The organism is Clostridium sp. (assembly GCF_016650035.1).
Classification (GTDB): Bacteria; Bacillota; Clostridia; order Clostridiales; family Clostridiaceae; genus Clostridium_AD.
In genome coordinates this window covers 1-44,893 of record NZ_JAENWM010000024.1, presented here as the reverse complement: position 1 = coordinate 44,893, position 44,893 = coordinate 1, and the positions used below count along the sequence as shown (strand labels likewise).

General features: G+C 31.9%; 46 protein-coding genes and 2 pseudogenes. 25 read left to right on the top strand and 23 right to left on the bottom strand.

Features of this window, described 5'->3' with window-relative positions; all coding sequences use genetic code 11:
- Nucleotides 1-547, top strand: a pseudogene (locus JJD95_RS07785) (NADP-dependent phosphogluconate dehydrogenase); the annotation flags it as partial.
- A 73-nt stretch (nucleotides 548-620) separates the two neighbouring features.
- Here JJD95_RS07785 and fetB read toward each other — a convergent pair.
- A complete protein-coding gene (gene fetB, locus JJD95_RS07780; RefSeq protein ID WP_291642024.1) occupies nucleotides 621-1,406 on the bottom strand; it encodes an iron export ABC transporter permease subunit FetB in 786 nt (261 codons plus the stop codon).
- A gap of 2 nt (nucleotides 1,407-1,408) precedes the next feature.
- Nucleotides 1,409-2,038, bottom strand: a complete 630-nt coding sequence (locus tag JJD95_RS07775; RefSeq protein ID WP_291642023.1) for an energy-coupling factor ABC transporter ATP-binding protein — start codon at nucleotides 2,036-2,038, stop codon at nucleotides 1,409-1,411.
- Nucleotides 2,039-2,175: 137 nt separating this feature from the next.
- On the opposite strand from JJD95_RS07775, the gene JJD95_RS07770 reads away from it, so the two are divergent.
- A complete protein-coding gene (locus tag JJD95_RS07770) occupies nucleotides 2,176-2,754 on the top strand; it encodes an HD domain-containing protein (RefSeq protein WP_291642021.1) in 579 nt (192 codons plus the stop codon).
- Nucleotides 2,755-2,909: 155 nt separating this feature from the next.
- Nucleotides 2,910-5,810 carry an EAL domain-containing protein gene (locus tag JJD95_RS07765; protein WP_291642019.1) on the top strand — a complete coding sequence of 967 codons (2,901 nt, stop codon included), beginning with the start codon at nucleotides 2,910-2,912 and terminating at the stop codon, nucleotides 5,808-5,810.
- 74 nt (nucleotides 5,811-5,884) lie between these two features.
- Here JJD95_RS07765 and JJD95_RS07760 read toward each other — a convergent pair whose 3' ends face one another.
- The 4 genes from JJD95_RS07760 to JJD95_RS07745 form a co-directional block, all read right to left on the bottom strand.
- Nucleotides 5,885-7,264 carry a GntP family permease gene (locus tag JJD95_RS07760; RefSeq protein WP_291642017.1) on the bottom strand — a complete coding sequence of 460 codons (1,380 nt, stop codon included), beginning with the start codon at nucleotides 7,262-7,264 and terminating at the stop codon, nucleotides 5,885-5,887.
- A gap of 45 nt (nucleotides 7,265-7,309) precedes the next feature.
- On the bottom strand, nucleotides 7,310-8,857 hold the full coding sequence (locus JJD95_RS07755) for an acyl CoA:acetate/3-ketoacid CoA transferase (RefSeq protein ID WP_291642015.1): 1,548 nt from the start codon (nucleotides 8,855-8,857) through the stop codon (nucleotides 7,310-7,312).
- A 297-nt stretch (nucleotides 8,858-9,154) separates the two neighbouring features.
- Nucleotides 9,155-10,624 (bottom strand): sigma 54-interacting transcriptional regulator, encoded by a 1,470-nt coding sequence (locus tag JJD95_RS07750; RefSeq protein ID WP_291642013.1) that lies wholly within the window; start codon nucleotides 10,622-10,624, stop codon nucleotides 9,155-9,157.
- Between the two features lie 153 nt (nucleotides 10,625-10,777).
- Nucleotides 10,778-11,956, bottom strand: a complete 1,179-nt coding sequence (locus tag JJD95_RS07745; RefSeq protein ID WP_291642011.1) for an acetyl-CoA C-acetyltransferase — start codon at nucleotides 11,954-11,956, stop codon at nucleotides 10,778-10,780.
- Between the two features lie 140 nt (nucleotides 11,957-12,096).
- Here JJD95_RS07745 and JJD95_RS07740 point away from each other — a divergent pair, with 140 nt between their 5' ends.
- From JJD95_RS07740 to JJD95_RS07705, 8 genes are all read left to right on the top strand, one after another.
- The gene (locus JJD95_RS07740; RefSeq protein ID WP_291642009.1) at nucleotides 12,097-13,203 is read left to right on the top strand and encodes an alanine/ornithine racemase family PLP-dependent enzyme; all 1,107 of its coding nucleotides are present in this window, start codon (nucleotides 12,097-12,099) and stop codon (nucleotides 13,201-13,203) included.
- Between the two features lie 24 nt (nucleotides 13,204-13,227).
- Nucleotides 13,228-14,391, top strand: a complete 1,164-nt coding sequence (locus JJD95_RS07735) for an AI-2E family transporter (RefSeq protein WP_291642007.1) — start codon at nucleotides 13,228-13,230, stop codon at nucleotides 14,389-14,391.
- A 130-nt stretch (nucleotides 14,392-14,521) separates the two neighbouring features.
- Nucleotides 14,522-15,274 (top strand): NYN domain-containing protein, encoded by a 753-nt coding sequence (locus tag JJD95_RS07730; protein WP_291642005.1) that lies wholly within the window; start codon nucleotides 14,522-14,524, stop codon nucleotides 15,272-15,274.
- Between the two features lie 151 nt (nucleotides 15,275-15,425).
- The gene (gene ygiD / locus JJD95_RS07725; RefSeq protein ID WP_291642003.1) at nucleotides 15,426-16,202 is read left to right on the top strand and encodes a 4,5-DOPA dioxygenase extradiol; all 777 of its coding nucleotides are present in this window, start codon (nucleotides 15,426-15,428) and stop codon (nucleotides 16,200-16,202) included.
- Nucleotides 16,203-16,335: 133 nt separating this feature from the next.
- The gene (locus JJD95_RS07720) at nucleotides 16,336-16,590 is read left to right on the top strand and encodes a spore coat associated protein CotJA (RefSeq protein WP_291642001.1); all 255 of its coding nucleotides are present in this window, start codon (nucleotides 16,336-16,338) and stop codon (nucleotides 16,588-16,590) included.
- Nucleotides 16,590-16,883, top strand: coding sequence for a spore coat protein CotJB (locus JJD95_RS07715; protein WP_291641999.1), 294 nt, complete (start codon nucleotides 16,590-16,592; stop codon nucleotides 16,881-16,883). The genes JJD95_RS07720 and JJD95_RS07715 overlap by 1 nt, the downstream gene beginning before the upstream one ends.
- Before the next feature lie 3 nt (nucleotides 16,884-16,886).
- Nucleotides 16,887-17,468: a manganese catalase family protein gene (locus JJD95_RS07710; RefSeq protein WP_291641998.1), complete on the top strand. Its 582-nt coding sequence runs from the start codon at nucleotides 16,887-16,889 to the stop codon at nucleotides 17,466-17,468.
- Between the two features lie 325 nt (nucleotides 17,469-17,793).
- Nucleotides 17,794-18,297, top strand: coding sequence for an amidase domain-containing protein (locus JJD95_RS07705; protein ID WP_291641996.1), 504 nt, complete (start codon nucleotides 17,794-17,796; stop codon nucleotides 18,295-18,297).
- Between the two features lie 84 nt (nucleotides 18,298-18,381).
- Here the strand turns inward: JJD95_RS07705 and JJD95_RS07700 are convergent, their stop codons facing one another.
- The 7 genes from JJD95_RS07700 to JJD95_RS07670 all read right to left on the bottom strand — a co-directional run bounded on the left by JJD95_RS07700 (nucleotide 18,382) and on the right by JJD95_RS07670 (nucleotide 24,399).
- Nucleotides 18,382-18,867 carry a hypothetical protein gene (locus JJD95_RS07700; protein WP_291641994.1) on the bottom strand — a complete coding sequence of 162 codons (486 nt, stop codon included), beginning with the start codon at nucleotides 18,865-18,867 and terminating at the stop codon, nucleotides 18,382-18,384.
- Between the two features lie 18 nt (nucleotides 18,868-18,885).
- Nucleotides 18,886-20,076, bottom strand: a complete 1,191-nt coding sequence (locus JJD95_RS07695; RefSeq protein WP_291641992.1) for an ABC transporter permease — start codon at nucleotides 20,074-20,076, stop codon at nucleotides 18,886-18,888.
- Nucleotides 20,073-20,789, bottom strand: a complete 717-nt coding sequence (locus JJD95_RS07690) for an ABC transporter ATP-binding protein (protein WP_291641990.1) — start codon at nucleotides 20,787-20,789, stop codon at nucleotides 20,073-20,075. The genes JJD95_RS07695 and JJD95_RS07690 overlap by 4 nt, the downstream gene beginning before the upstream one ends.
- Before the next feature lie 29 nt (nucleotides 20,790-20,818).
- Entirely contained in the window at nucleotides 20,819-21,877 is a 1,059-nt protein-coding gene (locus JJD95_RS07685) for an efflux RND transporter periplasmic adaptor subunit (protein WP_367114790.1), read from the bottom strand.
- A gap of 95 nt (nucleotides 21,878-21,972) precedes the next feature.
- Complete coding sequence (locus JJD95_RS07680; protein ID WP_291641988.1) at nucleotides 21,973-22,137, bottom strand: hypothetical protein; 165 nt, start codon at nucleotides 22,135-22,137, stop codon at nucleotides 21,973-21,975.
- Between the two features lie 175 nt (nucleotides 22,138-22,312).
- Nucleotides 22,313-23,722 (bottom strand): HAMP domain-containing sensor histidine kinase, encoded by a 1,410-nt coding sequence (locus tag JJD95_RS07675; protein WP_291641986.1) that lies wholly within the window; start codon nucleotides 23,720-23,722, stop codon nucleotides 22,313-22,315.
- On the bottom strand, nucleotides 23,719-24,399 hold the full coding sequence (locus tag JJD95_RS07670; protein ID WP_291641984.1) for a response regulator transcription factor: 681 nt from the start codon (nucleotides 24,397-24,399) through the stop codon (nucleotides 23,719-23,721). The genes JJD95_RS07675 and JJD95_RS07670 overlap by 4 nt, the downstream gene beginning before the upstream one ends.
- 308 nt (nucleotides 24,400-24,707) lie before the next feature.
- Between JJD95_RS07670 and JJD95_RS07665 the strand changes: the two genes are divergently transcribed.
- From JJD95_RS07665 to JJD95_RS07655, 3 genes are all read left to right on the top strand, one after another.
- Complete coding sequence (locus JJD95_RS07665) at nucleotides 24,708-24,974, top strand: hypothetical protein (RefSeq protein WP_291641982.1); 267 nt, start codon at nucleotides 24,708-24,710, stop codon at nucleotides 24,972-24,974.
- 322 nt (nucleotides 24,975-25,296) lie between these two features.
- On the top strand, nucleotides 25,297-25,755 hold the full coding sequence (locus JJD95_RS07660; RefSeq protein WP_291641980.1) for a PH domain-containing protein: 459 nt from the start codon (nucleotides 25,297-25,299) through the stop codon (nucleotides 25,753-25,755).
- On the top strand, nucleotides 25,752-27,188 hold the full coding sequence (locus JJD95_RS07655; RefSeq protein ID WP_291641978.1) for a PH domain-containing protein: 1,437 nt from the start codon (nucleotides 25,752-25,754) through the stop codon (nucleotides 27,186-27,188). Before JJD95_RS07660 ends, JJD95_RS07655 begins: the two co-directional genes overlap by 4 nt.
- 9 nt (nucleotides 27,189-27,197) lie before the next feature.
- On the opposite strand, the gene JJD95_RS07650 is transcribed toward JJD95_RS07655, so the two are convergent.
- Nucleotides 27,198-27,773 carry a C40 family peptidase gene (locus JJD95_RS07650; RefSeq protein WP_291641976.1) on the bottom strand — a complete coding sequence of 192 codons (576 nt, stop codon included), beginning with the start codon at nucleotides 27,771-27,773 and terminating at the stop codon, nucleotides 27,198-27,200.
- A 149-nt stretch (nucleotides 27,774-27,922) separates the two neighbouring features.
- On the opposite strand from JJD95_RS07650, the gene JJD95_RS07645 reads away from it, so the two are divergent.
- Nucleotides 27,923-28,300: an HIT family protein gene (locus JJD95_RS07645; RefSeq protein WP_291641974.1), complete on the top strand. Its 378-nt coding sequence runs from the start codon at nucleotides 27,923-27,925 to the stop codon at nucleotides 28,298-28,300.
- A gap of 22 nt (nucleotides 28,301-28,322) precedes the next feature.
- Here JJD95_RS07645 and JJD95_RS07640 read toward each other — a convergent pair whose 3' ends face one another.
- Nucleotides 28,323-29,336: an ABC transporter permease gene (locus JJD95_RS07640; RefSeq protein ID WP_291641972.1), complete on the bottom strand. Its 1,014-nt coding sequence runs from the start codon at nucleotides 29,334-29,336 to the stop codon at nucleotides 28,323-28,325.
- Entirely contained in the window at nucleotides 29,333-30,070 is a 738-nt protein-coding gene (locus tag JJD95_RS07635; RefSeq protein ID WP_291641970.1) for an ABC transporter ATP-binding protein, read from the bottom strand. Before JJD95_RS07635 ends, JJD95_RS07640 begins: the two co-directional genes overlap by 4 nt.
- A gap of 178 nt (nucleotides 30,071-30,248) precedes the next feature.
- Here JJD95_RS07635 and JJD95_RS07630 point away from each other — a divergent pair, with 178 nt between their 5' ends.
- The 9 genes from JJD95_RS07630 (at nucleotide 30,249) to JJD95_RS07590 (ending at nucleotide 37,522) form a co-directional block, all read left to right on the top strand.
- A complete protein-coding gene (locus tag JJD95_RS07630; protein WP_291641968.1) occupies nucleotides 30,249-31,265 on the top strand; it encodes a phosphodiester glycosidase family protein in 1,017 nt (338 codons plus the stop codon).
- Between the two features lie 154 nt (nucleotides 31,266-31,419).
- A complete protein-coding gene (locus JJD95_RS07625) occupies nucleotides 31,420-32,565 on the top strand; it encodes an SPFH domain-containing protein (protein ID WP_291641966.1) in 1,146 nt (381 codons plus the stop codon).
- A 2-nt stretch (nucleotides 32,566-32,567) separates the two neighbouring features.
- Nucleotides 32,568-33,308 (top strand): hypothetical protein, encoded by a 741-nt coding sequence (locus JJD95_RS07620; RefSeq protein WP_291641964.1) that lies wholly within the window; start codon nucleotides 32,568-32,570, stop codon nucleotides 33,306-33,308.
- Between the two features lie 92 nt (nucleotides 33,309-33,400).
- Nucleotides 33,401-33,847, top strand: a complete 447-nt coding sequence (locus JJD95_RS07615) for a DUF2628 domain-containing protein (protein ID WP_291641962.1) — start codon at nucleotides 33,401-33,403, stop codon at nucleotides 33,845-33,847.
- 200 nt (nucleotides 33,848-34,047) lie between these two features.
- Entirely contained in the window at nucleotides 34,048-34,368 is a 321-nt protein-coding gene (locus JJD95_RS07610) for a hypothetical protein (protein WP_291641961.1), read from the top strand.
- A 43-nt stretch (nucleotides 34,369-34,411) separates the two neighbouring features.
- Nucleotides 34,412-34,603, top strand: coding sequence for a hypothetical protein (locus JJD95_RS07605; RefSeq protein WP_291641959.1), 192 nt, complete (start codon nucleotides 34,412-34,414; stop codon nucleotides 34,601-34,603).
- A gap of 228 nt (nucleotides 34,604-34,831) precedes the next feature.
- Complete coding sequence (locus JJD95_RS07600) at nucleotides 34,832-35,413, top strand: hypothetical protein (RefSeq protein WP_291641957.1); 582 nt, start codon at nucleotides 34,832-34,834, stop codon at nucleotides 35,411-35,413.
- 56 nt (nucleotides 35,414-35,469) lie between these two features.
- Nucleotides 35,470-37,050: a bifunctional UDP-sugar hydrolase/5'-nucleotidase gene (locus JJD95_RS07595; protein WP_291641955.1), complete on the top strand. Its 1,581-nt coding sequence runs from the start codon at nucleotides 35,470-35,472 to the stop codon at nucleotides 37,048-37,050.
- Between the two features lie 136 nt (nucleotides 37,051-37,186).
- Nucleotides 37,187-37,522, top strand: a complete 336-nt coding sequence (locus tag JJD95_RS07590) for a cupin domain-containing protein (protein WP_291641953.1) — start codon at nucleotides 37,187-37,189, stop codon at nucleotides 37,520-37,522.
- A gap of 75 nt (nucleotides 37,523-37,597) precedes the next feature.
- Here JJD95_RS07590 and JJD95_RS07585 read toward each other — a convergent pair whose 3' ends face one another.
- Together JJD95_RS07585 and JJD95_RS07580 are read right to left on the bottom strand one after the other, a co-directional pair.
- On the bottom strand, nucleotides 37,598-38,152 hold the full coding sequence (locus JJD95_RS07585) for a flavodoxin family protein (protein WP_291641951.1): 555 nt from the start codon (nucleotides 38,150-38,152) through the stop codon (nucleotides 37,598-37,600).
- Between the two features lie 36 nt (nucleotides 38,153-38,188).
- A complete protein-coding gene (locus tag JJD95_RS07580) occupies nucleotides 38,189-38,767 on the bottom strand; it encodes a nitroreductase family protein (RefSeq protein WP_291641949.1) in 579 nt (192 codons plus the stop codon).
- A gap of 147 nt (nucleotides 38,768-38,914) precedes the next feature.
- Between JJD95_RS07580 and JJD95_RS07575 the strand changes: the two genes are divergently transcribed.
- On the top strand, nucleotides 38,915-39,268 hold the full coding sequence (locus tag JJD95_RS07575) for a DsrE family protein (protein ID WP_291641947.1): 354 nt from the start codon (nucleotides 38,915-38,917) through the stop codon (nucleotides 39,266-39,268).
- Between the two features lie 61 nt (nucleotides 39,269-39,329).
- Here the strand turns inward: JJD95_RS07575 and JJD95_RS07570 are convergent, their stop codons facing one another.
- The 5 genes and pseudogenes from JJD95_RS07570 to JJD95_RS07550 form a co-directional block, all read right to left on the bottom strand.
- Nucleotides 39,330-39,746, bottom strand: a complete 417-nt coding sequence (locus JJD95_RS07570) for a MaoC family dehydratase (RefSeq protein WP_291641945.1) — start codon at nucleotides 39,744-39,746, stop codon at nucleotides 39,330-39,332.
- A 111-nt stretch (nucleotides 39,747-39,857) separates the two neighbouring features.
- Nucleotides 39,858-41,237, bottom strand: coding sequence for a GntP family permease (locus JJD95_RS07565; protein ID WP_291641943.1), 1,380 nt, complete (start codon nucleotides 41,235-41,237; stop codon nucleotides 39,858-39,860).
- A gap of 55 nt (nucleotides 41,238-41,292) precedes the next feature.
- Nucleotides 41,293-42,840 (bottom strand): acyl CoA:acetate/3-ketoacid CoA transferase, encoded by a 1,548-nt coding sequence (locus JJD95_RS07560; RefSeq protein ID WP_291641941.1) that lies wholly within the window; start codon nucleotides 42,838-42,840, stop codon nucleotides 41,293-41,295.
- 246 nt (nucleotides 42,841-43,086) lie between these two features.
- Nucleotides 43,087-44,451, bottom strand: coding sequence for a sigma 54-interacting transcriptional regulator (locus JJD95_RS07555; RefSeq protein WP_291641939.1), 1,365 nt, complete (start codon nucleotides 44,449-44,451; stop codon nucleotides 43,087-43,089).
- 258 nt (nucleotides 44,452-44,709) lie between these two features.
- A pseudogene (locus JJD95_RS07550) lies at nucleotides 44,710-44,893 on the bottom strand (electron transfer flavoprotein subunit alpha); the annotation flags it as partial.

Below are 44,893 nucleotides of genomic sequence, written 5' to 3'. Positions count from 1 at the left end.
CATTTCTTCACTTAAAAATGAACGAGTAATGGCAAGTGATATTTTAAAAGGACCTGGTACAGAATTTAAGGGAGATATAAACGAGTTCATAGAATCTGTAAGAAAAGCTCTTTATGCAAGTAAAATATGTGCATATGCACAAGGATTTGAACTTATGAAAGCTGCAGCAGAGGAGTATAGTTGGAATCTTAAATATGGAGAAATTGCTAAAATATTTAGAGGTGGGTGTATTATTCGAGCTCAGTTCCTTAATAAGATAAGCGAAGCTTACGTAAAAGATGCTAGTATTAAAAATCTAATGTTAGACTCATATTTTAAGAATATCCTTCAGAGTTACCAAAAGGACTTACGATACGTAGTATCCACAGCTGTGAATTTAGGTGTTCCAGCGCAGGGGTTATCTAGTGCAATAATGTATTATGACAGCTATAGAAGTGAGAAACTTCCAGCAAACTTACTGCAAGCACAAAGAGATTATTTTGGTGCTCACACATTTGAGAGAACTGACAAAGAGGGAATATTTCATCATGAATGGGTAACTAAATAAAACAGTGCCACCCACGTGGCAAGTGGCATGTGGGTGGCACCATTTAAATTTTCTCTAATATGTTTAATCTAATCTAAGTCTCTGTCCACACTATGAATTGCTTCTTATCATTGTATAAAGACTTATATCCAAGGTTTAAAGACAAGAAGACTGTAATACAAACAGAAGTACAAATTGCAATCATAATGGCTATTTGGTACATAATTGCAGTGGTAGGTAGTGTTCCTGATAATATTTGCCCTGTCATCATTCCTGGTAAAAAGATTATACCCATTCCAAGCATGGAATTTATGGTGGGAATTAAGGCGGTTTGTAGTGCGTTATTTGCAAAAGGTTGCAAAATATCTTTAGGTTCCACTCCTAAATTTAGTAGTGTACTAATTTTACTTTTTTCTTTGCTTAAATCATCCATAAAGGTTTTTATTGCAATGTTTACTCCGGTCATAGCATTACCTATAATCATTCCAGCCAGTGGAATAGTGTATTGAGGATTGAATATGGATTTATTAACAACTACAGTGACAAAAAAAACTAAAACGAAGAGACCTGAGAAGGTCAAAGAAGATCCAATTGCGATTTTAAACTTTAGGTTTAAGTCTTTTTTGCTTTTAATTACTCTATGAATAGAAAATATTAGCATAAGTATTAAAAATATTATTGTAAATATAGGTTTTGGATTACTAAATACATATTGGAGTATATAACCTACCATTATAAGCTGAACTGACATCCTTATACTTGCAATTAAAAGAAGCTTTGTTTGATTAACCTTTGATTTTTTCATTATTATAAGTACTATAATTAATAGTAAATAAATAAGCGAAAACTTAAAAATATTTAGTGTAACTGCTCCTTGCATATCTAAAACTCCTTAATTATTTCAATTTTATTTTCACAGAATTCTTCCACAATATTTTTATCGTGGCTTACAATTACAACATCGATATTTTTATCTTTGCAGAAGTTTATTATATTCCTCATAACTTTGTGGCTGTTTTTTTCATCTAATGCTGAAGTTGGCTCGTCCAGTAATATAACTTTTGGGCATAATGATAGAAAAATAGCTATATAAACTCTTTGACGTTCGCCACTAGAAAGAGTAGAGGCACTTTGGTCTAGAGGCACATTTACACAGCAAAGCTGAGTAATGTAACTTATATAATCACTATTAGGCATGGGTAATTCTCTTAACGCATAAAACTTTTTAAAATTATCTAAAATGCTCTCATCAAAGAGGAAAGGATCTGCAGAAACTAGACTGACCTCACGTCTTAGAGAAATAGGATCATATTCACTAAGAGCTGTACCATTATATAATAATTCGCCAGAAACTGGATTTATGGACTTATTTAATAACTTTAAAAAAGTGCTTTTACCACAGCCACTTTCTCCAACAATAAAATTAATCTTGCCTTGTTTAATTTTTATGTTATCATAACTTAAATTGGCTTTGTAAGTAAGATAACTTGCCTTAAATAATAATTTATTCATATTATATTTTCCTTCTTTTTATATATTTTGAATATGTATTTTCAATAGGCTTATTATAGCATATTATAGTGTGCTATAATTTATCTATAACTTATGGTAAAATAAGATAATTAAATAAAAGAAAGAAGGTTTTACTTATGGAAAAAATAACTCCTAATAGAGAACAGGCTTTTGAGTTGTTAAAAAAGTACAATAAGACTGACAGTTTGATAAAACATGGACTATCGGTTGAGGCAGTTATGAGACATTTTGCCAAGCTAAATAGTGAAGATGTAGAGAAATGGGGTATAGTTGGGCTTCTTCATGATTTAGATTATGAAAAGTATCCCAGTGAACATTGTGATAAAGCAAAGGAGATATTAGAGGCAGAGGGCTACCCAGAGGAATACATACATGCAGTGATGAGCCACGGATGGGGAATGTGTACGGATGTAGAACCAACACATAAAATGGAGAACATCTTGTATACAATTGATGAACTTACTGGGCTTATAACAGCAAATGCGCTTATGAGACCAAGCAAGAGCATATTGGATTTAGAAGTAAAGTCAGTTAAAAAGAAATTTAATCAGAGAAGTTTTGCAGCAGGTGTTAATAGAGATATTGTTCTTTTAGGGTCAGAAAGAATGGGAATGGATATAAGTAATATACTTTCTGAAACAATAAAGGGTATGCGTAGTGTTGCAGAGGAAATCGGATTAAAAGGAGAACTTTAAGTGCCATCCAATTGGCAAGTGCATGCCACTTGCCAATTGGGTGGCACCTTTTAATTAAAACTTGTTGGAATTTATCAAATAAGATATACTATATTCGAGCAATATTTACATAAACTAATGATTTTAAAAACCTACACATTAAGGGAGTTTTTTTTATGAAAATTACTTTTAGATGGAAATTATTTTTATATTTTGTAGTAGTTGTATTATTTACTACTATTACTATAGCAGTAATAACTCATAAACATATATATACTACGTTAAAGAATGATATGTATTCTGATACGGAAAGGCAAATGGAGCAAGTAGATAATACTTTTTCCAATATGTTCAAACAAATAAAAGATAATAATAGTTATTTATCATCTTCTGAGGAGATAAAAAAAGCTGACGAATCAATACTGGCATTGTTTAACATGTCCAAAAATGAATCGGCTAAAAAATACTCAAAACAAATACCTGGCATAGAAAGCAACATTTATAAAAAATTTGAAAACTATGGGGCAACTCATAGTGATGCTGAATACGTTTATCTTGGAACAAAGTGGGGAGGTTTTATCCGGTGGCCAGATGGGCCAGATGTTACTAGCTATGACCCTAGAGTAAGACCGTGGTATACGGGTGCTTTAGCTAAACCAGATGAGGTAGTAATCTCCGAACCATATATTTCTTCTGATGAAAATAAGTCATTAATAATAAGTGCTTCATCAACTATCAAAGATGAATATGGAAGTGTTATAGGAGTAATGGGACTTGATGTAAGTTTAGAAAAATTATCTAATATAATAAGTAATATTAAAATGAGAGATACAGGTTATGCTTTTCTTTTTTCAAAAGATGGTACAATTCTTGCTCACCCAAATTCTAACTTGAATTTTAAGAATATAGAGTATGCTATTAAAGATTATGATAAGATTCTTACTGAGAGTAACGCAGTGTTTGAAACAGTTATTGATGGTAGTGAGGTATTAGTTAATGTATATTCTTCACCTACCACAGGCTGGAAAATTGCAGCAGTTGTACCCAAAAGTGAGCTTATTTCCTGGGTAAATAAAACTGATGTTTATATAGCTATAGTAACCTTTGTAGTTTTATTAGTTAGTATATTTCTTACATCTATTATGACAAAACACATAACAAAGCCAATTACACAGTTAACATCTCTAATGCGAGAAGTTGAAAATGGTGATTATGAAGTTAGAGCTAAAGACATTCACACTAATGATGAATTTGGAGAATTAGGGGCTAGATTTAATGTGATGATAAAAAGAATTAGTTCTACCTATGAGGAACTATCAGCAGTACACGAAGAATTAACAGCAACAGAGGAAGAGCTCAGAGCTCAGTATGAAGAACTTCAACATAATGAAGAAGCATTAACAATTAGCGATGAAAGATATCAACTTGCTTTAGATGGTTCAAATGATGCAATTTGGGAATTTGATATAAAATTAGACGTTTTTTTCGCCTCTGACAAAATATTTGAAATTACGGGTTATAAACCAACTGAAAATTTTAGTACAAAAGCTTTTATTAAAAACTTTGTTCACTTAGAAGATAGGGTTGCAGTTCTAAATGATTTAAAAAAGCATATTAACAATATAACTCCTATTTATAAATCTGAATTTAGAATTAAAATAAATGATGGTACCTATATATGGGTATCCAATCGAGGCAAGGCAATAAGAGACTCAGATGGTAAAGCAGTTAAGATTGCAGGTTCTATTACAGATATTACAGATAGAAAAAACGCAGAAGAGAAAATTAAGTTTATGGCTTATTATGATGATCTTACAAAGCTTCCCAATAGAACTTTTTTCATGGATAAACTAAAAGAACAATTGAAAACTGCAAAGCTCCAAAATTCAAAGGGAGCTGTATTTTTTATAGATTTAGACAATTTTAAAAATATCAATGATACTATGGGGCATGATTATGGGGACAAACTATTAGTATTTCTAGCAAAGAAAATGGAAATCTTAATAAATGAAAAAGATACTATATGTAGACTAGGGGGAGATGAATTTATACTTCTTCATCCGTGTAATGAAAAAGATGAAGTAGAATCTTACGCAAAAGCATTATTAGCTTTATTTAATAGGTCTTTTGAAATTGATAATAAACAAATGTATATTACAGCAAGTATTGGGGTGGCGCTTTATCCAAAGGATGGAAATGACACAAGTACTATTTTGAAAAATGCTGATTCAGCCATGTATAAAGCAAAAGAATTAGGTAAGAATCAATTTGCCAGGTTTGATGAAGAAATGTATCTGAAATTAGAAAGAAAAACATGTATTGATAGAATACTTCGAAATGCAATTGAAAATAATGAGCTAAGTATCCATTACCAGCCTCAGTTTGATACAAAGACAAATGAGATATTTGGGTTTGAAGCTCTACTCAGATTAAATAGTGTGGAGCTGGGTTTTGTATCTCCTGTAGAATTTATCCCTATAGCAGAAGAATCAGGGTATATTATGCAAATGGACAGATGGGTACTCAATGAAGCTTGCCGGAAAAGCGTCGAATGGCTTCATGCAGGCTATAAATTCAAGAGTATAAGTATCAATGTTTCGACAGTGGACATGCATCAGATAGATTTTTTAGAAACTGTTAAAGGTGTTTTTGAAAATACAGGGATTAATCCAAATATTGTTGAACTTGAAATTACTGAAACAGTGCTTATGGAGTCGCTTGAAGCTAATGTAAAGATACTAAAAGAACTGATGAATATGGGTGTAAGGGTTGCACTAGATGATTTTGGTACTGGTTATTCTTCACTTAATTATCTAATGAAAATTCCAATCTCTACTTTAAAGATTGATAAATCCTTTATAGATGATATAACTTCAAATATACAAAATAAATCACTAATTGAAAATATAATTCGAATGGCTCATGGTATGGACTTAAAAGTTGTTGCAGAAGGGGTAGAGACTGAGCATCAGCTCTCAATACTTAAAGAAAATGAATGTGACTATATACAAGGATATTACTATAGTAAACCGCTGTCTGTCATGGATGCTGAAAAATTATTATTAAAAAGTTGTTAAAAGAGATTAAGATTGTGAACGAATAAAAAGCTTCGGAAAATTTTCCGAAGCTTTTTCATTAAAGTAATTTGTTTTTATACAACTCCCATAGATGCAAATAGAATAGATACTGCTACAGCTATAAGGGGAATAACAAGTGTAACCATGCCTATATCAGCATATGATTGTTTATGATTTAGACCTGTTATACCTAATAAAGTTATTACGGCACCATTATGTGGAAGTGTATCAAGTCCGCCGCATGCCATTGCAGCTATTCTATGAAGTACTTGTGGATTTATTCCCAGGACTTGAGCCTTTTGCAAATAAGTTTCACCTAATATCCCAAGAGCGATACTCATACCACCTGATGCTGAACCTGTTATACCTGCAAGAATACTAGTGGATGCTGCTAGTGAAATAAGAGGTGTTCCTGGTATAGCAAGTATCCCGGCTTGAAGAACAGCAAATGCTGCAAGTGTTTTAATAACATTTCCATAACCAACTTCTGATGCAGTATTTGCAATTGCAAGTAGTGAACCTAAAGCTCCTTTATTAAGTGTGTCCTTAACACTGTCAAAATTTTTCCAAAATAGAATTACACTAACAATTATAGAAACAACTAATGATGCAATTAAACTCCATATACCTATTACTGCGGATGGACTAATGTTTCCGAAATCTTTTAAGTATGAACCATCCATATTAGCAAAAACATTTTTACCTAGAATATAGTTAACAATTAGTACTAAAAGTATTGGTACTATGGATGCTGTGAATTTAGGTAATTTAGATTGATCTACTAATTTGATATTTTCACCTTTATGATCACCATATCCTTCACCAGCTGCCTTAGCTTTGTTTGATCTTCTTGTAAGCCAGAACATACCGCCACCGAACATTACCGATGCACCTATAAGTCCTATTATTGGCGCTGCATATACAGTTGTTCCAAAGAACGGCATTGGAATAGCATTTTGTATTTGTGGGGTTCCTGGTAGTGCCGTCATAGTAAATGTAAATGCACCAAGTGCAATAGATGCAGGCAATAATCTTTTTGGAATATCAGCATCTCTAAATAGTGCAGCTGCGATAGGGTATACTGCAAATGCAACTACAAATAATGAAACTCCACCATATGTTAATATTGCACAAGATAAAACTACAGCAAGTATTGCTTTGTTTTTCCCAAGTTTACTACTAATAGCATAAGCTATAGATTTAGCAGCTCCCGAGTCATCCATTATTTTACCAAATATTGCTCCTAGTAAGAATACTGGGAAATATGCCTTAACATATCCTGCAAAATTCACCATGAAAACTTCAGTATAGTTAGCTAATATATGGGATTGACCAGTTTGAAACAAAACAGCTAAAATAGCTAAAACTGGAGCTAAGATAAGAACAGAAATTCCTTTGTAAGCCAAAAACATTAATAGTGCTAAAGAAATAATAATACCTATAATTCCTAACATGATAAGTCCTCCTTATGTTTATTATATTAGTTTTAAATTCCTATGTTATATTGTGAGTAGCATTTTTTCTGGTTTGAATATTCGTTCGTCCATAATTTTTAAATCAGGACTGATTATTGGTTCAAAATCCATTTGGTCTAGAACATCCTTTTGAAGATCCACACCTGGAGCAATTTCGGTTAATATAAGACCTTTATCGCTAAGTTCAAATACCGCTCTTTCTGTAATATATAAAACTTCCTGTTTGATATCTTTTGCATATTCTCCACTAAAGGTTATTTGTTCTACATTATTAATAAACTTCTTCAGTTTACCTTCACTTATTATGTTTAACTTACCATCACTAATAGATAGTTGCAATTTGCTGGCAGTAAAGGTTCCACAGAAGATAACCTTTTTGGCGTTTTGTGTAATATTTATGAATCCACCTGCACCTGCTATTCTTGTACCAAATTTACTGACATTGATATTACCTACTTTGTCGCATTGAGCAAGTCCTAGATAAGCTACATCAAGTCCGCCACCATCATAAAAATCAAACTGATAGGGTTGATCAATTATTGCTTCAGCATTTATTGCAGCACCAAAACTCAATCCACCTGCAGGAATACCTCCTATAGGGCCTGGTTCTACAGTAAGCATTAATCCATCAATATTTTCTTCGTTTGCTACAATTGCAACACCTTCAGGCATACCAATACCTAAATTGATAATTGCACTTGGAACAAGCTCCATAGCAGCTCTTCTTGAAATAACTTTTCGTTCATCAAGTTCAAGAGGTTTTACTGAGTTTACGGGAATTTTTATATCGCCTACATAACTAGGGTTAAATGCTTCGCTAAAAGTCATCATATGGTTTTTCATATCGGCAACTTCAACTATTGTATCTACATATATGCCAGGTATTTTAACCATTCTTGCGTCAAGTGTTCCGGCTTTAACAACCTTCTCTACTTGTATTATTACCTTACCACCAGAATTATATACAGCTTGAGCCATAGATAATACTTCTAATGTTCCCGCTTCTTTTTCCATGGTTACGTTTCCATTTTCATCAGCATAAGTTCCGCGAATAAATGCGATATCAATAGGAAAGTATTTGTAGATTAAATATTCTTCGCCTAAAATGTCGATTACTTCGATGATATCTTCTGTAGTAACCGAATTTAACTTTCCACCTTCAACCCTTGGATCTACGAAGGTTTTCAAACCAACTTTGGTTATGTTGCCAGCTCTTTTTGCGGCTATATCTCTGTATAGTTGAGATATGGCGCCTTGTGGTAAACAGTAAGCTTCAATAAGATTTTCCATTGCAAGTTTTTGTATCTTAGGGACTAGATTCCAATGTCCCCCTATAACACGTTTAAGAAGACCTTCGTGTCCAAGATGATTTAAACCTCTTTCCTTACCATCACCTTGTCCTGCGGCATAAACTAAAGTTAAGTTTCTAGGCTCGCTAGTTTCAGTAAACCTATTTTCAAGAGCTATTTCTAATTCTTCAGGAACGGCATTTCCTACAAATCCTGATGTTGCAATACAATTACCAGAGTCGATTCGTTTTACAGCTTCAGCTGCGGTTAGAAACTTTACCAATGGTATTCCTCCTTTCGATTGGTGTACACTTATTAGTATTAGCAAATTACATGCCAATATTCAAAATAATAAAATGAAGAAGAAAATTTTAAATAAAGCATGGAATTACCTTAAAGTTTTCAATTTAGATTATATTCTTAAATTCAGAAAAAAAGATAAGTGTAAACAATATGAACAGTATTGTTTACACTTATCTTTAAACGGTTACATTAAACGTATAGTCTACAACAGTCCAGAAGAACTTAAAGAAAAATGTTCACAATATGGACAGTGTACATATTGTGAACATTTTATAAATTATAAATTGTAAATTTTTAATTTTTCATACAGACTGGTTCTACTTATATCAAGTTTTTTTGCTACTCTTAATTTATTACCGTTAAATTCCTCCATGGCCGACTTTATTGCTTTTTTTTCTAGAACCTTATTCATGCTCTTTAATGTACCATTAATATTAATAGGAACTATTTTTAAATTGCCAATAGGGGGATTAGTTAATAGTCCCTCTGTTATAAAGAAGGGAAGATGGCTAGTTTCAATAATTGCCTGTTTATCAACAAGATTTAAAGCCCTTTCTATTAAATTTTCCAGCTCTCTGATATTTCCCGGCCAGTCGTATAATGATAGTGCCAGTAGTGCTTCATCCGAAATATCAGTTACGTGGCTTTCCATTTCAGATGATATTTTTTTCATTAGATACTTTGCAAGTAGGGGTATATCATCTCTTCTATCTCGAAGAGACGGGATTTTAATATTTATAACATTTAGTCTGTAATAGAGGTCTTCTCTAAAAGTGTTTTCATTAATCATTTCCTTAAGATTCCTATTAGTAGCTGCTATTATTCTTACGTCTATTTTCTGACTCTTTATAGCGCCTATTCTTTCAATTTCTCTTTCTTGTATAACTCTGAGAAGCTTTACTTGCATTGGAAGAGGGAGGTCACCAATTTCATCTAAGAATATAGTGCTTTTATTAGCAAGCTCAAACTTTCCAGGTTTACCACCTTTTTTAGCTCCAGTAAAAGCCCCGGCTTCATAGCCGAAAAGCTCTGATTCAAAGAGTTCTGAAGGTATAGAACCACAATTTATTTTGATTATTGGGTACTGGCGTCGATCACTTTGATTATGAATAGCATGGGCAAAAAGTTCTTTTCCTGTTCCACTTTCACCAAGAAGTAGCACATTAGATTTTGATGAACTAACTTTTATTGCTAGATCCTTGATTTTCATTATTGCAGGGCTTTCGCCTACTATATTATCAAATGTGAAATTTCCACCCAAAGCCTTTTGAAGTTCTTTCTTATAAAAGTCAAGTTGTTTTTCCATATGCTGTACACCTTTAATATATGAGTCCAATTCACTTAAATCTCTGAATATAACAGACCCAACGGCACCGATTAGCTTATTATCAATATATAGTGGAATTCTATCAGCAATCATCATGTTGCCTTTAATTTCTTGAATAGAACCGATTTCCTTTTGCTCAGTTTTAGCCACTATATGCATCCTAGTATTTTCAATTATTTCTGTCACGTGCATTCCAACAGCATATTCCTGAGTAACCCCTACAAATTTACAATAACTTTTTGTCATCATTATTATGTAGCCTTCGGGATCCACAACAACCATCCAGTTATACAATTTATCAAATATCTTTTTATATAAATTAAACATAAATTTTAATTCAGGAGTGAATTCAGCTATATCATTGTGTTCGTCGTTGAAAAAGTTTAGTTTTAAATATTCATCTTTTTTGATATTTGACACACCTTCACATCCTTTTTATAATTCAGAATTCTTAGAATAAACTGTATTAATATCTTCATGATACTATTAAATGAAAGAAATTAAAAGATAATAATAAAAAAAGGACCCCAAGGGATCCTTTAATTTATGTTAAATTTTTAATTTTGAAATAATTTACCTTTTAACTATAACAGTGGTGCCCATTCCACCACCGATGCAAAGTGTTGCAAGGCCTAGTTTGGAATCTCTTTTCTTCATTTCATAAAGAAGTGTAACCAAAATTCTGGCTCCTGATGCGCCTACAGGATGGCCTAAAGCTATGGCACCGCCATTAACATTAACTTTTTTCATATCCCACTTAAGATCTTTTCCAACTGCCAATGACTGTGCTGCAAAAGCTTCATTAGCTTCAATAAGGTCCATATCATCGATAGTAAGGTTAGCCATTTTCAATGCTTTTAGTGATGCTGGAACTGGTCCTATACCCATTAATGAAGGATCAACTCCGGCACTTGCAAAGGAAACCAAAGTTGCAAGTGGGGTTATTCCCATTTCATCGGCTTTTTCCTTTGACATAAGAACAAGTGCAGCTGCACCATCATTGATACCTGAAGCATTTGCAGCTGTTACAGTACCATCTTTTTTGAAAGCTGGTCTAACCTTGCTAACGCTTGCTAAAGTTACTCCAGCTTTAGGAAATTCATCCCTATCGATTACTTTTGGATCTCCCTTTCTTTGAGGAATAACAACAGGAACTATCTCATCTTTAAATTTACCTTCATTCATAGCTATTTCTGCCTTATTCTGGCTCAAGACTGCAAATTCATCCTGCTCTTCTCTTGTTATTGAATACTTTTCAGCAATATTTTCAGCTGTAATTCCCATATGATAATCATTGAATACATCCGTTAATGCGTCATAAACCACAGAGTCTACAACAGTGTCATTTCCAAGTCTAATACCGAATCTTGAATTATTTAAAAGGTAAGGAGACCTGCTCATGCTTTCTGTTCCACCAACAACAACTATATCATTTTCGCCGGTCATTATTGTTTGTGCCCCAATATTCACTGTCTTCATACCAGAACCGCAAAGCATGTTAATTGTTACTGCTGGAACAGTGAATGGAATACCTGCCTTCATTGCTACCTGTCTTGCAACACCTTGTCCAAGACCTGCCTGGAGGATACATCCAAAATAAACATCATCAACTTGATCGGGTTTAACATTAGCACGAACTAATGCTTCTTTAACTGCGGTTACTCCAAGATCAACTGCAGATATGTCTTTAAATTGTCCGCCGTAACTTCCTATTGCTGTTCTAACTGCACTTACAATAACTACTTCTTTCATTCTATACCTCCTATATATTCTTTATACGAATAATAGAGCAATTATCATGCCAACTATTAAAAATAAGTCTGTTTAAATTATTCCTCTTATGGGATATAATATTAATATGTTAATTTGAAATAGGAAGGGATGAAAAGAGAATGGAGCAAAAAACTCGTTCGAATAACAAATATCCAATACTTGAAATAAATTTAAATAAGGTACATGAAAATATTAAATATATGGTTGACTTATGCAAATCACAGGGAATAAGTGTGGCAGGGGTAGTCAAGGGATTCAATGGAATACCAGAGATTGTAGAACAATTTGTGAGAGCTGGATGTAGCTATATAGCGAGTTCAAGAATGGATCAAATAATTAAGCTAGCGGAATATGGGATTGATAAACCATTTATGATGATTAGAATTCCAATGTTTTGTGAAATAGAAGACTTGGTGAAATTTGCTTCTATTAGTCTAAATTCTGAACTGGAAACATTGAATAGAATAGAAAGTGAATGTGAAATGCAAGGTAAAACACATAAGGTGGTTTTAATGCTTGACTTGGGAGATTTAAGAGAAGGAGTTATGGATGAGGAAGAATTTATAAGATTAGCAGTATATGTGGAAAATAATCTTAAAAATGTTGAGTTATATGGAGTAGGGACCAATTTAGGTTGTTATGGTTCAATAAAACCTACAGAGGATAATCTAGGAAGACTTTGCGCTATTGCAGAAATAATTGAAAGTAAAATAAAGAGAAAACTGGACATGATTTCGGGAGGAGCCACAAGCTCATTACCACTAGTAATAGATGGGGAAATGCCTAAAAGAGTAAACAACTTAAGAATAGGTGAAGGAGCACTATTAGCACAGGATTTAGAAGTATATTGGGGATATGATATGAAACATATGCATAAGGATACTTTTGTGCTAAAAGCGCAGGTTGTGGAAATAAAGAATAAACCTACTCATCCTATTGGAAAAATATTTATCGATGCTTTTGGAAATACACCATCATACGCGGATAGTGGAACAAGGAAAAGAGCACTACTTGCCATTGGAAAACAGGATTTTGGATCACATGATAAGCTAATTCCACAAAAACAAGGTGTTAAAATTGTGGGCAGTAGTTCAGATCACTTAATTATAGATATTGAGGATTGCACCAATGAAACTAAGCTTGGGGAAATACTTGATTTTTTAATGTACTATCCACCAATGATGTATTTAACAGCGTATTCAGGTATAACAAAAATTTTTAAATAAAATTATGCGAGGAGAAAATTAATTATGCAAACCAGATTTGATAAAAAATATCTTAAACTTGTCTTATATGCTACCCTTTCAGCAACTTTAGTTTTTATTAGTTATAACGTAGTCTTTCATTTTGGAGAGCTTCTGCGTGGTGTATATAGTGGGATAGGAACTTTACTTTCAATAATTTCACCTCTTATTATCGGCATTATAATTGCTTATTTGCTATATCCATTATCAAAGTTTTTAAATGCAGTTCTTGTTGATCGTCTAAAAGTTAAATATAAGCCTCATTTATTAAGTATTATACTAACATATATAGTAGTGATTTTTTTATTCGTTTTACTTATTTATAGTATTTATGCAATGATTGGCGGGCAAATTAGCGACAATAAAACACTCTCAGCTATGTTTACTACTATCGGTGCTTATGTAAAGCGTTATAGTGAATTATTTGATTACATTAATATAAAGATTACGGAAAGTGGACTTTCAGGGGACGTAAAAGGGTATTTATCAAAAGCTATAGGCCAGATATCACCTTATTTATCAGTTTCTATAGATAGTATAATCAAATTATTTACGGGACTCGGAAGCAGCATTTTAAATAGTTTTATTGGAATATTTATTTCTTTCTATTTATTAAAGGATTATGAGTATTTTAAAAAGTTATATATGAGTTCCATGAGAATTATAATGAAGGAAGACAAATTAAAGAAGCTTAATAAAACTGCCTTTGAAATTAATGACATTATGTCGAAGTTTATAAGAGGTCAACTACTTGTTGGTTTAATAATTGGACTAATTAGTAGTATTGGACTCACCATTATGGGCCTTGATTTTGCTTTTCTTATTGGTTTTACTGCAGGGATAGCTAATGTTATACCTTATGTTGGCCCAATAATTGGTTGTATTCCAGCAATTATTATTGGTCTACTTAGTCCAAATCCTATGATGGCTCTTTGGGCAGTGCTTCTACTTCTTGCTGTTCAACAGCTTGATGGTGCAGTTATATCACCAAAAATTGTAGGGAATAGTATGGGGCTTAATCCGATATTTGTAATTATGGCCATAACCATTGGTGGCACATTAGCAGGAATACTAGGAATGCTCATATCTGTGCCTATTGCGGGGATAATAAAACTTTTCTTAACAAAGCTTATAATAAAGCACCAGCAACAAGATAGCACCGAAGTCTAATGGAGGGAGTAATTTTACAAACAAAGAAGGGATATTTGTAAATGTGTAGAATGTTATAATAGAGTATTTTATTTTGAATAAGTGGATAATATAATTAATGTAAAATAGACTAAGTGTAAAGGAGAAAAAGATGGAGAAGGATAAAAAAATTGCAGTACTTATTGATGCTGACAATGTATCTGATAAATATATAAAATTTATAATTGATGAGATTTCTAATCATGGAACGCCTACATATAAAAGAATATATGGAGATTGGACAAAGCCTCAATTATCGTCATGGAAGAGTGTATTACTTAATTATTCTATTAGTCCAATACAGCAATATAGCTATACTACCGGTAAAAATTCAACGGATGCAGCACTTATAATTGATGCCATGGATATATTATATTCTAATAATGTGGATGGGTTTTGCATTGTGTCTAGTGACAGTGATTTTACTAAACTTGCAGCTCGCCTTCGTGAAGCTGGTATGTATGTTATTGGAATGGGAGAAAGAAAAACTCCTACACCTTTCATCGCAGCTTGTGAGAAATTCAAATATCTTGAAGTTTTAGCTTCAATGGCAACAAAACATGATGCGACTGTTTATGTTAAAGGAGCACCAATACAAGAAGATACAAAACTTAGCATGACAAGTTCACATAAATTAGCGGAAGCTATTAAAACTATTATAACTGAAATATCAGATGAAGACGGTTGGGCATTTTTAGGAGAATTAGGAAGCACTCTTAATAAGAGGTATCCAGATTTCGATACTAGAAATTATGGATATACAAAGCTTACGCCTTTTGTAGCATCTCTAAATCAATTTGAGATTAGATCAACAAAAACTAGTAATCCAAGTATAAGTCTTAAATATATTAGGAATAAGGAATAATATTTTTTGAGACACTATAGTTGAAATATACATTATCCATATAATATAAATATAAAACTCAAGTAAAAAGACCATGGAAAGCTAAAATTGCTTTTCACTGGTCTTTTTATAAAGAATATTATTTTCTCTAACTAAGGAGGTGTAATTATAAATGAATAAAAAAATGCCAGTGTTATTTATTGGACATGGTAGTCCTATGAATGCAATTTTGAACAATTCATATACGGAAGCTATTTGTAAATCAGTAGAAAATATACCAAAGCCACAAGCAATTTTAGTTATTTCAGCCCACTGGGAAACCGAAGGTACCTTAATTACGGCATCTAATGCACCTGAACAAATCTATGATTTTTATGGGTTTCCTCAGGAACTCTATGATGTGAAATATAATCCGACAGGCTCCCAAAAGTATGCTGAAATGGTTGCAAGAGAACTTGCGGATTCGAATGTTATGCTAACTGAAAAATGGGGGCTAGACCATGGTGCATGGTCTGTACTAACTCATATGTACCCTAAAGCCGATATCCCGGTATTTCAAATGAGTTTAAATATATTGGGTGATGAGAAATATCATTATAACCTTGGAAGAAAACTATCTGTGCTCCGAGATAAGGGGATTCTAATAATAGGGAGCGGAGACATAGTTCATAACTTAAGAATGATGAATTATGAGATGGATGCAGAGCCCTTTGAATGGGCATCTGAATTTGATAACTATATTTCAGAAGCTATAGTGGATAAGATGCATGATAATATTATTTCCTATGAAAAACTAAGTAAAAGCTCTGAATTATCTGTGCCTACCAAAGAACATTATTTACCTTTGCTTTATATAGCTGGACTTCAAGAAGAATCAGATGAAGTTAATTTTATATATAAAGGAATACAACATAGTTCAATGTCTATGACCAGTATAAAAATAGGTTGATTTAAAAACAATATATCTATAAAAAAAGGAAAAGCTGTGAAGAGTTACTTCACAGCTTTTATATTAAATTATAATCACCTTTTTTAAAACTTGCATATTATATTGTGTAACAAATATTTTACGGAGGTCTAAATTGAAAAAGGATGAAATGAAAAATAAATTATCCGATAACCAATCAATGAGTAATTGCATACCACAAGAAACAGTAATTGAAAATGTTAGATTGGCTGCTGCATATGTTCCATTTCAAAATATATGTGCTCTTTTTACACCAGTTGATGCACTCATGAGAGGAACTGCTTTCCCAGAACTCTTCAGTCCCTACAAAGGTGAGAACAAAAAAAGTAGACCATGTCAAATGGAAACAAGTAATAAGGAGCGAATCTAATGAAAAAGGAAATGAATGGACTGGAAATGGAAATGTTAAAACAGATTAGTGCTACAAGATTTATGATGGTAGATTTAGCATTGTTCCTTAATACTCATCCAATGGAGAGAGAAACTATTGTAGAGTATAATCATTATGTCATGCAATGGAGAGAATTAAAAGAAAATTATGAGAAGAAATTCGGGATGTTAACTCAACTTGACTCCTTAAGCCCATACCCATGGCAATGGAAAGAAGAACCATGGCCTTGGGAAAATGAAGCTAATTTTATGTTTGAAAAGGAGGAAGTATAATTTATGTGGACATACGATAAATTCTTAGAATATCCGGTGAAAATTATAACTCCTAATCCAGAAATGGCAAAAATTATTATAACTCAATATGGTGGACCAGATGGCGAGCTAGGTGCATCATTAAGGTACTTAAGTCAGCGATTTTCTATGATTACACCCCAAGCTATAGCAACATGCAATGATATAGGCACGGAAGAATTGGCTCATTTAGAAATGGTTGGTACTATGGTTAGGCAGTTAATGAAATGTGCAACTCTTGAGGAAATTAAAAAGGGCGGAATGAGTGGCTACTATGCTGACCATGGTAGAGGAATATACCCTGTAGACGCATCAGGTGTTCCATTTTCAGCTGTAGGTTTTCAATCTAAAGGAGATCCAATTGTAGATCTTACTGAGAATTTAGCTGCAGAACAGAAGGCAAGGGCTACCTATGAATATCTAATTAATATGGCTGATGACCCAGATGTAATAGAACCTTTAAAGTTTCTACGTGAAAGAGAAGTTGTTCATTATCAAAGATTCGGTGAAGCGCTTAGAATTGTTCAGGATCATCTACAACAACCACATTTATTTATAATGCGTTAACTTTATTCTATAAAATAATAAAAAACTTAGTTTACCTGAAAACAAAGGAAAAGCTGTGAAGAGTTACTTCACAGCTTTTATATTAAAGTAAAGGGGGACTTTGCTTTAATGATTAATTAACCTATAATTAACCTATAATTAAATTATAACATAAAAATGTGACAATTTAATGAATAAAATGTGTAGAAAATGTAAATATTAAAAAAAAACAGTTTTTATGGCGAAAAATATAAAGAAATATAAATTTTTTTGAATATAATTTATTGTAAACAATAAAAACATATAGAATAATATATTTAGATGAGAATTTTTAAGGAGTAATTTTATGCCAAATAAATATAACAGAGTAGCAGCTGCAAATTATTCTATCAAATATGCGCTTGTGCCAAACAATGAATATAAGTATTATAAATCTATAGATGAGGGGGGGGGAGACTGTACGAACTTTGTCTCTCAGTGTTTAAATGCAGGGGGAGCACCCATGGATTATAATAAATATAGACCTTGGTGGTATGACATGAAATCGGGTAGAGCTTCAATATGCTGGGCTGTTGCTCATTCCCTATACTGGTATTTAAAAACAAACCAAAACATAAATAGAATTAAAGGGCGAGAAGTAGAAGATATAAGAGACCTTGAAATTGGAGATTTAATATTTTACGAAAATTATAATAATATTATTTTTCATTCTGCAATGGTAACTTCGTTTGTAGAAATTTATGGTAATAGAGAACCTCGTATATCGCAACATACATTTAATCAACTTAATGCGACTTATAAAAAAAGTTATGATTATAAAAAAGCACATTTTATTAAAATTATATTATGAACCAAATGACATAAAAGGATAGGCTCATTAAATGTGTCTATCCTTTTATTATTATTATTATTATTATTATTATTATTATTATTATTATTTTGTGGTTGTACTCTGAGTAATTTTCATAGCATCTTGAAGCTTTTGATTTATTGTATCAGCTTGCAACTGAGTGATTACTTCGCTAGTAACGAGTTCACTTAATCTATCATTTTTAGGGTTTGCTCTATCTGTTTGTGTTGCGTCATTTGGATTTTGTTTATCAACAGAGCCTGAGCCGGTTGGTTTTTGTTCATCAACAGGTAGTGAGCCACCACCACCTTGCATATTTTCTGTAACTGCTGAAAGAACCTTGTCAGACTGTGCTTGCGTTATAGTTTTTTCTGTAACTAATTCATTAAGCACAGCTGAATAAGCCGTTGTCATTACAGCTGGATCTCGTTGATTTAACTTGGATTTCACACCAGTTGAATCAACTTGGTTAGATGTATTGAAAAACTTAGTATATCCTGCATAACCACCAACAGCAATTACAATTATTACGATACCTATTATTATTGTTTTATTCATTTTACTTTTCACTATTTACCTCCAGTATTCTTATTCGAATCTTAATGCCGCTATTGGATTCAATTTTGATGCTTTATTAGCAGGGTAAATTCCGAAGATTAGTCCTACAAGGACTGAGAATGCGAAAGCACCAATTACTATATTGCTAGAAATTACAATAGATGTTGCAAAGAATGTTTTGCCAATATAGGCCCCGGCATAGCCGAAGAGTACTCCTAAAAGCCCTCCAACACCACTTACAATTGCTGCTTCAATTAAAAACTGTGCTAGTATAGCTCTTCTTTTAGCTCCAATTGCTTTTCTTGTTCCGATTTCCTTAGTTCTTTCAATAACTGAAACAAGCATTATGTTCATAATTCCAATTCCACCAACTAAAAGCGATATAGCTGCAACTCCACTTAACATATTACTCAAACTTTTAGTAGTGGAAGTAGCAGTTTCAAGTAAACTTGTCTGACTTAGCACCCTATAATAAGTATCTGTAGTAGTACTAATGGCTAAATTATTAATGCCATACTTTTTATTTAAGAACATTTTAAGATATGACATGGCTGTATCTATTTTTTCTTGACTTTCAGCTTCAATATAATAGGTATTTATATTAGATTTTTTAAGTATTCTTTGTGCGGTTGATATTGGAAGTATTATTTTGTCATCACTACTGCCAGTAGTTGATGTTCCGGCAGATTTTAGAACCCCCACAATTTTAAACTGAATTCCGTTAACATACATTGTCTCAGAAACAACATTTGTAGTACCAAAAATATTGTTTGCAGTTTCAGTTCCGATTACAAGTACATTATATCTATTTTCAACATCTCTATCAGTTATAAACCTACCAGAACTAATGCTATAACTTTTTATTTCACCGTAACTGGCAGTTGATGCTTCTATTGATGTAGTACTAGATTTACTTCCCGCTTTTACATTTACATCGGCTGATGAAATTTGTGGTGCTACTAATTTTATACCTGGTTTAGATTCAATTTCTTTTAAGTCTTCATCATCAATGGTAGCATCTTGTTTAAGAGAAACTGTTATAAGATTGGTTCCTAAACTGCTTATTTGATCACTAATCTCCTTTTCTGCACCTTGACCCATTCCCACAAGAATAATTACGGAGGATATACCGATGATGATTCCAAGCATTGTAAGAAATGATCGTATTTTGTTCGTCCACACTGAATAAAATGCTATTTTTAATAATTGTGATATTCTCATGTTATCACCTCTTTGTAATTCATTTCATCAGAAGTTATGAGGCCGTCTCTAACTGTAATTATTCGTTTTGCATGTGAAGCTATGTCTCTATCATGAGTAATCATTACAATTGTATTCCCTTCATTATTTAAATCATCTAGCATTTTAAGCACTTCATCTCCAGATTTACTGTCAAGTGCACCAGTTGGTTCATCTGCTAATATGATTTGCGGATTTGTAACTAGAGCCCTAGAAATTGCAACCCTCTGCATTTGTCCACCGGATAATTCTGTTGGTTTGTGTTTTATATGGGTTCCAAGCCCTACAATCTCTAATTGTTTTTTTGCTTTTTCTTTTGCTACTTTATGAGTATATCCCAAATATAAAAGTGGCAATAATACATTATCCAATATACTAAGTTTTGAAATCAAATTATAATTTTGAAAAATAAACCCTATTTTTTTATTTCTTATTTCAGCAAGTTTATTGTCGCTACATTTTGTGTCTACGCCATCTAAGAAGTATTCTCCCGCTGAGGCATTGTCAAGGCACCCAATAATATTCATAAGCGTAGATTTGCCTGCACCTGAGGGCCCAACAATTGCTACATATTCACCTTTAGCTATTGTCAAATTTACATTTTCTATAGCTTTGAAAGTACTATTTCCCATTTTATATACTTTTTCTACATTAGTCATTTCAATCAAGTATTCATTATTTGATATTTCTGGCATACATTACCCTCCTTGTATTGAAAACTATATTATTTAGTAGTTTTACTGCTTGCCTTACCACCACTTGGATTTTGACCACCAGTTGGTCTTTCACCACTGCCTGACCTTTGAAAGCCACCCATACCACCTTGAGTAGTAGTGCTACTACTACTTGAAGCTAACTGAACTAATAATGCTTGTCCCGATGTAACTCCTTTTGTAACTTCAATATAGTCCTCGGTTTCAATGCCTGTTGTAATTTCTACTAATTTACTATCAGATTCTGCTAAAGCAGTGCTATTCTTTTGTTCGCTATTTGTACTTGCAGTATCTTGGACTCTTACAAATTTTTTATCATTAGTCTCAATTAAAGCTTCTGAGGGTATTACGATTGCGTTGTCATTACTTTGTATTGCAATTATTACATTCGCATTCATGCCAAGTCTTATTCCTGTTGGGTCACTAACACTTACAACAACATCGTATGTTGTTATATTATTGTTAGTGACACCTGTCTGTGATACTAACTCAACAGTTCCAGTGTAAGTTTTATCAGGTAATGCATCGAATTTAATAGTGGCTTCCTGTCCAATTTTAACAGATGAAATATCTAACTCATCCACAGCTACATTAACTTTCATTGAACTCATATCTGATACAGTAAGTGAAGACTCACTACCTTGCGTCGTGTTTCCGTTAGCAATACTCATAGCTGTTACAAGTCCACCTATAGGAGATGTTATAGTCATAGCTGCTACTGCATCATTCGCGTCTGAAAGCTCAGCAGTAGCATCCGTGATAGAATAATTATCATCGGATATTTTACTTGTAGCATCAGTTATTGATTTTTGGTCATTTGAGATTTTAGTAGTAGCATCGCTTATTGCTTTTTCATCAACTGCTATTTTGCTTGCAGCATCACTTATGGATTTATCATCAGATGCTGCGTCGGCTGAAACTGCGTTTATTGTGATAGCTTTAGCGGCAATTTCATCAGTTGCAAGTTGTGCCTTTGCTACATTAAGAGCATTTTGATCTGTTACGAGTTGCGCTTTTGCTGCAGTAAGATCACTTTTATCATTTGTAAGTTGTGTTTTTGCCTTTGTCAAATTTCTTGTTGCAGTGGTTGCTGATTTTGTAATATCAGAACTTGAGGAAACAAAAAGTTTTTGATTAGCGGTTACCGTATCTCCAACTTTAACAGTTAAACCTGATATAGTACTATTATTAGTGGATGACAGCGTTGCAGTTGTACCAGCATAAGCTGCTCCTGTGCCTTGAATATTTTATTGTACCCTACGTAACTACCAGTTCCAATTACAATCACAACTATACCTATAATTATTGCTTTAATCATTTTACTTTTCATTATTTACCCCCTGTAAATGTAATGTTTATGTTGCTCACTTTGATTTTATAAAATTTAACATAATATAAATTATATGTTGCAATTGTAGCATCAGTATCAAAATATTATGTGAACTTTATGTGAGAGTAGAAAGCAAAAGGCAACCAACATATTTAGTTGATTGCCTTTTAAAACTTTAAACACGATATTTAATTAAAAAAGAAACACCATTATCTCTGTTTATAGCATCTATTTCTCCATTATAAAATTTTATAATTTTTTTGCTGATTGCAAGACCAAGACCAAAATTCCCAGTTTTATCTTTATAGAAATTATCAAAGATATTTGAAAGATGTTCTCTCGGAATGTTAGGGCCATCATTATATATATCTATTAATGCAAAATCCCCTTCGTTTTTTAGGGTTACACAAATTTTACTATTAGCATATCTAAGGCTATTATCTAATATGTTCTCAATAGAAACCTGTATTTTATCTACGTTTCCTATTATAATCGCCTGTTCAATAGATATATCCCAATCAACATTACTATTAATTACTTTAAATCTATTTATGATATGAAAGAGTAAACGATGTAAATTGATTTCAATATCCTCACTGTTATTTTCTAAAACATAATCAAGTGTATTTAAATATAACATCTGCTTAACTTTTTTTTCGAGACTTAAAGCCTCATCTCTTATTATCTCAGCGTTTTTCTCGACTGATTCAACATACACACCATCAATAATAGCAGCGGCATGGCTCATAATTATCATAATAGGTGTTTTTAAATCGTGAGATATACTTTGCAAAAACATTTTTTCTTCCTCATCTGCACGTTTTAATTCCTTTTGCATTAAATTCATTGAGTTTGCAAGGATTCCAATCTCGTCTTCATTTTTAACTTTTATAGGTTCCTCCCAATCTTTATTGGCTATTCTAACAGTATAATTTTCAAGTTCCTTAAGGGGTTTTGAGATATAATTTGCAATGAGTTTAGCAGTCAGAAAACCAATAGCTATAAATACAATGCCTATAATTAGCATGATATAGAGTAAACTATTATCTTGCACATCAGGCATATAAGTAATTAAATATGAACTCCCAGTTTCTCCATACTTTATTGAACTTATTATGAAAATAAATTCCTTATTATTGTAGGACTCTTTAAATTGTTTTTCAACAAGAGTCGCAGGTGTAATGAAACTAGACATCCATATTTTAACTTCATTATTATTTAAATTAAAAGGCAATTTAGAATCATTAAAATTATTAGGAGCAGTAGAATCTTTTAGTGGTAATCCACGACTTTTATTTATATATATAATTTCAGGTTTATTATTTCCAACTATATTTACAATATAATGATCGCTACCTTTTAAATTCTTCAGTTCATCAAATCTATTTGGCTCTGTAAAATTATTATTTGTTATTAAAACATCATGAGATACCTTCAGATCTTCAATTTTAGCTTTCTCATTTATTGTTCTAATAGCAACTAGATAGAAAAATGAAATACTAAAAATTATTATAAGTATTATGATTGTGAAAGTAGTCCATATTCTCATAGTTAGTGATTTGAACTTGAATTTTACTTTGTTCATGATTTATACACCAATTTATAGCCATATCCATATACAGTTTCTATGGTGAATCTATCTACCTTCTTTCTGATTCTCCTTAAAGTGTCATCAACTACTCTATCTGAACCGAAGTAGTCATCGCCCCATACAGTATCTAATATTTGTTCTCTAGACACTAAGTTATTTTTGTTTTCAATAAAATAATAAAGTAGTTCAAATTCTTTGTTAGTAAGTATAACCTCTTCGCTGCCCAGGAAAATCGTTCTTTGTTTCTTGTTAATGCTATATCCACCTATATTTAAACAAGTACCGGTGGACGCCTCTTTATCTATTCCAGATATTCTCTCTAAAAGTTTATTTGTTCTAATAATAAGCTCGCGAGGTAAAAATGGTTTTGACAAATAATCCTCGCTGCCTAGCTCCAGGCCTACAACACGATCAAGTTCTTCATTTCTGGCAGACATAAAGATAACGGGTGTATTTTTATTGTTAGCTTTAATAGCTTTTATTATTTGATATCCATCAATATCTGGAAGCATTATATCTAGTATCCAAAGATCAGGCATGTCAAGTATTCTTGCTATTGCAGAATTACCATTAAAAAAGGTAGTTACTTCATAACCTTCTCGCTGTAGGTATTTTTCGAGCAAAAGATTTAAGCTTATTTCATCTTCAACAAGATATATTCTCTTTGACAAATGTAACACCTCCATTTATTGTTTAATAAGTCCTATAGTTTATAAAAATAATTAAACCTATTAACTTATATTTTAACATACAATATACAAAACATTTTAGAAAAATTGTGTGAAGATTGTGTGTTTTTTATTTATATATATACAAATAACGCTATATTTATAGTCATTAGGGACTAAAGTCCCTATTATATAAATTGAATTAGAAGTATAATATAATTATAGAAAATAAAAAACAATCTAGGGGGAAATTATGAAAAACAGGGATATCCACTGTACCGAATTCTGTAATTACTGGAAATGATACTATAATGCTTGGACAAAGCGAATCTTATGTTATCCATATATATATAGCTGGCACAGAAGTTTTAAATAAATCAGTTAAATGGAGTTTGAAAAATCAAGATAACTCTACTCCTGTTATGGGAAGTGTCATTGAAAATATAGGAAATAGTTGTACTGTAGAAATTGGTAATGAATCTAGCTATGTAAATAAATATGTAGTATTATCTGCCACTTTGACAGATAATCCAAGCATTACAATAAATAAATTAATCCAAATAAAAAAATTGAATTAATTTATTTAGTGGGAATGGCTTACCTTCTGGTGAGTCTTTTTCAATTTATATATGTTTATTTAATTGACCCTACAAAAAAAAGCTGTGAATAATATAATTCACAGCTTTTTTATTATTAAAGTAAAGGGGGACTTCGCTTTAATGATTAGCTTATCTATAATTAAATAATAACATAGAAATATGACAATATAATGAATAGGTTGTGAAGTATGTGTTAAATATTAGTCAATGCGGATTCTTTTTTTATATTTAGAACAAAATTTTGATAAATAAGAAAATTTATACTATAATAATCATACAGTTATTTTTAATGGAGGTTATTATGGAAAAGATTTCACCGTATTCAAGAAAAATGTGGACAATAGAGGGGCTATTCTCAGCAGGGTTTATCCTAGCAATTGCAGTTGTATTAAATATAGTTATAAAGTTTAATGCGTTATGGAAATATGCGTTAATTGGCAGCATATACGGACTAGTCTTTCTAATACTAATTTATTCATTGTTCCTTCCCAAATATAAATATGAAAAATTTAGATACCACATGGATGAGGAAAAGATTATCTTAAAATATGGAGTATTTTCTGAAACTAGCGTAATTATTCCTATGAGGAGAGTTCAGTATGTAGATACAGAACAAGGATTAATATTAAAAAAATTTAAACTTATAAAATTAACGGTGCATACTGCTGGAGGACAACATAAAATTCCTTATTTGGAAAACGAAATAGGAAGTAATCTTGGAATGTCTATTACGAAAATAGTTCAGGAGAAATGTATATGAGTGAAATAAAACATACACATAAATTTACAATATTTTCTGAAATTTTTCGCGAAATTAAAAATGGTATAATTCCTATTTTTGTACTTTTAATCTCAGCAGATTCAGAATTTTTAAGGAAATATGGAGGAAGTTATGTAGCAATTTTAGGTGCAGCAGTTTTTTTGCTTTTAGTTATTGGACTTTCTATACTCAAATGGAACAAAAACGTATATTGTATCCAGGATGAGGGTATATACATAAAACGTGGAATTTTCGAAGTGCATGAGAGAACAGTCCCTTTTTCACAAGTGCATACTGCAGATATATCATCGTCACTAGTTCAAAGATTATTTAATGCTAATAAACTTGATATTGACACTGCTGGAGGAAAAGCCAAAGAGTCTGAAATATCTATTTTATTATCTAAACAAGAAGCTCTAAGATTGAAAAGCATAATATTTAAAGAAAATAAAAATAGAGTTGAAGGTGGAATTATAGTAGAAAGCAACACAGTTGAATTTAGCACATCATTAAAAGATTTAATTGTAATGGCATCAATGTCTAGTAATATGTTAGCAGGGATTTTTATAATTATTGCCTTTTACTTTAATATAGAAGATAAAGTACCTGATGCTTTTAAAAGAAGAGCGGAAACATTTAGTAATAATCTAATTAAAGATGTTAGTATTACAAGCATGATTAGGTTTATAGTGGGTTTAATTTTAGTTATATTATTTATTTCATGGATCGCATCCATAATTATAACTGTAATAAAATATTATAGATTTACTGTTATAAGAGAAGAGGATAATATTAAATTGTCATATGGATTATTCAATAAAAAAGAAGTAACAATTCCAGTAAAACGAATTCAGAGTATAAGAATAGTAGAGGGAATTATTAAAAAGTCATTTGGGTACTTTTCATTAAATGTTGAAACTATAGGATACGGAAAAGACAAAGGTGAAAGTACAATGCTTTGTCCTATTGCTAAAAAGAAAGTGCTTGATAAGTTTTTCTATGATATTTTGCCTGAAATGAATATAACTTATGACTTAGTAAAGTCTCCTAGAAAAGCATTAAGGGGATTCATGTTATTTAGAATATTAGACGATGTTATAATAATGTCTATAATAGCTAAGTTTGTTCCTTATGGACAATTTACATTTGCAATACTACCCATTATTGTAATTTGGAACTATATAAGATTTATTGATAATGGATTATATTATAGCGATGATTTTATTGTTATGAGATATAGAAGATCAGCCAGGGAAACCGTTATAATTCAGAAGGAATGTATTCAGTCAATTGAAAAAACACAAAACATATTCCAAAAGAGAAAAGCTGTTGCTAAATATAAAGTGAATATAGCAGGAGATATTTTAGGTAAATCATATACGGTTGGATATATGAACCAAAACTATCTTGAAGATATCTTAGATAAGGAATAATAGTGTTTATTATTTTATTAGCCTTTTACCTATGACAAAATTATCTTTGTAATAGCCAGTTAATTTAGATGTTTTTATGACATCAGTATCTTTAGGAGAGTGGATGAACTTATTATTCCCAATATATATTCCTACATGTGATATTTCAGAAGGTATATCTGGGTTTGTTTTAAAAAAAACTAGATCACCACTGTAAAGATTATTTATATTAACAGAGATACCTTCATTTATCTGTTCCATAGTTGTTCTAGGCAAATTTATGTCAAAGTTTTTATAAATATATTGTACAAATCCTGAACAATCAAATCCACCACTTAAATACTTTCCAGTAGTATCAAATATTGCAGGCGTCGTACCACCCCATAAGTATGGCATTCCTAAAAATGTATTTGAATAGGATACCAAATTATTTCCATTTGTTAGGGAAGCATATTGTGTGCCTTGTTCAATATATTGAGCTTTGGTTAGTGGAGTTTCAAAATTAGAGAAAATAGTATAAATCATGTATAATAGTACTAATATTATAACTACTAAAATTATGGGCCAAATTGGTAATGAATTCTTTTTTCTTAATGGCGTTTTCATAATTCCACCCCTTAAATAAATTAAAATACCTTATATTAAATTACTATATATTTTCTAATAATATTCTAAAATATTTAGAAAAATTAGTAAATTTTAATTTCCATAAGGTAGCTTCAATTATAAAATACAAATAAAAGGAGATAAAAATCATGTCAGATTGTATATTTTGTAACTATGATGAATCAGAAATATTGGCAGAGAACAAATTTGCTTTTGCCGTTCTAGATCATTTCCCGGTAAATAATGGACATTGTTTAATTATACCAAAGAGGCATTTTCCTAACTTCTTTGATGCAAAAGAAGAAGAGATTAAAGCTATATATTCCTTAATGCATGAAGTTAAAGAAATCTTTGATATTCAATATGAACCAGCGGGTTATAATATAGGGGTAAATGTAGGGGTCTATGCTGGACAAACCATAGACCATTTACATGTGCATTTAATTCCTAGATATGTAGGCGATGTGGACGATCCAAGAGGTGGGGTAAGGAATCTAAAAGAAGCTATGATGGATTATGATGGATAGGTGTTTAATGCCTATCCATTCTTTATGCTTTTCTATATTTTTTAAGTGCGAGAGTGTTTAATATAAGAAATAATACTGCATATCCTATAAGCATAAGTAAATCATTCTTAACGTCTAGAAGACTCTCTCCTCTTAACATTACATCTCTTAGTGCCTCTGCTCCATAGGTCATAGGAAATATTTTTGATAATACTTTTGCCCAAATAGGCGCATTTCTTAAATCAAAAATACCACTGAACATAATCTGAGGGACTATTACTATAGGTATAAACTGAAATAATTGAAATTCATTACGTGCAAATGCAGAAAGAAGAGTTCCAAGGGCTAATGATCCTGCTGCAAGCACTAAATTTATTACAAGCACTGCCCAAAAGCTCCCCACCATTGGTACATTAAGTCCGTACACACTAAAAACCTGAAGTATTATAGTCTGAATGGATACAAAGAGGCCGAAACCTAGGAAATACCCTATAACTATTTCCCATCTCTTTAGTGGCGTTGCAAGTATTCTATCTAGTGTTCCGCTTATTCTCTCTCTTAAGAATGCAACTCCAGCGATTAAAAATACGAAAAAGAAGATAAAGAAGCCCATAAGAATGGGAGCCATTGAATCAAATGCTCCCATATCCATAGAACCATGTAAGAAATTAATCTCTGGATTTTGCATAGCACTAGTTGGAGAAAGCTTATTTAATGTATTCATAACTGTGCTTGTTATAGATGGGTCAGCACCTTCAAGTGTAATAGTTTGTTTATTTCCATTGAAGATTATATAAGCATCTATACTTTTATCTTTTAAATTTTTTAGAGCAATTTCTTCATTAGTAACTTTATTAACATTGGCTAGGCTCTGTAGTTTTGTTACGTAATCATCTGGTGCTGAAATAACATCAATATTTGGAGTTGTGGTTCCTGAAGTTAAAATAGCACTTAAAAGATACATTACAAAAACAGGAGCAACAAACATAAGGGCTATTGACCGCGTGTCTCCTCTGAGCTGTTTAATTAATCTTTTAGCAATTGATAATACTCTCATATGTTTTTTACCTCTCTTTCCTTTCCATAATAGAGAAATGCACCTTCCACAGTACTCTCTCCAGAAGTTTTCATTAATTCTTCCGGAGTGCCTATAGCGATTATGCCTCCATTTCTAATTAGTGCAAGTCTATCACAATGCTCTGCTTCATCCATAACATGAGTAGTAATTATTATTGTAACGCCCTCATGCCTTAACCTCTCAAATTCATTCCAAAACTCAATTCTAAGAACTGGGTCAATTCCAACGGTAGGTTCATCAAGAATAAGTATTTCTGGTTTATGTACTAATGCTATGGCAAGGGATAATCTTCTTTTCATTCCACCAGAAAAATTTTTAACAAGTTTTTTACCTTCGTTTTTTAGAAGTACTAATTCTAAGACCTCATCAGCTCTTTTTTTAGCTTGCTTTCCCTTCATGCCATATAAGGATGCGAAGAATAATATATTTGAAGCGGCGGTTAAGTCTTCATAAAGTGCATCACTTTGAGCCATATATCCGATTTTTGAAACCGCAGAAAGTGAGGGCATTTTAGTTCCAAGCACACTTACAAAGCCATCTGTAGGTTCATTCATTCCAACAATAGCCTTTATTAAAGTGGTTTTACCTGAACCAGATGGTCCAAGAAGACCAAGAATCTCACCTTTTTTTACTTCCATGTTAATATTCTCAAGTACTACAGTTTTTCCGAACTGTTGTTTAAAATTCTCTATATTAATAATATTTTCACTCATATATTACACCCCTTCTAATAACTACTCCTTTCATTATACGGTGATGATATATTCTGTCAATGTTTTAATATCATTGTGGTAAATATAGTAAAATAAGAATGTTATTGATTCTTTTATACTATAATAAATAAGGAACATTTATATTGGTAATTTTTACTATATAAAAAGGATGGGAGACATGCTAAAAATAAAAAAAAATATACAAATCAAAAAGAATAAATATTTACTCGTTTTATTATTTATAATATTTGAACTTGTTTTCACAACAATTGTAGCCCCTTTTATGGTTTATTATGGTCCATTTAAAAATGTGAAAACTACAATAGTTGGTGCAGCAATGACTACGAGTAGTTTAAAATGGTTAGTAACATCATTTATTTCAGATGAGAAAATAAAACAAATTATGAGTGAGCAAAAGATAGATTCTATAGTTCAAGATAAGCCAAACGATAAAAATTTTGGCGTAAAAGTAGAAAAGGAAAATGATGACAGTATTGAAAGATATGATATAACAGGAAAAAGATTCAAAGGGTATGTATTAGTAATTAATGATCCAACAAGGCTAAAAGTAGGCTATAGTATTATGCTGGGGATTGAAGGTCAACTTACTAGTGAAATTGCAATATATAATAAAGCAATTGCTGCTATTAATGGTGGTGCATTTTCAGATGGAGTTTCTGGATCGCTTTATACAGGAACGGGAGCAAACCCAGAGGGGATTATAATGTCTGATGGGAAGATTATTTTTAACAATATAAAAAGTGAGAATGAAAAAGTAGATCTTATAGCATTAACTAAATCAGGAAAATTGCTAGTTGGTGAAAGTACTATTAATGAAATGAAAAAAAATGGAGTAACTCAGGCGATATCTTTTGGTCCAGCTCTTATAGTTAATGGGAAGAAAACTATAAATAGTGGTGAGGGGGGGTGGGGGATAGCACCTAGATCAGCCATTGGACAAAGAAAAGATGGAGCAATAATATTAATAGCGATTGATGGTAGACAGTTGAACAGTTTAGGGGCAACACTCAAAGAGGTACAAGATGAATTGTATAATTTCGGGGCTTATAATGCTGCAAACTTAGATGGAGGTTCTTCTTCATCTTTATTTTATAAAGATGAAGTAATAAACAATCCTTGTGATAGTCTTGGAGAAAGATCTGTTCCTTCAATTATATATGTAAAAAGTAAATAAGATTAGAATGCTTGAATATGAGGAATTGATGGTTAGTGATTTTGTATAAGAATGAAAAATTTGTCGTAAAAACACGTTCGAAAATTAAAGGAATAAGGAAAATACTATAGAATAAAGTAGTTTGAATGAACTTTTTTAATGAGGAGGGATAGAGTTGGCTATTATAGATGTCATAAAATTCAATGGCATATTAAATCGAGACTGGTTAGTTTATCGCTATCCAAGGGATAATTTTGTTTGTGGTTCACAACTTATTGTGGGTGAGGGGCAAATTGCGGTTTTTGTTAAAGGTGGAAAGGCATTGGATTATTTCTCACCAGGAACATATAATCTTAACACTGAGAATATTCCTATCCTACAATCTTTAATTAATATTCCGTTTGGAGGTAGAACTCCTTTTACAGCAGAAGTGATTTTCATAAACAATACAGCTAAATTAGATGTTTTATGGGGAACCACAGATCCTATTAGTTTAATTGACCCTAAATATGCTGTTAGACTTAGAGTACGTGCTTTTGGTCAATTTGGAATTAGAATTTGCGATTATCGTGTATTTTTAACACAACTTATAGGGGCACTAGGGGATAGTCAAATTGTAAAGTATGATATAGTAATTAAATATTTCAAAGGTGTTATCGTAACAAAGATTAAAACTATTCTTTCAGATATAATTATTAATCAGAAAATTTCTGTGTTAGAAATAACTCCAAAGCTGGAGGAAATCTCTGCGATTTCAAAACAGCGACTATCAGCAGAATTTGAGCGTTTCGGAATAGATATTGTAAATTTTTATATAGCTTCAGTGAATTTTCCAGACGAAGATTTTGCTGCGATAAATAAAATACTTGGAGAGAAAGCTTCCTTTGATATTATTGGTGATAATCGTTACAATGTTAAAAGGTCATTTGATGTTATGCAGACGGCAGCAGGTAATGAGGGCGGTGGTAATATGGCTACTGCGGGTATTGGGGTTGGTCTTGGTGCTGCAGCCGGAATAGCTGTGGGAAATAATTTTGCAAATAGTGCGGGTAGTGTTATTAATACACCTGCTAAGACATCAACTTGCAAAAAGTGTGGAATGGCAAATGCGCAGGGAGCTAAATTCTGCTGCAATTGTGGAGAAAAAACAGCGACTTCAAAGATTGAATGTTATGGTTGTAAAACATTAGTAGACGATAATGTGAAATTTTGTCCTAACTGTGGGTCATCAATGTTAAAAAAAATATGTTCGAGCTGTCATGCAGAGAATTTACCTGGAACTAAGTTTTGCTCTGAATGCGGTAATAAATTGGAGGGTTAGTCATGAATAATAGTAAACTCTCATCTGTTTCTATGTTAAAAATTTTAGGATGCTTTGTTTTTGATATTGCATTAGTATTAGCCTTTTTCAAAACATTTGGGTTATTTTTGATTATTGACCCTGTTAAATCTATTATAATATTATTTGTTTTACTGATTGGACTTATAATTCTTAATATAATAGTTATTTTTTCAGATATGTTGTTTATGAGTATAGGAATACCTTATTCAGCCTCAACTGTAACTTTGACGGTATTGTATGTTATCATATCTAATATGTTATCTATTTTTCTAATACCAGGAAGCATTGTTTGGCATCTGTTTTGGCAGTTAATTATTTTTGCGGCTATAATTCTTACATTTGCCGTAATTGCAGCATTTTCAAATTCAGCAGCAAAAGATATTTTTAGTGTTAAAAATGAACAAGCAGAGAAAGATTTTGTTACGTCACAACTTTTGGAAATTGAAGATGAATTTGCTGCAAAAGAAAACCAAGGATCAATTGACCAATCTGTTAAAACATTTAAAACATTGAAGGAACGCATACAGTTCTCCACTCCTTTCGGGAGAATTACTTCAAATAATGAAGTTTCATCAGCAGAAAAATTAATTAATAATAACCTAGTATCACTTAAAGCAAGTCTTAAGGAAAATACAAATGATGAAAATTTGGTTCAAATTCAAAAATTGATTGAAGATACAAGGCGACTTGTTATTAATCGAGAAAAATTAAACATTAAATAAGTTTCAAATAAGCTTTAAATAAGCTTTAAATAAGCTTTGAAAATACATTAAACTTTAGAGAAAACAAACTAAATAGTTAGGGGAGATTTATTATGAGTGAAAAGAAGTGTCCATCATGTGGAGCATCAATTGATTTAAATGCAACTGAGTGTAAATACTGTGGGGAGGCTATGTCTGCTAATACACAACAATATCAATCACCGCAAGGACAACCGGGCAATAATTATAATCAAAACAATTATGCAACAAATGAATATACGAATATGAAATTGTATTATCAACAAGATTTTGAAAAAATAAGTTCAAGCGAAACGTACAAAGGCAAATTTAATTGGGCTGCATTCTTCTTCTCATGGATTTGGGGGCTTACAAAAGGATTATGGGCATTATCTATAATAAGTATTGTAATAGTTGCTATTTTAGGAGCAATGGATTTATCATGGATAGGCATAGTAATGGCAATAATTTGGGGAGTTAGAGGTAATTATTGTTATTATAATTTAATTAAAAATAAAACACAAATTCCTAGTAAATTTTAAAGGGATTCAAGAGAATGGATGGGTACTTGGTGCCTATCCATTATTTTTTTGATTGATATTATATCTTTTATAAGAAATATGGTAAAATATAAACATAAAAAAATTGAAAATTTATGATAGAGGTGGATAAATAGTTTTGGACCTACATTAAGAGAAGTACCTTCAATAATATATGTTGAAAAAGAAAGGAAGTGAGGGGAATGAGTTTTTTATTTAAAGATAAAGATAATAATAATGAAACAAGAAAAACTGAAATCCGAGGAATTATAGATGTAGATAGACTGATAAGACGGGAAGCGACCTTTAGAATCTTAAATACAGCAATTATATATAATGAAGATGAAGAATACTATTATACATTGGCTACATGTATTAATGAGAATAATGTAATAGAAACAATAAGTATAGAAGGGTTTGATATTCATGAAAATGTCATTGAACTTAAAGGTGCATATATTGACTATGAAGAGGTTGAAGAAAATTCGGAAATAAATTATGCAGGAACAATTTATAATACATAAAAAAATATATTTGTGGAAAAATAGTATTAAAGGAGTGATTAAAATGGAAATGAATACTAGAGATACTATTATGAAAAAATTATTAGATGCACAGGAAAATACTAGAGACTACCAATCATTTTCTAATGAAGTAGCAGAAGAAGCAGTAAGTAGTACATTTAAGGAATTTGCAGAACAATCTGCAATGCAAGCTAAAAAATTACAAGAATTGTTAAACACATGTGATGGCAACTAGAAGTATTAGCCATGTATCGTAATTCAAAAGATGATTTTTGTTCATTGAACAAGAATCATCTTTTTCAATGTAAAAATATAGAGTGTATACTTTTTTAAAAACTTATTAAGCTAATATTAGTTCAAATATATTTTTATTTACGGGTCCCAATATTATCCTGATTTAGTAAAGTTACTATGTTATAATAAAATGGAAGATTCAAGAGAACGGGGGATTAGGGCATACAACATGATTAAAGTAAATAAAAATACATATCTCAAGTGGATAATTGTACTTGTCGCTACAGGTGGGGTAGTTTTATTCATTCTATTCCCGTTTACGAGCATGAGTTCAATATCATATAGTATTACGCTGAATTTCATACTGATGATTTGGATGTCTATAGTAGAAACATTATTAAAACTAGAATTAAAATCATCTTATTTTAATAGCCATCCTATTGAAGATGAAGGAAGGATATACAAATATTTTGGAGTTCGTATTTTTAGAAAATTACTAGTATTAAGTGGTTGGGAGAGAAGTAGACTAAAGGAAACTCCTATTAGAAAGTCAATTATTATATTGGAATATTATGAGTACAGAACAAGGGCATCTGAATTTGGACACAGAATTATCGCTACTATAATTGCGTTTATTAGCGTATATGTATGTATGGCGTATTCATTTAAAGAAACTATTTGGTTAATATTTTTTAATGTATTTATGAATATATACCCTATTATTGTCCAACGTTATAATCGTCCACGGGTAAGACGAGTAATTAAAAAACTTAAATTAAGGTATTATAAAGTTGCGTACAGGAATTGGTAACGTAAGGGTGACTTCATATGTATGAAATTCCTTATATTTTGATTGGAGAGTGTAATATGTGCATTAACGAAAAATTTCTACTAACAATTTTAGAAACCAGCGATGTCCATGGATATGTTTTACCTATAAATTATTCGGATAATGCCTATGTAAACTGCGGCCTTGCAGCTTTATCTACTATAATTACTGACCAGCGAAAAATAAATCAGAATACCTTACTTATAGATAATGGGGATATGCTTCAAGGTACAGCCCTTACATATTTCCATGCTAAAATAAATAGTAATATGCCAAATCCAATTATTGCAGCTATGAATCTTATGGGATTTGATGCTGCTGTAATTGGCAATCATGAATTTAATTATGGCAGGGATTATTTGAAAAATGCTATTGGAACTTCAAATTTCCCATGGCTATGCGCTAATATAACTGAAAAAACTACGGGGGAAAGCTTTACGAAGAGGCCCTACATTGTTAAGACTTTTGATAATGGCTTAAAAGTAGGTATTTTGGGACTAACCACTAAATACATTCCTAATTGGGAAAATCCTGAAACAATTAATGACTTAAATTTTGAAGATGTAGTAGAAAGTGCAAACAAATGGCTTGAAATCATGAAGGAAGAAGAGGCTACTGACATAAACATAGTTTCATATCATGGTGGATTTGAAAGAGATCTAATAACCGGTATGCCATCAGAATCGCTTACAGGAGAAAATCAAGGATATGAATTATGCAAAAAAGTAAAAAATATGGATGTACTTTTAACAGGGCATCAACATAGAGTTATAGAAAATATATCGGTAAATGGTGTTTTAATTTTGCAACCAGGTTACAATGGTAAGTGCATTGGAAAAGTAACCATTGAACTTAATAAAAGCGCTGGCAAATGGTCTATAACTAACAAAAAATCTTCAATTATAAATGTTGATGCAACTGAAGTAGATAAAAATATTTTGGATTCTATAAGTAGCATAGAAACACAGGTACAAGCGTGGCTTGATATTCCTATTGGGCATATAGAAGGGGACATGGTTATTAATAATCATTTTAAGGCAAGGCTTAAAGATAATGCTTATACTGAGTTTATAAATAATGTTCAGATGGAAGCAGCAAAGGTTGATATATCTAGTACTGCTATTTTCGATAACCACTGCAAGGGATTTAAGCATAATGTTACAATGCGTGATATCATATCAAATTATAAATATCCCAATACTCTAAAGGTAATTAGTTTAAAAGGCGCTGATATTAAAGAAGCACTAGAAAAAACTGCAAAATATTTTAGTATTGTTAATGGAAAAATAGAGGTAAGTAAGGCTGTTGTTTCTCATAAAATTCAACATTATAATTATGATATGTGGGAAGGAATAGATTATGTTATAGATATTTCAAAACCTATTAATTCGAGAATTACTAAAATTAATTATAAAAATCATCCTCTTAATATGGAGGGGGACTATGCTGTGGTAATGAATAATTACAGAGCCGGTGGCGGTGGTGATTATTTAATGTTTAAGGGGAAACCTGTCCTTAAAGATATACCCATGGATATGGCTGAACTAATTGCAAATTATATTATTGAAAGAAAAACAGTTAAGGTAGCGGTGAATGATAATTGGAAAGTTATATACTAGTCAACTACCACTAGCCTAAAGGCATAGTGGCTTGTAGTAAAAAACTTAAATCATTATTAAGTACCTTAAGTTACGGATTTTTAGCGTTAAATGAGATATACTATAAATAAGAAATATTAACTTAGGAGGTAACAACATGAAAAACTTAATTAAAAATATAGAATTCTCAAAAACAATTAATCTAAAGGACTTAATAACTTATCAGGAGGGTCAGGTTATAAGTAGAACTATTTCTCAGACGCCTACTGTGAGTATTTCATTATTCTCATTGGATAAAGGAGAAGGTATCAGCAGCCACATAACTCCTGGAGACGCTATGGTTCAAGTATTAGATGGTGAGGTGGAAATTACAATAGGTGATGATATCTTTACTGTTAAAGAAGGTGAGACAATAATAATGCCTTCTAATGTTCCTCATGGACTTGAGGCCCGGGTCAGATTCCAAATGCTTTTAACTGTAATAAAAGGATAAATAAATCAAGTGATAGTAAAATTAATAAGGCATTCAATCTTTATGATTGAATGCCTTATTTGTATGAATGTTTATTTATAATTTTAGGCTTTGCACCATGCTTTTTGCGGCTTCCCTTATGGTAGTTAATTTGTAGTCTTTACTTATTTTTGTAACCCCTATAAAATCATATTTTACACCTTTAATGTGGTCTACGAATCTTTCAAAGGAACTAAGACAGGAAATGCATCCGTTGCCAGTACCTCCTGGAGCAGCAACACATATAAAAGGTTTGCTAGCCAAATTGTTTTTATCTCCATTTGTTGCTTCACTTCTTCTAAGCCTATCAGTAAATGCTTTAAGGGATTCACTCATATCTCCCCAGTAAACAGGTGTTATAATTATATAACCATCTGCATCACGCATTGATGCGTGTAGATTTTGAAAATCATCCTGTACTTGACAGGTATGTTCAGTACGGCATGTACCCCATCCATTTCCACAAGCATGACAGGATGGAATATTTAATGTGTTAAGATTTACTACTGAAGCAGTAGCAGAGCCCATTTCTACCCCTGATTTTGCCGCTAAAGCACATGCGGCTGTTAATCCATCAGTATTAGGACTTGAAGTTATTATCATTATGTTCATTAAAAACCCTCCATATGAATTTGTTTTATTTTTCGTCTAATTGTTATTGTCTAAAATTATTTCATCTAATGATCTTTTAGGTACATGGTGAATCTCTTTTTCATCTCTCCAGTACTTAATATCAGTAGGTAAACTCATTTTCTCAATAACAACGGTTTCTTTAGGTTTTCCGAGTGCTATAACTAAGTCAATTGCAAAATTTTTATCTAAGTTAAGTACAGATGTTAGTTCTACTTTGTTAATATTACCGAGCATGCAACCACCTAAACCTTTTTCTACAGCTCCGAGTAGCATGCTTTGAGCTGATATACCTGTATCTAAAGATGGTTTTTTGCTAATAGATAAATCGTTAAGTATAATTATATATGCGCTGGGTTTTTCACCTTCTATTGGACCATTCCAATCTTTTAGATAACCAGCCCATCCCAGTGTTTTAAATATACTCTCATTTTTAACAGAGTCATTTGATATAATATACTTCAATGGTTGAAGATTTGCTGCCGAAGCCGATAACCTAGCAAGGTCAATTAATTCTTTTAGTGTACTTAATTCTATTACTTCATTCTGATAAAATTTTCTGTATGATCTGTTTTTTAAAATCAAATCTTTAATCATTTTGCACCTCCATAAAATTAAATCCATTTTATACATTATAGTCAAAATAAATGTATATATCAACTAAAGTATCTAATAATAATAGAAAATTGGTACTTAATTGAATGATATGGTAAAATAAAATAAAATATAGAGAGGAGAGTTATTATGGAAAACGAAAATAAACAAGATAAATTAGCAGTGTTGTGGACTAGTGCTGATAGGGAAGTAGCACTTAAGATGGTTTTTATGTATACTTACAATGCTAAATTAAAAGGATGGTGGGACGATGTGACTTTAATCATATGGGGACCGTCATCTAAACTTCTCGGCATGGATATAGAACTACAGGACTATGTAAAGAAAGCACAAAAGATAGGCATTAAATTTCAGGCATGCAGAGCATGCTCAGATATGTATGAAGTAACTGAAAAATTAGAATCGCTTGATATAGAAGTAATATATATGGGAGGACCTCTTACAAGTTATCTGAAAGAGGGCTTCAAGGTAATTACATTATAAGTGATTTATTCATAAAAATAAAAACTGTATTGGAATTCCAATACAGTTTTTGTTTTTAATATTATTTAGGAGGCATAACAGTCGCAACACCTTTAAGAATTACAACTCCATCTTGATTAGTGCATATTGTGCTTAGTTTCATTATATTTTTTGCTTCTAACTTTTCTATAACTTCAACTTCAGCTTTTATTGTATCTCCAAATCTAACTGGTGCAGTAAATTTAAGTTCTTGACCTAAATAAATGGTACCAGCTCCTGGCAATTTCATGCCAAGTACTGCTGATACAAGTCCAGCTGTGAGCATTCCGTGAGCAATTCTGCCTTTGAACATTGTTGTTTCAGCTTCTCTTTGGTTTATATGGGCAGGATTTAAATCACCTGTTATTCCTGCATAAAGATATACATCAGATTCACTTATAGTTTTTTCAAAAGAGTCTTTATCCCCAATATTTAATTCTTTCATAGTTAAACCTTTCATTAATAATTCCTCCTTATTATTTTTTTTCTACTGCCTATGATGAAATATAGTCTCCAGCCATAAACGGTCCGAAGCTTTTTATCATAGGCAATAGATATTTATGTTTACTTATTATACTACTCCTAATGTTGCAAATATGATAGATACTATTACGGCTAAAAGTGGAATTACAAGTGTAACCATTCCTATATCTAGGTATGATTGTTTATGAGTCAGACCTGTTATACCTAGTAAAGTTATTACGGCACCATTATGTGGAAGTGTATCAAGTCCGCCACATGCCATTGCAGCTATTCTATGAAGTACTTGTGGACTGATCCCGAGTACTTGAGCCTTTTGCAAATAAGTCTCGCCTAATATTCCGAGAGCAATACTCATACCACCTGATGCTGAACCTGTTATACCTGCAAGAATACTAGTGGATGCTGCTAGTGAAACAAGAGGTGATCCTGGTATAGCAAGTATCCCAGCTTGAAGTATAGCGAATCCAGATAGTGTTTTAATAACATTTCCATAACCAACTTCAGATGCGGTATTTGCGATTGCAAGGAGTGAACCTAAAGCTCCTTTATTAAGTGTTTCCTTAACGTTGTCAAAATTTTTCCAAAATAAAAGTACACTAATAACTATAGAAACAACTAATGATGAAACTAAACTCCATATGCCAATTACTGCTGATGGACTAATGTTACCGAAATCTTTTAAGTATGAACCATCCATATTAGCAAAAATATATTTACCTAGAATATAGTTAACAACTAGTACTAAAATTATTGGAGTTATTGCTGCTGCAAAATTAGGTAAATTAGATTTATCAACTTCTTTGATTTGTTCATCTTTATGATCACCATAACCTTCACCTGCAGCCATAGCTTTTTTTGATCTTGTTGTAAGCCAGAACATACCGCCACCAAACATTACAGCAGCTCCTATAATACCTATTAGTGGAGCTGCATATACAGTTGTTCCAAAGAAAGGCATTGGGATAGCATTTTGTATTTGTGGTGTTCCTGGGAGTGCAGTCATAGTAAATGTGAATGCACCAAGTGCAATAGATGCGGGTAAGAATCTTTTTGGAATACCTGCTTCTCTAAATAGTGCCGCTGCAATAGGATATACTGCAAATGCAACTACAAATAATGAAACTCCACCATATGTTAATATTGCACAAGATAAAACTACAGCAAGGATTGCTTTATTTTTTCCTAGTTTACCACTAATGGTATAAGCTATAGCTTTAGCAGCTCCTGAATCATCCATTATTTTACCGAAGATTGCTCCTAGTAAGAATACTGGAAAATATGCCTTAGCATATGCTGCAAAATTAACCATGAAAACTTCAGTATAGTTAGCTAAAATATGTGATGAACCACCTTGGAACAAAACAGCGAATATAGCTAAAATTGGTGCTAAGATAAGAACTGAAATTCCTCTGTAAGCCAAATACATTAAAAGTGCTAATGAAATAATAATACCAATAAGTCCTATCATGATATTTCCCCCTCTGATTTATATTGTAGTAATTAATAATTGCTTGGAATATGTTTTATAATTTTAATCCCATGAGTTCTTCCTTGAAAATTCGTTCATCCATTAAAGCTAAATTCTCTGAAACTTCTGGTTTGAAATCCATATGTGCTAAAACATCCTTTTCAAGATCAACTCCTGGAGCAATTTCAGTAAGAACTACGCCTTTATTACTAAGTTCAAAAACAGCTCTTTCAGTAATATATAATACTGGTTGGTTTACATCCATAGCATAATCACCACTAAAAGTAATTTGCTCAACAGTTTTAATAAACTTATTAGATCTACCTTCCTGTAGTATGTTCAATTTTTCATCTTTTATTTCAACCTTTAAACCACCTGCTGTAAAAGTACCACAGAAAACAACTTTTTTAGCATTTTGAGTTATATTAATAAAACCACCACAACCTGCAATTTTAGGGCCAAATTTACTTACGTTAATATTTCCATTTTCATCACATTGAGCTAGTCCTAAAAATGCAACATCAAGACCTCCTCCATCATAGAAATCAAATTGATTACTTTGATCTTGTATGATTTCAGGATTTATTGCAGCTCCAAAGCTTAAACCACCAGCAGGGATTCCACCTATTGGGCCAGATTCCAAAGTAAGGTGCATATCGCTTCCAACGCCTTCTTCATTTGCTACCATGGCTATTCCTTCAGGCACGCCTATTCCAAGGTTAGTGATGGAATTAGGAATGAGCTCCATTGCTGCTCTTCTAGCTATAACTTTTCTTTCATTTAATTTTAAAGTTCCAAGGTTTTCTACTGACATTTTTATATCGCCATTATAGGCAGGATTAAATTGTTCTGCAAAAGTTTGCATGTGATTTTCTGGTTTTGAAATTACTATAGCATCCACTAGTATTCCAGGAATCTTAACCTTTCTTGGATCAAGCGTACCATTTGCTACAACTTTTTCAACTTGAAGTATTACAATTCCTCCAGAATTTTTAGCAGCTTGTGCCATGGACAATCCATCCAATGTTACAGCTTCTTTTTCCATAGTAGCATTTCCATCTTCATCTGCATAAGTAGCTCTAAGTATTGATACATTTATAGGAAATGCCTTATAAAACAGGTATTCTTTACCTTCAAGTTCAATAACCTTAACTAAATCTTCTTTTGTGATATAGTTTAACTTGCCGCCCTCGATTCTAGGATCTACAAAAGTTTTTAAACCTACATGAGTTATAGTTCCAGGTTTGCCCGCTGCGATATCTCTATACAAGTGTGAGATTACTCCTTGGGGGAGGTTATAAGCTACAATTTTATTTTCGATAGCAAGTTTTGAAAGTTTGGGAGCAAGTCCCCAGTGTCCGCCTATTACTTTCGTAACTAAACCTTCTTCACCAAAGTGATTTAGACCTTTTTCTTTCGAGTCTCCTTGTCCAGCAGCATAAACTAAAGTTAAATTACTTGGAGTTCCTTTTCCAAGAAAACACTCATTAATTTTTAGAGTTAATTCCTCAGGATGGCCACATCCGATAAAGCCGCCTACTGCCACAGTGTCGCCTTTTTTGATTAAAGCGATTGCTTGATCGCTAGACATAATTTTTTTCATCTTTTTTACCTCGCTTTGTCATATTTGTTTGCTGTGCTACATATATCAAAGCAAGTATCATGCCAATAAGAAAATGCGAAAAAACGGATTATTACTGAGATTCAGGATTTTTAGATAAAAATTTTCATAATATTTTTAAGTATATGTACGATAAAAAGAGCATAATTTGTGAAAATATTAACATTGTGTTCATAAAAATGAACAGTATTTGTCGATATAATGAATACTGTTCAATAATTAAAACACTTATAGTGGTATATTATATTTTTTGATTTTTTCATATAAACTTGTTCTTCCAATTTCAAGATTTTTTGCTGCTCTAGTTTTATTCCCATCACTAGCTTTAAGTGCATTTACAATAGCTTGTTTTTCTGCTATCACCAAGGTTTTTTCCAGACTTATAATAATCTTAGGCTCTTTTCTACCGGTAATTATTTCAGGTAAATAGGTAGGAGAAATAATAGCATTATCTTCTATTAGATTAATAGCACGTTCTAATATATTTTCAAGCTCACGAATATTACCTTTCCAATGGTAATTTTTTAACAAATACTCTGATTCCTTTGAAATACCTATTACTTTTTTATTTAAATCCTTTGAAATTTTTTTAATAAGATAATTTGCGACAAGAATAATATCATCTTTACGTTCACGAAGAGCAGGAATATTAATAGTTACAACATTCAATCTGTAATAAAGGTCTTGTCTAAAGTTCCCTTCAAGTATAGACTTTTCAAGGTTTCTATTTGTTGCAGCTATTATACGAACATCAATTTTTTTGCTTCCTATGGAGCCGATTTTTTCAATCTCTTTTTCTTGGAGCACTCTTAATAGTTTAACTTGCATATGAATAGGCATATCTCCAATTTCATCTAAAAATATGCTTCCTCCATCTGCTTGTTCAAATTTTCCTATTTTACCTTCTTTTTTAGCACCTGTAAAGGCACCACCTTCGTAACCGAAAAGCTCAGATTCTAATAAACCACTAGGAATAGCAGCGCAGTTTACCTTTACAAAAGGTGAATGCAAGCGTTTACTAGCTAAGTGAATTGCATGGGCAAATAGTTCTTTTCCAGTACCACTTTCACCAAGTATTAGTACGTTAGAATGTGTTTGGGCAGCTTTACTTGAAATTGATTTAGCAGTGACAATTTTGTCGCTTAAACCAATTATGTCATCAAAGGAATAACTGGCAGTGTTCAACTGTTTTAAACGTGTCTTATAGGTTTCAAGTTCCTTTTCAATGGTTGCGATTTTAATATTAAGCTTATTTAGATCTTTTACATTTCTAAATAAGACTTTGCCAAATGCACCAATTACTACTCCATTCTTAATAATTGGCATCCTACTTGCAATCATATAGCTTCCTTTTATTTTATGTAGTTGAGCAATTTCTGGCACTCTGGATTGTATAACCTTGTGCATCCTTGTATTTTCTATAACATCTGTAACTGGTTTACCTAAAGCTTTTTCCTGTGACATACCTACAAAATCACAGTATGATTTGCTAATCATAGTTATAATTGCATTTTCATCTACAATAATAAGACCATCACTATCCTTATTTATAATCGTTTTTAATATGTCTAAGGCATCTTTTTCAACATCCATTATAAAACCAGCTCCTCACATATATCGCTTAAAAATTTATCTTAATACTACTATTTTAGTCTATTTAGAGCCGTTTGAAAAGTATATATTTGTATTATTCTTAAATAAAGCCTTATATTAAAGAAAACAAAGCGATTTTAATGTATTTTCACATCAAATCGCTTTGTTTTCTTTAATAGAAAAAAAATTAAAACTTGCGCTAATATTAGATTTTAACATTAGCGCAAGTTAACTTTAATTTAAATATTTAAAATTAAATTATTTATCTTCATTTAATGCATTAACTTGAGCAATTATTTCCGGAAGAACTTTTGCATAATCTTCCGCTATTGCAATATCTGCAGCTTTCATGATAGGTGATGTTTCATCTTTATTTATAGCTATTATATAATCAGAATCTTGCATACCAGCTAAATGTTGAATAGCTCCTGAAATACCACAT

Excerpts from the sequence above, each read along its gene's own strand:
- JJD95_RS07680 (WP_291641988.1), bottom strand. The coding sequence starts at position 22,137 with ATGAAAAGTAAAATGATTAAAGCAATAATTATAGGTATAGTTGTGATT.
- JJD95_RS07635 (WP_291641970.1), bottom strand. The coding sequence starts at position 30,070 with ATGAGTGAAAATATTATTAATATAGAGAATTTTAAACAACAGTTCGGA.
- ygiD (WP_291642003.1), top strand. The coding sequence starts at position 15,426 with ATGAATAAAAAAATGCCAGTGTTATTTATTGGACATGGTAGTCCTATG.
- JJD95_RS07745 (WP_291642011.1), bottom strand. The coding sequence starts at position 11,956 with ATGAAAGAAGTAGTTATTGTAAGTGCAGTTAGAACAGCAATAGGAAGT.
- JJD95_RS07620 (WP_291641964.1), top strand. The coding sequence starts at position 32,568 with ATGAATAATAGTAAACTCTCATCTGTTTCTATGTTAAAAATTTTAGGA.
- JJD95_RS07555 (WP_291641939.1), bottom strand. The coding sequence starts at position 44,451 with ATGGATGTTGAAAAAGATGCCTTAGACATATTAAAAACGATTATAAAT.
- JJD95_RS07695 (WP_291641992.1), bottom strand. The coding sequence starts at position 20,076 with ATGAGAATATCACAATTATTAAAAATAGCATTTTATTCAGTGTGGACG.
- JJD95_RS07650 (WP_291641976.1), bottom strand. The coding sequence starts at position 27,773 with ATGAAAACGCCATTAAGAAAAAAGAATTCATTACCAATTTGGCCCATA.
- JJD95_RS07690 (WP_291641990.1), bottom strand. The coding sequence starts at position 20,789 with ATGCCAGAAATATCAAATAATGAATACTTGATTGAAATGACTAATGTA.
- JJD95_RS07655 (WP_291641978.1), top strand. The coding sequence starts at position 25,752 with ATGAGTGAAATAAAACATACACATAAATTTACAATATTTTCTGAAATT.
- JJD95_RS07715 (WP_291641999.1), top strand. The coding sequence starts at position 16,590 with ATGAAAAAGGAAATGAATGGACTGGAAATGGAAATGTTAAAACAGATT.
- JJD95_RS07760 (WP_291642017.1), bottom strand. The coding sequence starts at position 7,264 with ATGTTAGGAATTATAGGTATTATTATTTCTTTAGCACTATTAATGTTT.
- JJD95_RS07610 (WP_291641961.1), top strand. The coding sequence starts at position 34,048 with ATGAGTTTTTTATTTAAAGATAAAGATAATAATAATGAAACAAGAAAA.
- JJD95_RS07710 (WP_291641998.1), top strand. The coding sequence starts at position 16,887 with ATGTGGACATACGATAAATTCTTAGAATATCCGGTGAAAATTATAACT.
- JJD95_RS07630 (WP_291641968.1), top strand. The coding sequence starts at position 30,249 with ATGCTAAAAATAAAAAAAAATATACAAATCAAAAAGAATAAATATTTA.
- JJD95_RS07565 (WP_291641943.1), bottom strand. The coding sequence starts at position 41,237 with ATGATAGGACTTATTGGTATTATTATTTCATTAGCACTTTTAATGTAT.
- JJD95_RS07730 (WP_291642005.1), top strand. The coding sequence starts at position 14,522 with ATGGAGAAGGATAAAAAAATTGCAGTACTTATTGATGCTGACAATGTA.
- JJD95_RS07665 (WP_291641982.1), top strand. The coding sequence starts at position 24,708 with ATGCTTGGACAAAGCGAATCTTATGTTATCCATATATATATAGCTGGC.
- JJD95_RS07570 (WP_291641945.1), bottom strand. The coding sequence starts at position 39,746 with ATGAAAGGTTTAACTATGAAAGAATTAAATATTGGGGATAAAGACTCT.
- JJD95_RS07770 (WP_291642021.1), top strand. The coding sequence starts at position 2,176 with ATGGAAAAAATAACTCCTAATAGAGAACAGGCTTTTGAGTTGTTAAAA.
- JJD95_RS07775 (WP_291642023.1), bottom strand. The coding sequence starts at position 2,038 with ATGAATAAATTATTATTTAAGGCAAGTTATCTTACTTACAAAGCCAAT.
- JJD95_RS07590 (WP_291641953.1), top strand. The coding sequence starts at position 37,187 with ATGAAAAACTTAATTAAAAATATAGAATTCTCAAAAACAATTAATCTA.
- JJD95_RS07585 (WP_291641951.1), bottom strand. The coding sequence starts at position 38,152 with ATGAACATAATGATAATAACTTCAAGTCCTAATACTGATGGATTAACA.
- JJD95_RS07595 (WP_291641955.1), top strand. The coding sequence starts at position 35,470 with ATGTGCATTAACGAAAAATTTCTACTAACAATTTTAGAAACCAGCGAT.
- JJD95_RS07560 (WP_291641941.1), bottom strand. The coding sequence starts at position 42,840 with ATGAAAAAAATTATGTCTAGCGATCAAGCAATCGCTTTAATCAAAAAA.
- JJD95_RS07575 (WP_291641947.1), top strand. The coding sequence starts at position 38,915 with ATGGAAAACGAAAATAAACAAGATAAATTAGCAGTGTTGTGGACTAGT.
- JJD95_RS07600 (WP_291641957.1), top strand. The coding sequence starts at position 34,832 with ATGATTAAAGTAAATAAAAATACATATCTCAAGTGGATAATTGTACTT.
- JJD95_RS07675 (WP_291641986.1), bottom strand. The coding sequence starts at position 23,722 with ATGAACAAAGTAAAATTCAAGTTCAAATCACTAACTATGAGAATATGG.
- JJD95_RS07740 (WP_291642009.1), top strand. The coding sequence starts at position 12,097 with ATGGAGCAAAAAACTCGTTCGAATAACAAATATCCAATACTTGAAATA.
- JJD95_RS07660 (WP_291641980.1), top strand. The coding sequence starts at position 25,297 with ATGGAAAAGATTTCACCGTATTCAAGAAAAATGTGGACAATAGAGGGG.
- JJD95_RS07580 (WP_291641949.1), bottom strand. The coding sequence starts at position 38,767 with ATGATTAAAGATTTGATTTTAAAAAACAGATCATACAGAAAATTTTAT.
- JJD95_RS07605 (WP_291641959.1), top strand. The coding sequence starts at position 34,412 with ATGGAAATGAATACTAGAGATACTATTATGAAAAAATTATTAGATGCA.
- JJD95_RS07640 (WP_291641972.1), bottom strand. The coding sequence starts at position 29,336 with ATGAGAGTATTATCAATTGCTAAAAGATTAATTAAACAGCTCAGAGGA.
- JJD95_RS07645 (WP_291641974.1), top strand. The coding sequence starts at position 27,923 with ATGTCAGATTGTATATTTTGTAACTATGATGAATCAGAAATATTGGCA.
- JJD95_RS07705 (WP_291641996.1), top strand. The coding sequence starts at position 17,794 with ATGCCAAATAAATATAACAGAGTAGCAGCTGCAAATTATTCTATCAAA.
- JJD95_RS07615 (WP_291641962.1), top strand. The coding sequence starts at position 33,401 with ATGAGTGAAAAGAAGTGTCCATCATGTGGAGCATCAATTGATTTAAAT.
- fetB (WP_291642024.1), bottom strand. The coding sequence starts at position 1,406 with ATGCAAGGAGCAGTTACACTAAATATTTTTAAGTTTTCGCTTATTTAT.
- JJD95_RS07765 (WP_291642019.1), top strand. The coding sequence starts at position 2,910 with ATGAAAATTACTTTTAGATGGAAATTATTTTTATATTTTGTAGTAGTT.
- JJD95_RS07735 (WP_291642007.1), top strand. The coding sequence starts at position 13,228 with ATGCAAACCAGATTTGATAAAAAATATCTTAAACTTGTCTTATATGCT.